The 55,584-nt window shown below is 64.5% G+C and carries 56 protein-coding genes and 1 tRNA gene (2 of these 57 running past the window's edge); 32 read left to right on the top strand and 25 right to left on the bottom strand.

Annotated elements, in window-relative coordinates; genetic code table 11:
- From C8J43_RS15465 to C8J43_RS15500, 8 genes are all read right to left on the bottom strand, one after another.
- Positions 1 to 612, bottom strand: the 5' portion of a protein-coding gene (locus tag C8J43_RS15465; protein ID WP_056047501.1) for a peptidylprolyl isomerase. 111 nt of this gene lie to the left of the window's left edge; 612 of the gene's 723 nt are visible here — the first part of the coding sequence; its start codon is at positions 610 to 612; the stop codon falls past the left edge of the window.
- Between the two features lie 136 nt (positions 613 to 748).
- Complete coding sequence (gene coaD / locus C8J43_RS15470) at positions 749 to 1,255, bottom strand: pantetheine-phosphate adenylyltransferase (protein ID WP_133031679.1); 507 nt, start codon at positions 1,253 to 1,255, stop codon at positions 749 to 751.
- A gap of 9 nt (positions 1,256 to 1,264) precedes the next feature.
- Complete coding sequence (locus C8J43_RS15475) at positions 1,265 to 2,164, bottom strand: polyprenyl synthetase family protein (protein ID WP_243645599.1); 900 nt, start codon at positions 2,162 to 2,164, stop codon at positions 1,265 to 1,267.
- 4 nt (positions 2,165 to 2,168) lie between these two features.
- Positions 2,169 to 2,408: an exodeoxyribonuclease VII small subunit gene (locus C8J43_RS15480; RefSeq protein ID WP_056047509.1), complete on the bottom strand. Its 240-nt coding sequence runs from the start codon at positions 2,406 to 2,408 to the stop codon at positions 2,169 to 2,171.
- A gap of 54 nt (positions 2,409 to 2,462) precedes the next feature.
- Positions 2,463 to 2,663, bottom strand: a complete 201-nt coding sequence (locus C8J43_RS15485; protein ID WP_133031681.1) for a hypothetical protein — start codon at positions 2,661 to 2,663, stop codon at positions 2,463 to 2,465.
- Positions 2,664 to 2,765: 102 nt separating this feature from the next.
- Positions 2,766 to 4,442, bottom strand: coding sequence for a diguanylate cyclase (locus C8J43_RS15490; RefSeq protein WP_243645600.1), 1,677 nt, complete (start codon positions 4,440 to 4,442; stop codon positions 2,766 to 2,768).
- A 664-nt stretch (positions 4,443 to 5,106) separates the two neighbouring features.
- Complete coding sequence (gene clpA / locus C8J43_RS15495) at positions 5,107 to 7,425, bottom strand: ATP-dependent Clp protease ATP-binding subunit ClpA (RefSeq protein ID WP_133031682.1); 2,319 nt, start codon at positions 7,423 to 7,425, stop codon at positions 5,107 to 5,109.
- Positions 7,426 to 7,730: 305 nt separating this feature from the next.
- Complete coding sequence (locus C8J43_RS15500) at positions 7,731 to 7,925, bottom strand: DUF1192 domain-containing protein (RefSeq protein WP_056047521.1); 195 nt, start codon at positions 7,923 to 7,925, stop codon at positions 7,731 to 7,733.
- A 124-nt stretch (positions 7,926 to 8,049) separates the two neighbouring features.
- Here C8J43_RS15500 and C8J43_RS15505 point away from each other — a divergent pair, with 124 nt between their 5' ends.
- The 7 genes from C8J43_RS15505 to C8J43_RS15535 all read left to right on the top strand — a co-directional run bounded on the left by C8J43_RS15505 (position 8,050) and on the right by C8J43_RS15535 (position 15,314).
- A complete protein-coding gene (locus tag C8J43_RS15505; protein WP_133031683.1) occupies positions 8,050 to 9,030 on the top strand; it encodes an NAD(P)H-quinone oxidoreductase in 981 nt (326 codons plus the stop codon).
- Between the two features lie 348 nt (positions 9,031 to 9,378).
- Positions 9,379 to 10,263 (top strand): UDP-2,3-diacylglucosamine diphosphatase, encoded by an 885-nt coding sequence (locus C8J43_RS15510; protein ID WP_133031684.1) that lies wholly within the window; start codon positions 9,379 to 9,381, stop codon positions 10,261 to 10,263.
- A 158-nt stretch (positions 10,264 to 10,421) separates the two neighbouring features.
- Positions 10,422 to 11,456, top strand: a complete 1,035-nt coding sequence (locus C8J43_RS15515) for a glycosyltransferase family 1 protein (RefSeq protein WP_133031685.1) — start codon at positions 10,422 to 10,424, stop codon at positions 11,454 to 11,456.
- A 109-nt stretch (positions 11,457 to 11,565) separates the two neighbouring features.
- The gene (locus tag C8J43_RS15520) at positions 11,566 to 12,243 is read left to right on the top strand and encodes a DUF1013 domain-containing protein (RefSeq protein WP_055873545.1); all 678 of its coding nucleotides are present in this window, start codon (positions 11,566 to 11,568) and stop codon (positions 12,241 to 12,243) included.
- A gap of 299 nt (positions 12,244 to 12,542) precedes the next feature.
- Complete coding sequence (locus C8J43_RS15525; protein ID WP_133031686.1) at positions 12,543 to 13,607, top strand: MBL fold metallo-hydrolase; 1,065 nt, start codon at positions 12,543 to 12,545, stop codon at positions 13,605 to 13,607.
- Positions 13,608 to 13,641: 34 nt separating this feature from the next.
- Positions 13,642 to 14,511 (top strand): dienelactone hydrolase family protein, encoded by an 870-nt coding sequence (locus tag C8J43_RS15530; protein ID WP_133031687.1) that lies wholly within the window; start codon positions 13,642 to 13,644, stop codon positions 14,509 to 14,511.
- A 188-nt stretch (positions 14,512 to 14,699) separates the two neighbouring features.
- A complete protein-coding gene (locus C8J43_RS15535) occupies positions 14,700 to 15,314 on the top strand; it encodes a glutathione S-transferase family protein (protein WP_133031688.1) in 615 nt (204 codons plus the stop codon).
- Positions 15,315 to 15,827: 513 nt separating this feature from the next.
- Here C8J43_RS15535 and C8J43_RS15540 read toward each other — a convergent pair.
- From C8J43_RS15540 to C8J43_RS15550, 3 genes are all read right to left on the bottom strand, one after another.
- On the bottom strand, positions 15,828 to 16,346 hold the full coding sequence (locus C8J43_RS15540; RefSeq protein ID WP_121886242.1) for a thioredoxin family protein: 519 nt from the start codon (positions 16,344 to 16,346) through the stop codon (positions 15,828 to 15,830).
- Positions 16,347 to 16,351: 5 nt separating this feature from the next.
- Entirely contained in the window at positions 16,352 to 18,058 is a 1,707-nt protein-coding gene (locus C8J43_RS15545; RefSeq protein WP_133031689.1) for a DEAD/DEAH box helicase, read from the bottom strand.
- 274 nt (positions 18,059 to 18,332) lie between these two features.
- On the bottom strand, positions 18,333 to 18,809 hold the full coding sequence (locus C8J43_RS15550) for a hypothetical protein (protein ID WP_243645601.1): 477 nt from the start codon (positions 18,807 to 18,809) through the stop codon (positions 18,333 to 18,335).
- A 110-nt stretch (positions 18,810 to 18,919) separates the two neighbouring features.
- On the opposite strand from C8J43_RS15550, the gene C8J43_RS15555 reads away from it, so the two are divergent.
- The 4 genes from C8J43_RS15555 (at position 18,920) to zwf (ending at position 24,685) form a co-directional block, all read left to right on the top strand.
- Positions 18,920 to 20,347, top strand: a complete 1,428-nt coding sequence (locus C8J43_RS15555) for an FAD-binding oxidoreductase (protein ID WP_133031690.1) — start codon at positions 18,920 to 18,922, stop codon at positions 20,345 to 20,347.
- Positions 20,348 to 20,409: 62 nt separating this feature from the next.
- Positions 20,410 to 21,192: a SapC family protein gene (locus C8J43_RS15560; protein ID WP_133031691.1), complete on the top strand. Its 783-nt coding sequence runs from the start codon at positions 20,410 to 20,412 to the stop codon at positions 21,190 to 21,192.
- 348 nt (positions 21,193 to 21,540) lie between these two features.
- Positions 21,541 to 23,088, top strand: a complete 1,548-nt coding sequence (locus C8J43_RS15565) for a sodium:proton antiporter (RefSeq protein ID WP_165899645.1) — start codon at positions 21,541 to 21,543, stop codon at positions 23,086 to 23,088.
- Positions 23,089 to 23,185: 97 nt separating this feature from the next.
- A complete protein-coding gene (gene zwf, locus C8J43_RS15570; protein WP_133031693.1) occupies positions 23,186 to 24,685 on the top strand; it encodes a glucose-6-phosphate dehydrogenase in 1,500 nt (499 codons plus the stop codon).
- 132 nt (positions 24,686 to 24,817) lie between these two features.
- Here zwf and C8J43_RS15575 read toward each other — a convergent pair whose 3' ends face one another.
- From C8J43_RS15575 to C8J43_RS15585, 3 genes are read right to left on the bottom strand one after another with little or no spacing between them, the layout of a single operon-like run.
- Complete coding sequence (locus C8J43_RS15575; protein WP_056047554.1) at positions 24,818 to 25,105, bottom strand: hypothetical protein; 288 nt, start codon at positions 25,103 to 25,105, stop codon at positions 24,818 to 24,820.
- 52 nt (positions 25,106 to 25,157) lie between these two features.
- Complete coding sequence (locus tag C8J43_RS15580) at positions 25,158 to 25,388, bottom strand: hypothetical protein (RefSeq protein ID WP_056047557.1); 231 nt, start codon at positions 25,386 to 25,388, stop codon at positions 25,158 to 25,160.
- Positions 25,389 to 25,431: 43 nt separating this feature from the next.
- Entirely contained in the window at positions 25,432 to 25,809 is a 378-nt protein-coding gene (locus tag C8J43_RS15585; RefSeq protein ID WP_056047560.1) for a helix-turn-helix domain-containing protein, read from the bottom strand.
- Positions 25,810 to 25,904: 95 nt separating this feature from the next.
- Between C8J43_RS15585 and C8J43_RS15590 the strand changes: the two genes are divergently transcribed.
- Positions 25,905 to 26,966: an SDR family oxidoreductase gene (locus C8J43_RS15590; RefSeq protein ID WP_133031694.1), complete on the top strand. Its 1,062-nt coding sequence runs from the start codon at positions 25,905 to 25,907 to the stop codon at positions 26,964 to 26,966.
- A gap of 168 nt (positions 26,967 to 27,134) precedes the next feature.
- On the opposite strand, the gene C8J43_RS15595 is transcribed toward C8J43_RS15590, so the two are convergent.
- Positions 27,135 to 29,522, bottom strand: coding sequence for a hypothetical protein (locus tag C8J43_RS15595; protein WP_243645602.1), 2,388 nt, complete (start codon positions 29,520 to 29,522; stop codon positions 27,135 to 27,137).
- 142 nt (positions 29,523 to 29,664) lie between these two features.
- Between C8J43_RS15595 and C8J43_RS15600 the strand changes: the two genes are divergently transcribed.
- Positions 29,665 to 30,939, top strand: coding sequence for an amidohydrolase family protein (locus C8J43_RS15600; protein ID WP_133031696.1), 1,275 nt, complete (start codon positions 29,665 to 29,667; stop codon positions 30,937 to 30,939).
- 228 nt (positions 30,940 to 31,167) lie between these two features.
- On the opposite strand, the gene C8J43_RS15605 is transcribed toward C8J43_RS15600, so the two are convergent.
- Positions 31,168 to 31,578, bottom strand: a complete 411-nt coding sequence (locus tag C8J43_RS15605; RefSeq protein ID WP_133031697.1) for a hypothetical protein — start codon at positions 31,576 to 31,578, stop codon at positions 31,168 to 31,170.
- Positions 31,579 to 31,990: 412 nt separating this feature from the next.
- Here C8J43_RS15605 and C8J43_RS15610 point away from each other — a divergent pair, with 412 nt between their 5' ends.
- From C8J43_RS15610 to C8J43_RS15625, 4 genes are all read left to right on the top strand, one after another.
- Positions 31,991 to 33,373 carry a hypothetical protein gene (locus C8J43_RS15610; RefSeq protein WP_133031698.1) on the top strand — a complete coding sequence of 461 codons (1,383 nt, stop codon included), beginning with the start codon at positions 31,991 to 31,993 and terminating at the stop codon, positions 33,371 to 33,373.
- Between the two features lie 101 nt (positions 33,374 to 33,474).
- Positions 33,475 to 33,990, top strand: a complete 516-nt coding sequence (locus tag C8J43_RS15615; protein WP_133031699.1) for a DUF2975 domain-containing protein — start codon at positions 33,475 to 33,477, stop codon at positions 33,988 to 33,990.
- Positions 33,990 to 34,208, top strand: a complete 219-nt coding sequence (locus tag C8J43_RS15620) for a helix-turn-helix transcriptional regulator (protein WP_060524113.1) — start codon at positions 33,990 to 33,992, stop codon at positions 34,206 to 34,208. Before C8J43_RS15615 ends, C8J43_RS15620 begins: the two co-directional genes overlap by 1 nt.
- Positions 34,205 to 35,047, top strand: coding sequence for a hypothetical protein (locus C8J43_RS15625; protein WP_133031700.1), 843 nt, complete (start codon positions 34,205 to 34,207; stop codon positions 35,045 to 35,047). The genes C8J43_RS15620 and C8J43_RS15625 overlap by 4 nt, the downstream gene beginning before the upstream one ends.
- Positions 35,048 to 35,340: 293 nt before the next feature.
- Here the strand turns inward: C8J43_RS15625 and rplL are convergent, their stop codons facing one another.
- The 4 genes from rplL to rplK form a co-directional block, all read right to left on the bottom strand.
- Complete coding sequence (gene rplL, locus C8J43_RS15630; protein ID WP_056047577.1) at positions 35,341 to 35,715, bottom strand: 50S ribosomal protein L7/L12; 375 nt, start codon at positions 35,713 to 35,715, stop codon at positions 35,341 to 35,343.
- A 64-nt stretch (positions 35,716 to 35,779) separates the two neighbouring features.
- Positions 35,780 to 36,295, bottom strand: a complete 516-nt coding sequence (gene rplJ, locus C8J43_RS15635) for a 50S ribosomal protein L10 (protein WP_055879768.1) — start codon at positions 36,293 to 36,295, stop codon at positions 35,780 to 35,782.
- A gap of 673 nt (positions 36,296 to 36,968) precedes the next feature.
- Positions 36,969 to 37,661, bottom strand: a complete 693-nt coding sequence (gene rplA / locus C8J43_RS15640) for a 50S ribosomal protein L1 (protein ID WP_056047582.1) — start codon at positions 37,659 to 37,661, stop codon at positions 36,969 to 36,971.
- Between the two features lie 4 nt (positions 37,662 to 37,665).
- A complete protein-coding gene (rplK, locus tag C8J43_RS15645; protein WP_056047586.1) occupies positions 37,666 to 38,097 on the bottom strand; it encodes a 50S ribosomal protein L11 in 432 nt (143 codons plus the stop codon).
- 372 nt (positions 38,098 to 38,469) lie between these two features.
- Here rplK and C8J43_RS15650 point away from each other — a divergent pair, with 372 nt between their 5' ends.
- A complete protein-coding gene (locus tag C8J43_RS15650) occupies positions 38,470 to 39,444 on the top strand; it encodes a hypothetical protein (protein WP_133031701.1) in 975 nt (324 codons plus the stop codon).
- A 195-nt stretch (positions 39,445 to 39,639) separates the two neighbouring features.
- On the opposite strand, the gene C8J43_RS15655 is transcribed toward C8J43_RS15650, so the two are convergent.
- The 4 genes from C8J43_RS15655 to C8J43_RS15670 form a co-directional block, all read right to left on the bottom strand.
- On the bottom strand, positions 39,640 to 41,358 hold the full coding sequence (locus tag C8J43_RS15655; RefSeq protein WP_165899646.1) for an ATP-binding protein: 1,719 nt from the start codon (positions 41,356 to 41,358) through the stop codon (positions 39,640 to 39,642).
- A gap of 740 nt (positions 41,359 to 42,098) precedes the next feature.
- Positions 42,099 to 42,635, bottom strand: coding sequence for a transcription termination/antitermination protein NusG (nusG, locus tag C8J43_RS15660; RefSeq protein WP_055872668.1), 537 nt, complete (start codon positions 42,633 to 42,635; stop codon positions 42,099 to 42,101).
- Between the two features lie 13 nt (positions 42,636 to 42,648).
- Positions 42,649 to 42,846, bottom strand: coding sequence for a preprotein translocase subunit SecE (gene secE / locus C8J43_RS15665; protein ID WP_056047594.1), 198 nt, complete (start codon positions 42,844 to 42,846; stop codon positions 42,649 to 42,651).
- Positions 42,847 to 43,433: 587 nt separating this feature from the next.
- Positions 43,434 to 43,510, bottom strand: a tRNA-Trp gene (locus C8J43_RS15670).
- Positions 43,511 to 43,675: 165 nt separating this feature from the next.
- Here C8J43_RS15670 and C8J43_RS15675 point away from each other — a divergent pair.
- From C8J43_RS15675 to tuf, 5 genes are all read left to right on the top strand, one after another.
- On the top strand, positions 43,676 to 44,689 hold the full coding sequence (locus tag C8J43_RS15675; RefSeq protein ID WP_133031703.1) for an alpha/beta hydrolase: 1,014 nt from the start codon (positions 43,676 to 43,678) through the stop codon (positions 44,687 to 44,689).
- Positions 44,690 to 45,101: 412 nt separating this feature from the next.
- Entirely contained in the window at positions 45,102 to 45,473 is a 372-nt protein-coding gene (gene rpsL / locus C8J43_RS15680; protein ID WP_010164594.1) for a 30S ribosomal protein S12, read from the top strand.
- Positions 45,474 to 45,522: 49 nt separating this feature from the next.
- The gene (rpsG, locus tag C8J43_RS15685) at positions 45,523 to 45,993 is read left to right on the top strand and encodes a 30S ribosomal protein S7 (protein WP_031393769.1); all 471 of its coding nucleotides are present in this window, start codon (positions 45,523 to 45,525) and stop codon (positions 45,991 to 45,993) included.
- 123 nt (positions 45,994 to 46,116) lie between these two features.
- A complete protein-coding gene (gene fusA, locus C8J43_RS15690; protein ID WP_133031704.1) occupies positions 46,117 to 48,213 on the top strand; it encodes an elongation factor G in 2,097 nt (698 codons plus the stop codon).
- A 214-nt stretch (positions 48,214 to 48,427) separates the two neighbouring features.
- A complete protein-coding gene (tuf, locus tag C8J43_RS15695; protein WP_031393767.1) occupies positions 48,428 to 49,621 on the top strand; it encodes an elongation factor Tu in 1,194 nt (397 codons plus the stop codon).
- A 706-nt stretch (positions 49,622 to 50,327) separates the two neighbouring features.
- On the opposite strand, the gene C8J43_RS15700 is transcribed toward tuf, so the two are convergent.
- A complete protein-coding gene (locus C8J43_RS15700; RefSeq protein WP_347812515.1) occupies positions 50,328 to 50,771 on the bottom strand; it encodes an endonuclease domain-containing protein in 444 nt (147 codons plus the stop codon).
- A 140-nt stretch (positions 50,772 to 50,911) separates the two neighbouring features.
- Between C8J43_RS15700 and rpsJ the strand changes: the two genes are divergently transcribed.
- From rpsJ to rplP, 9 genes are all read left to right on the top strand, one after another.
- Positions 50,912 to 51,220, top strand: coding sequence for a 30S ribosomal protein S10 (rpsJ, locus tag C8J43_RS15705; protein ID WP_007406109.1), 309 nt, complete (start codon positions 50,912 to 50,914; stop codon positions 51,218 to 51,220).
- Between the two features lie 289 nt (positions 51,221 to 51,509).
- Positions 51,510 to 52,256 (top strand): 50S ribosomal protein L3, encoded by a 747-nt coding sequence (rplC, locus tag C8J43_RS15710; protein ID WP_133031706.1) that lies wholly within the window; start codon positions 51,510 to 51,512, stop codon positions 52,254 to 52,256.
- A 2-nt stretch (positions 52,257 to 52,258) separates the two neighbouring features.
- Positions 52,259 to 52,885 carry a 50S ribosomal protein L4 gene (gene rplD, locus C8J43_RS15715; protein ID WP_056047616.1) on the top strand — a complete coding sequence of 209 codons (627 nt, stop codon included), beginning with the start codon at positions 52,259 to 52,261 and terminating at the stop codon, positions 52,883 to 52,885.
- Positions 52,878 to 53,192 (top strand): 50S ribosomal protein L23, encoded by a 315-nt coding sequence (locus C8J43_RS15720; protein WP_056047618.1) that lies wholly within the window; start codon positions 52,878 to 52,880, stop codon positions 53,190 to 53,192. The genes rplD and C8J43_RS15720 overlap by 8 nt, the downstream gene beginning before the upstream one ends.
- 4 nt (positions 53,193 to 53,196) lie before the next feature.
- Positions 53,197 to 54,036 carry a 50S ribosomal protein L2 gene (rplB, locus tag C8J43_RS15725; RefSeq protein ID WP_055872649.1) on the top strand — a complete coding sequence of 280 codons (840 nt, stop codon included), beginning with the start codon at positions 53,197 to 53,199 and terminating at the stop codon, positions 54,034 to 54,036.
- A 1-nt stretch (position 54,037) separates the two neighbouring features.
- A complete protein-coding gene (rpsS, locus tag C8J43_RS15730) occupies positions 54,038 to 54,313 on the top strand; it encodes a 30S ribosomal protein S19 (RefSeq protein WP_031393761.1) in 276 nt (91 codons plus the stop codon).
- Positions 54,313 to 54,690, top strand: coding sequence for a 50S ribosomal protein L22 (gene rplV / locus C8J43_RS15735; RefSeq protein ID WP_056047621.1), 378 nt, complete (start codon positions 54,313 to 54,315; stop codon positions 54,688 to 54,690). The genes rpsS and rplV overlap by 1 nt, the downstream gene beginning before the upstream one ends.
- The gene (gene rpsC / locus C8J43_RS15740) at positions 54,690 to 55,397 is read left to right on the top strand and encodes a 30S ribosomal protein S3 (RefSeq protein ID WP_055872646.1); all 708 of its coding nucleotides are present in this window, start codon (positions 54,690 to 54,692) and stop codon (positions 55,395 to 55,397) included. The genes rplV and rpsC overlap by 1 nt, the downstream gene beginning before the upstream one ends.
- Before the next feature lie 15 nt (positions 55,398 to 55,412).
- Positions 55,413 to 55,584: the 5' end (the start) of a 50S ribosomal protein L16 gene (gene rplP, locus C8J43_RS15745; protein ID WP_031393758.1), read on the top strand. 263 nt of this gene lie beyond the right edge of the window; 172 of the gene's 435 nt are visible here — the first part of the coding sequence; it begins with the start codon at positions 55,413 to 55,415; the stop codon falls past the right edge of the window.

A 55,584-nucleotide genomic window follows, 5' to 3' on the forward strand; every position in this document is an offset into this window, starting at 1 on the left:
CGCAGGGGCAGGCGGGCCAGCGACATACGCCGGGGGATTGTCCGCCGCGATATAGGCATGGACGATCCGCGACGGGTTCGCCGGCGGCTCGCCGCGCTCGATCGCGTCGACATACTGCATCCCGTCGATCACGCGGCCGAACACGGTGTATTTCTTGTCGAGGCTCAGGCGCGGCTGGAAGACGATGAAGAACTGGCTGTTGGCGCTGTCCTCCTTGTCCGATCGTGCCGCCGATACCGCGCCGCGGACGTGCGGCAGATAATTGAATTCGGCCTTCAGGTCGGGCAGCGTCGAGCCGCCGGTGCCGTCGCCCTTGGGATCGCCGCCCTGCGCCATGAAGCCGTCGATCACGCGGTGAAACGCGAGGCCGTCATAGAAATGCTGACGGGTCAGCGTCTTGATCCGCTCGACCATCAGCGGCGCGACGTCGGGCCGCAGCCAGATCGTCACGCGGCCGCCGGTCGACAGATCGAGCAACAGCAAATTCTGCGTATCGGTCGTGAGCGGCGGCGTCAGGCGCGCAGGCGCTGCCACGACATCCTTCTTCTGCGCTGCGGCTGGCACCGTGACGAGGCACCCGAGCAACGCGAACATTCCGACGAAAAAGCGCATCAAATTCCCACTCGCAAGAGGCCCGGCGCAACCAGGCTGCCGCCACTTAGAGCAAATCCCCGCTTGCGCCAATCTGAACGTGCGTGGCTGCTGACGCCGAACTGCTCCCCTCCCTTCCAGGGAGGGGCGAAGGAGGTCAGCTCCCCTTGCGACCGATCTTCTCGACCCGCGCGACGACCTCGACCCGCACCGATTCCGGCACGAACTTGGCGATATCGCCGCCGTACAGCGCGATCTCCTTGACCAGCCGGCTGGCGATCGGCTGCAACGCGACGTCGGCCATCAGGAACACCGTTTCGACGCGCGGATTTATCTGCTGGTTCATCCCGGCCATCTGGTACTCATATTCGAAATCGGCGACGGCGCGTAAGCCGCGGACGATCACCTTTGCACCCTGCCGTTCGGCGAAATCCATCAGCAGCGAATCGAATGCGACGACCTCGATGTCGCCGCCGATGCTCGCCACCTCGCGGCGCACCGTCGCCATCCGCTCCTCGATCGTGAACATCGGCGACTTCGACGGGTTGGTGGTAACGCCGATCACCAGTCGATCGACGAGCTTCGCGCCACGCCGGATGATGTCCATGTGACCCAGGGTGACCGGATCGAACGTGCCGGGATAAACGCCGATTCGCGGTGTCATTGCGCTCTCCTAGCGGTCGCGTTCGAGAACGTAGCGGGCGATATCCCGCAGCAGATCGGCTTCCTTGCCATAGCTATGGAGATGCGCGATCGCCTGGTCGACCAGCATCCGTGCCTGTTCGCGCGCGCGCTCGGGGCCGAGCAGCGACAGAAACGTCTCCTTGCCCGCGACCTCGTCCTTGCGCAGCGACTTGCCGACCACCGCCTCGTCGCCCTCGGCATCGAGCAGGTCGTCGGCGATCTGGAACGCGAGCCCCAGATCGTGCGCATAGCCGCGCAACCCGACGCGCCCCTCGGGTGGCAGGCGCCCGAGGATCGCCCCAGCCTCGACCGACGCCGAGATCAGCGCCCCGGTCTTCATCTGCTGCAACCGCGTGACGGTGGTGAGGTCGAACCGCGTGTTTTCGGCCTCGATGTCCATCTTCTGCCCGCCCGCCATGCCGTTGGGGCCGGCGGCGCGCGCGAGATCCTGAACCAGTTCGATGCGGACGAACGGATCGGGATGCGTGGCGGGATCGGCGAGGATCTCGAACGCCAGCGCATGCAGGCAATCGCCCGCCAGGATCGCGGTCGCCTCGTCGAACAGCTTGTGCACGGTCGGCTTGCCGCGGCGCATGTCGTCGTCGTCCATCGACGGCAGATCGTCGTGGATCAGCGAGTAGACGTGGATCGCCTCCAGCGCGGTCGCGGCTCGTGCAGAGCAGTCGCGTGATACATCGAACAGGTTGGCGGTCGCGAACACGAGCAGCGGCCGCAGGCGCTTGCCGCCGCCGATCGCCGCATGGCGCATCGCCCGGTACAGATCGTGACGCGGATCGTCGGGGATCGCCAGCAACCGGTCGAACTGCCGGTCGATCTCCGCCGAAACCTCGGCGAGCGCGTCCTTCAGCGTGGTGGAAATCGCTGCCACCGGCTCAGCCTGCCGCGAACGGGCGCACGCCCACGGGCTTGCCCTCGCCATCGAGCCGGATCGCCTCGATCCGCGCCTGCGCCGCGTCGAGCCGGTCGGCGCACCGCTGGCGCAGCTTGTTGCCGCGCTCGTACAGCTCGATCGCCTGCTGGAGCGGCGTGTCGCCGCTTTCCAGCTTCCCGACGATAAGCTCGAGTTCCTTCAGTGCATCCTCGAACGCGAGGTCTTCGATCGGCGTGTCCATGTCCGCCGCTATGGCGCAGGCACGCGATGGGGGTCAAGGACATGGCGCGCGTGTTCAGCGCAGCCGGCTCACGGTCCAGGTATAGAGCACGGAGACGCCGACCAGGCCGAAGTCGACCGCCGCCTGCATCCGATGCGGCGCGGGATCGCGCACGTCGTGCGTGACCAGTCGCAGATCGACGGTAGGATGGCGCACGGCGATCGCGGTCAGCGTGACCAGCCCCGCGATCAGCAGCGTCCCCTTGTGATTTCGCATCGTGCGTCCCCCCGGCAATGCGTGCGATCATGTCGCAAATGTCGCGTGCCGACAAGTCGACCGTCAAACCCCGGCAGCGGTCAGGCGGCGGTCAGTCGGCATTCAGGCGGCGATGCACACCGGGGCTTCGCGCGCTCGATCGCGCCCGGCAGCCTTCGCCGCGAACAACGCGCCATCGGCGCAGTGATACAGGTGCTTCCAGTCCTTCTCGTGCAGCAACGGCCCGGTGCAGGCGCCGATGCTCGCGGTCACCACGATGTCGAACGGCATCCGCTGACGGCGCAGGCGATCGAGCACCGCGTCGGGCGAGACGGCGTTCGCCGCGTCGAGCAGGATCGCGAATTCCTCGCCGCCGATCCGCGCGACCAGCGCATCCGCCGGCACCGCGTTGCGCAGCGCGCGCGCCACTACGCGCAGCACTTCGTCGCCGCCGTCATGGCCGATCTTCTCGTTGACGCGCTTGAAGTGGTCGACGTCGGCGATCAGCAGCATCTGGTCGCCCGGACGGCCGATCGCACGCGTCAGGAACGCGCGACGATTGAGCAGTCCGGTCAGTGGTTCGGTATCCGCCAGCAACCGCGCGGCAATCTCCTGTTCTCGGGCCTCGTCGCGCTCGACGCTCAACAGTCGGATCCGATACGCGATCGCCAGACTCGACAGCATCGATTCGAGCGCCATCGACAGGATTGTCGAATTGTCGAGCCACAGGCTCCATTTCAGCAGGCCGAATGCATTCGCGACGCGCAGGCCGGCCACCGCGATCGGCACGCTCCATGCCAGCGAGAACAGCCACAGGAAATGGCTGCGCGTTCGCCAAGCGTTGTAAAGGACGGTGGGGATCAGGATCAGCAACGCGAGGTAGGCCGTCGCGAGCAACCTATCGAGCACGTGGAAATGCCACGGTGCGCAGGCTGCCCACGCGGTTGCGCTGCTCAGCAACGCGACCATCACCCAGGTGCTCGCGGGTCGCAGCCATCCTGCGAACACCGGCCGCTCGAAGAACGCGCGCGCGAACAGCAAGGCCGAGACGGCGGACCCGGCGAGGAACAGCGTGTTCAGCCGCTGCCGGTCGTTATTGTCGAGGGTGGGGACCATCTGCCCGAGTGCTCCCGACGACGTCAGCGCATAGGCCAGCAGGCACAGCACCAGCAGGCAATAGGCAGGCTGGAAAGCCTGGCGCAGCGCCCCCCACAGAGCCAGGTTGTAGACGATCAGCGCCAGCGCCATCCCGCCAAATGCGCCGTACAATGCCGCCAGCAGGATTTCGGTAACATCGCGTTGTTGGTGGTCCGCGATCGCAGGGCCGAGGATGAGACCGCGCAGGTTCGCCGCGCCCTCGATGTGCCAGAGCAGCCGAACCGGCGCGGAGTCGTGATACGGGATCGGCTGGACGATCACCGCGCCAAGCCCGAGCAACTGTCCTGCGGTGCGCGAAGTGAACCCGGTCTGGCGGATCGCGCCATCGGCATACTGGACATACAGCGTGACGCGGTTCACCCATGTGCTGCCGATCCGCACGGTATCGGCCCGCGTCGTATTCGCGGGCAGGGGCTTCGACACCACCCAGAAATCGCCGCCGCCGAACCGCGTCTGCGGTGTGGTGCAGTCGAACCCGTCAGGGTGCGCGAACAGTGCTTTCGGCGTTTGGCCGGATAATGCGGGACGCACGCATACCGACACGGGTGTGCCCGTGATGGCTGCGGCCGGAGTCGCGAAGGCAACGCAAAACGACAGCGCCACCGCGCCGATCATCCATCGCAGCCATGCCAAACGTTCCATGTCGCCACACTAGCACCGCTTCCCAAATTATCGGTAAACGTGGTCCAATTTGGTTGTAAATCGTTCCCCGCCAGAGGGGCGCGAAGCGTCGAAGGGGGCGGACACGGAACAAAGGTGATCGCGCACCGCCCCTCCGTGTGGCGAGCGCCAGCCACCTTCCCTCGGCGGGGACGATAGGAGCGGCTGACCGATATAAATCTGGGAAAGCCATATCAGTCGTCCCACTTGCCTTGCGAAAACTTGTCGGCCTTATCCCATTCGGACATCAGTACCTCCCCGGCGGAGGCCGGGGTCCAGTTGGAAAGGTCGCAGTAACGGAGCGTTGCGCGTCGTCAGCTACGTCCCCCAACTGGACCCCGGCCTCCGCCGGGGAGGTGAAGTACCTTCGGGGCACGTACCGGCATGTTCGATAGCAGCCTGCTTCTTATTCTCTCGCGAAGGCAGGAGCCCAGCCAAATGTCCGCCGTCGCGGAAGAACACGCTTCTCTCGATGTGAGGGATAGGACCGAAGCCAGCCCAGGTGATGCGGTGACCTCGGGAAGTTCAGCGCCACCACGCGGAAGTCGACCGCCCGAAACCGTCACCTTCAAAACGCCCGCTACATAAAAAGCCCGCCGCCGGATCGCTCCGACAGCGGGCTTTTCACCTCAACCGCAACCCAAGACTACTCAGTCTCGACGGTCTCGACCTTGCCCTTCTTCTTAGGCTTCTTCGGCGCGGCAGGCTCGATCGCGAACGACAGCGCGCCGTCCTTCATCTTCACCGTCACCTCGCCGCCGTGCACCAGCTTGCCGAACAGCAGTTCCTCGGCGAGCGGCTGCTTGATCTTCTCCTGGATCAGGCGACCCATCGGTCGTGCACCGTACAGCTTGTCATAGCCCTTGGTCGTGAGCCACGCCTTCGACTCGTCGTCGAGGACGATGTGCACGCCGCGGTCCGCCAGCTGGAGTTCGAGCTGGAGGATGAACTTGTCCACCACCCGCGCGACCACTTCGGTCGGCAGGTACCCGAACGGCACCACCGCATCGAGACGGTTGCGGAATTCCGGCGTGAACATCTTCGTTACGGCCACCTCGTCCTCGCCCTCGCGCGACAAATTGCCGAAGCCGACCGTCTCGCGCGCCATGTCGCTAGCGCCCGCATTGGTCGTCATGATCAGGATGACGTTGCGGAAATCGACCGACTTGCCGTGCTGGTCGGTCAGCCGCCCGTTGTCCATCACCTGCAACAGGATGTTGAACAGGTCCGGATGCGCCTTCTCGATCTCGTCGAGCAACAGGACGCAGTGCGGGTTCTGATCAATCGCATCGGTCAGCAAACCGCCCTGGTCGAACCCGACATAGCCCGGAGGCGCACCGATCAGACGGCTGACCGAATGCCGCTCCATATATTCGGACATGTCGAACCGCTGGAGCGGAATGCCGAGGATCGTCGACAGCTGCTTGGCGACTTCGGTCTTGCCGACACCGGTAGGCCCGGTGAACAGATAGTTGCCGATCGGCTTCTCCGGCTCGCGCAGGCCCGCCCGCGCCAGCTTGATCGCCGACGACAACTTCTCGATCGCCGCATTCTGCCCGAACACCACGCGCTTCAGATCCGTCTCGAGCGTGGCCAGAGCCAGCTTGTCGTCGGTCGAGACCGACTTCGGCGGGATGCGTGCCATCGTCGCGATGACCTGCTCGATCTCCTTCGGTGTGATCGTCTTCTTGCGCTTGTTCGGCGGCACCAGCATCTGCATCGCGCCGACCTCGTCGATCACGTCGATCGCCTTGTCCGGCAGCTTGCGGTCGTTGATGTACCGCGCCGACAGCTCGACCGCCGACTTGATCGCATCGGGTGTGTACTTGACGTTGTGGTGATCCTCGAACGCCGAGCGCAGGCCGGCGAGAATCTTGATGGTGTCCTCGATCGTCGGCTCGTTCACGTCGATCTTCTGGAAGCGCCGCAACAGAGCACGGTCCTTCTCGAAGTGATTGCGGAACTCCTTGTACGTCGTCGAACCGATGCACCGGATCGTGCCGCCCGACAAAGCCGGCTTGAGCAGGTTCGACGCATCCATCGCCCCGCCGCTGGTCGCACCAGCACCGATCACGGTGTGGATCTCGTCGATGAACAGCACCGCGTCAGGCAGCTTCTCGAGCTCGTTGACGACCGCCTTCAAGCGCTCCTCGAAGTCACCACGATACCGCGTCCCGGCCAGCAACGCGCCCATGTCGAGCGAATAGATCACCGCTGGCAACAGCACGTCTGGCACGTCGCCCTCGACGATCTTACGTGCGAGACCCTCAGCGATTGCGGTCTTGCCGACGCCGGGATCACCCACATACAGCGGGTTGTTCTTCGACCGGCGGCACAGGATCTGGATCGTGCGATCCACCTCCGGCCCGCGCCCGATCAGGGGATCGACCTTGCCGTTCTTGGCCTTCTCGTTGAGGTCGACCGTGAATTGCTTGAGCGCGCTTTCCGTCTTGCCCTTCTCCTGTCCCTTGGCCGGCTTCTCGTCGTCCGCACCCTTTGGCGTGGATGCTTCGGTCGCCTGCTGTCCGCCCTTGCCGACACCGTGGCTGATGAAGCTGACCGCATCTAGGCGGCTCATGTCCTGCTGTTGCAGGAAATACACGGCATAGCTCTCGCGCTCGCTGAACAAGGCGACGAGCACGTTGGCACCGGTCACTTCGTCGCGGCCCGAGGACTGGACGTGCAGGATGGCGCGCTGAACGACGCGCTGGAACCCGCTGGTGGGCGAGGGGTCGGTCGCCGCATCGACCTTCAGCGCGTCGAGTTCGCTGTCGAGGTAGTGCGAGACGGTATTCTTCAGATCGCCGATCTCGACGTTGCACGCGGTCATGACCTTCGACGCATGTTCGTCGTCGATCAGCGCGAGCAGCAGATGCTCCAGCGTCGCATATTCGTGGCGCCGGGACGATGCCGCCTCGAGCGCCTTGTGCAGCGTGGTCTCGAGGGCGGGTGCAAATGATGGCATTTACAATACTCCTGTCGGGCCGCGAGAACGCAAGCCCTTTGCCACTATGTCGGAACTGATATCGGTCGCATCAAGCACTTGAACCCGGCCCCGTCCGTTCCTGCGTCGGTTAAAGATCGAACGACCCGCATTACCCACGCCGTCATCCTGGGCTCGACCCAGGATCCAGAGCCATAAAGGCGGACGCTCGTAACTCTGGATCCATCCGTCTGCTGGGATGACGAAGCGGTGAGGCCGTCCCTCATCGGTCGAAAGGACAGTGCCGGTCGATGCCGTGGCCGCAATCAAAGGCACCGCGGCGGCGGTCACCGCCTGAAAAGATCGTCGGCGATGGCGCGGTGGCTGACCGCACGGTCCTTCTTGACCTGGCATCTGGCGATCTCGCCCTGCAGCACGGTTATGCGTGCATCGAGCTCGGCGACCGACAACGGATCGAGGTCCTGCCGCACGAGCGCGTCGAGCAGATCGTCGGGACGGGAGGGGGTGTCTTCCGGGTCCATAATTTCTGTAACGTTGACCCGCACCCGAGTGATGTCAATAAGGCGCGAAGTTCAAAAGGGACGTGACGAGCAGATGACCGCGATACCCGAAAACAAATCGAATAACTTAGGTTTACCTGACGTCATGAAGGCGATCGATCCGGAACAGCCCGGCGGTCCCGATGTCCTGGTGCTCGTCGACCGTCCCGTGCCGCGGGCCGGGCCGGGCGAGGTGCTGGTCAAGGTCGCGGCGGCCGGGGTCAACCGCCCCGAAGTCATGCAGCGCCAGGGCAAGTATCCGCCCCCGCCGGGTGCGCCCTCCATCCTCGGCATGGAGATTTCCGGCACGATCGTCGCGGTCGGCGACGGCGTCGGCGACGAACAGATCGGCCAGCGCGTCTGCGCGCTGATCTCGGGCGGCGCATACGCGGAATACGCGGTCGCACCGTTCGGCCAGTGCCTCCCCGTCCCCGAAGCGCTGACGATGGTCGAGGCGGCGGCGATACCCGAGACGCTCTTCACCGTTTGGACCAACCTCTTCGAACGCGCCTACGCGATGGAGGGCGACACGGTCCTCGTCCACGGCGGCACCAGCGGCATCGGCACGATGGCGATAGGGCTGTGCAACGTGTTCGGTATCGATATCATCGTCACCGCCGGCTCGAAGGCGAAGTGCGAAGCGGCCTTGAGCCTCGGCGCGACCCACGCGATCGACTACAAGTCGGAGGATTTCGTCGAGCGCGTGAAGCAGATCACCGGCGGCAAGGGCGTCGCCGCTGTGCTCGATATGGTCGGCGGCGACTACGTGCCCCGCAACCTGCAATGCCTCGCGGAGGACGGCCGGCACGTGTCGATCGCGGTCCAGGGCGGCATGATGGCGACGGTCCCCCTGTTCGAGATCATGCGCCGCCGCCTGACGCTGACCGGCTCAACGCTCCGTCCGCGCGATACGGCATTCAAGTCGCTGGTCGCCGACGAACTCGCGCGCACCGTCTGGCCACATGTCGAGGCGGGCAAGCTGAAGCCGGTGATCGACCGCACCTTCGCCTTCGCCGACGCCCCCGCCGCGCACACGAGGATGGAAGCAGGCGACCACGTCGGAAAGATCGTGCTGACGATGGAGTAAGGGGAAGGGGCAAACGCCTGCCACCCACACTACCCCACCCCGGCGAAGGCCGGGGCCCAGTTGGGGGTGCTCAGTAAGGACGCGGTGCGCTCCATTACTGCTACCTCTCCAACTGGGCCCCGGCCTCCGCCGGGGTGGTGCGTTCAGTTCGGTCGCCTAACAAAACTTGTTCTCCCGCGAAGGCGGGAGCCCAGTCTGGAACCCCGCCTTCGCGGGGAAACATGCTGACCTTGTTCCAGCTGTAAACACGATAAATCTGCTGACTTGGAACAGTCACCAGACTGCGACCACCCTGTAACAATACTCGGCTAATACTCGCGACAAGGATAGTTTTGCGGGGGCAGGCTCATGAACGCCATCACGACGTTTTCGCCATCTAGCTTAGTTGGCGCCGATATCACCGATATCGCCGACTTCATCCACTCCCGGCCCGCCGTACCCGAGCCGGTCGTCGAACGCCGCCAGTATCGCACGATCTGGATCTCCGACGTCCATCTCGGCACGCGCGGCTGCAATGCCGGGATGCTCAACGACTTCCTCGATCATGTCGACAGCGAGACGATGTACTTGGTCGGCGACATGATCGACGGCTGGCGGCTCAAGAAGAAGTTCTACTGGCCCGCCGCGCACAACGACGTGATCTGGCGCCTGCTCAAGCGTGCCAAGCGCGGCACCCGCGTCGTCTACATCCCCGGCAACCACGACGAGGTGTTTCGCCAATATTCGGGGCTCGACCTCGGGGGCATCTCGATCCGCCGCAACGCTATCCACGAGACGGCGGACGGTCGCCGCCTGCTCGTCCTCCACGGCGACGAGTTCGACGCGATCACGCTCGCGCATCGCTGGATCGCGCATATCGGCGACGCCGCCTACACGATGCTCATGGGCCTCAACCGCTGGGTCAACGGCGCGCGCCGCCGCATGGGCATGCCCTATTGGTCGCTGTCGAAGCACGCCAAGGCCAAGGTCAAGAACGCCGTCGCCTTCATCTCGCACTTCGAGGAAGTCGTCGCGCACGCGGCCGGCGTCCGTGGTGTCGAAGGCGTCGTCTGCGGCCACATCCACACCGCCGAAATGCGCGAGATCGCCGGCATCGCCTATTACAACGACGGCGACTGGGTGGAGGGCTGCACCGCATTGGTCGAGCATTTCGACGGCCACATGGAGCTCCTCCACTGGGGCGACGAGATCGCCGCCCGCGAGAAGGACAAGGTCGTATCCATGGCCGCCTGACTTAACCCTCTCCCCTGCGGGGAGAGGGCAAGCCGCGTCAGCGGCGCGGGTGAGGGCAAGTCCACGACGTCGGTAAAAAATGCCCTCACCCTCCCACCCGGCTTCGCCGGCCGGGCCCCTCGCTCTCCCGACGGGAGAGGGTAAGAAAGGATAAGCCGATGCGTATCGCGATCGTCACGGATGCCTGGAACCCGCAAGTCAACGGCGTCGTCCGCACCCTCCAGGCTGTCCGCCAGGAACTCGAATCGATCGGCCACCAGGTTCTGGTCGTCTCCCCCGAACGCTTCGCCTCGATGCCATGCCCGACCTATCCCGAGATCCGCCTCGCCTTCGCGCGCTCGGGCGCAGTCGGTCGCATGCTCGCAGCATTCGGCGCTGATGCGATCCATCTCGCCACCGAAGGGCCGGTCTGCCTCGCCGCCCGCAACTGGTGCCTGGCCCGCGCGCTCCCGTTCACCAGCGCGTATCACACGCAGTTCCCCGACTATATCGCCGCCCGTACCGGCGCGAACCCCGACTGGATCTGGCGCTACATCCGCTGGTTTCACCGGCCCGCGCAGTCGATCCTCGTCTCGACGCCATCGGTCGCGAAGACTCTTGCCGATCACGGCCTGCATCAGGTCCGCGAATGGGGCAGGGGCGTCGACTTCGCCCAGTTCGGTCTCGATGGCGCACGAGACCCCGAGCTGGCGGCATTGCCCGGCCCAATCCTGCTCTATGTCGGCAGGGTTGCGGTCGAGAAGAACATCGAAGCGTTTTTGTCCTCCAGCCACCCCGGCACCAAGGTGGTCGTCGGCGATGGTCCCGCGCGCGCCACGCTCGCTCGTCGCTTTCCACAGGCCGTTTTCCTCGGACATCGTTCCGGTCTCGATCTCGCCGCCGCGTACCGGACCGCCGATGCACTCGTCTTCCCGAGCCGCACCGACACATTTGGCCTCGTCATGATCGAAGCGCTCGCTTGCGGCACGCCCGTCGCGGCGTACCCGGTAACCGGCCCGATCGACGTCCTCGACGACCGCGTTGGCGCGATGCACGAAGACCTCGACACCGCGATCGCCACCGCGCTGACCCGCGACAGCGTCACTTGCGCCGCCTATGCCGCGCGCTACAGCTGGCCCGCCAGCGCGCGCCAGTTCCTCCACGCGCTCGTCCCGCTCGACCGCCCCCTGGATCGTCCGCTCTTGGCGGCATGATACGCGTTACGCTTGTTCGCTTGCTTGATAGCGCCGCGCGCACTAAGTCTCCTTCATGTCAGGCCGCTCCGAAAGGGGCGGCCCTTTCTATTTTTACGGAGTTTCCGCCGTGGCCCAGCCGCTCATGCCCCACGCGACCGCCGCCTGGATGGTCGACAATACCGCGCTCAGCTTCGAGCAGATCGCGGACTTCTGCGGCCTGCACATCCTCGAGATCCAGGCGATCGCCGACGACACCACCTCGACCAAGCTCACCGGCCGCGATCCCGTGCGCGCGCATGAGGTCACGCAGGACGAGATCGACAAGGGTGCCGCCGATCCCGATTACCAGCTCAAGATGATCAAGGGCCCCGAGCAGGTCCGCCGCACCAAGGGCCCGCGCTACACGCCGGTCTCGAAGCGCCAGGACAAGCCCGACGGCATCTCGTGGATCATCCGCAACCACCCGGAGATCACCGACGGCGCGATCTCGCTGCTGATCGGCACCACCCGCACGACGATCGCCGCGATCCGCGACCGCAGCCACTGGAATATCGCTAACATCACGCCAAAGGACCCGGTCACGCTCGGCCTGACTTCGCAGCGCGAGCTCGACGCAGCCGTGGCGAAGGCGGCGAAGGCAGCCGGCATGGAAGCCCCGACCGACACCCGCCTCGAAGGCGATCGCGAAGTCCTGCTCCAGCAGCTCCGCGCCGAGCGCACCCAGGCGGCAGCGGACGCACAGTTCGTGGCAGACGGCGGCGTCCTCCCCGTCAAGCCGCTCTTCGACGACCCCTTCAAGCGCTGATCGTCCTTCCCGGTATTGTCGGCAAAAAGATAAAGAGGGGCGGTGCCGAAAGGTGCCGCCCTTTTTCGTGTGGAACGCGGTGCTATCCCGTCGCACCTCTCCGGCGCAGGCCGGGGCCCAGTTGGGGGACGGTCATGGCGATGACGGCGCACCGTTACTTCAACCTTTCCAACTGGACCCCGGCCTACGCTAGGGGTGGCTTAAGGCATATCAGTTACTAACCCGACTGCGGGTTCTGGCGGACAGCAGACGAGCCAATGCCGCTGGCCTACAAACCGACCAGTTGCTAACCGCAACGGATGGCAACCGCACCCGACACCGATTTCGCGCCCACCAGCCACAAAGGGCTGACCTACCCGTTTGGTGGCGCAGAACCTGAAGTAGGCGGCACGATGCAAGTCGCCCCCGGCATAGACTGGGTCCGCCTCCATATCCCCGGCCCCTTGCGCCACGTAAACTGCTGGCTCCTCGCCGACACCAACGGCGAAGCGCTGGTCGACACCGGCATGAACACCACGGCCGCGCGCGACGCCTGGAAAGCCATCTTCGAAGGCTCCAAGGCGGACGTTCGCATCACGCAAATGATTGGGACGCACTTCCACCCCGATCATATCGGCCTCGCCGGCTGGATGTGCGACCACCACGCCGCCCCCCTGATCATGACCCGAGCCGAGTGGCTGACCGCCCGCATGCTCGCCGCCGACGCCCGCGATTCCGTCCCGCACGAAATGCTCGCCTTCTGGCGCGGCGCAGGCTGGGGTTCAGAACAGATCGACCACGCCACCGCCAAGGGCTGGGCCGGCTTTCGGAAAATCATCACGCCGCTCCCCCTCAGCTACACCCGCATCGAAGACGGCGACACGCTCACCATCGGCACGCGCGACTGGCGCGTCGTCACCGGTTCCGGCCACTCCCCCGAACACGCGTGCCTCTACGACGAAGCCGGCGGCATCCTCATTGCCGGCGACCAGGTACTCCCCCGCATCAGCCCCAACGTCTCGCTCGGCGTCACCGAACCAGGCGCCGACCCGCTGGGCGAATGGTTCGCCTCGATCGCCAAGCTGAAGACGCTGCCCGCCGACCTGCTCGTCCTCCCAGGCCACGGCGACCCGTTCACCGGCCTCCACACCCGCCTCGACGCGATGGACCGCGAGCACCGCGAACGGCTCGACGAACTCGCGGTCTTCCTCGCCGAACCCCGCCGCGCGGTCGACTGTTTCGGCCGCCTGTTCCGCCGCGCGATCGGACCCGACGTCCTCGGCATGGCGACCGGCGAAGCCCTGGCCCATCTCCGCCGCCTCGAAGTCGAAGGCCGAGCGACCTGCGACATCCAAGATGGCGTATGGTGGTGGCGCGCGCCCTGAGTTAGCATGCGGCCAAATTCAAGAGGATAGGCCCATGTGCGACGAGCATACCGCAGACGATAACGAAGCCTATCTGGCCGGAGTCTCGCGCCGCCAGTTCGGCATGATGACCGGCGCTATGGGGCTGACGATGTTGCTCCCCGCGCCCGCGAACGCCGCCGTCATCAAGGGCCGCGACGTCTCGATCGCGACGCCCGCCGGCAAGGCCGACGCCTATTTCGTCGCGCCCGTCACCGGCAAGCATCCCGGCGTGCTGGTCTGGCCCGACATCATGGGCCTGCGTCCCGCCTTCCGCCAGATGGCCGACCGCCTCGCGCAATCGGGCTACGCGGTGCTCGTCGTCAACCAGTTCTACCGCTCGACCAAGGCACCGTTCTTGAAGCCCGGCGAATCCTACGACCAACCTGAAGTCAAAAGCCGCATCGCCCCATTCCGCGAAGCGCTCACGTCCGAAGGCACCGTCCGCGACGCGAAAGCGTTCACCGCCTTCATCGACGCGCAACCGCAGGTCGATCGCAAGCGCGGCATGGCCACCACCGGCTATTGCATGGGTGGCCCGATGGTCATGCGCACGGCTGCAGCCGTGGCGAACCGCATCCGCGCAGGCGCGACCTTCCACGGCGGCGGCTTCGTCACCGACAAGCCCGACAGCCCGCACCTCGTGATCCCCCAGATGAAGGCGCAATACCTGATCGCGATCGCCGCCAACGACGACGCTCGCGCACCGACCGAGAAGGACACGCTCCGCACTGCCTTCGCCGCGGCGAAATTGCCCGCCGAGATCGAGGTCTACGCCGGCACGATGCACGGATGGTGCCCGCCCGACTCGAAGGTCTACAACGCAGCTCAGGCGGACAAGGCCTGGGCGCGCATGCTCGCGCTGTTCGACAAGGCGTTGGTATAAAACCTCTCCCCGTCATCCTGACGAAAGTCAGGACCCAGAGCCAAGGGGGCTGACGCTCGTAGCTCCGGATCCTGGCTCAAGCCCAGGATGACCGCCGTTGGAGCGACCTCCTGCAACCAGAGGCGGCGCTTGACGCTGATCCCGCTCCATGAGACCATCGTTCACGATCCGTTCTCAAGGAGAGTCGCATGACGCTGACCCTGTACACCAACCCAATGTCGCGCGGTCGCATCGCGCGCTGGATGCTCGAAGAGGTCGGCGCCGAGTACGAGACGGTCGTGCTCGGCTACGACACGACGATGAAGGCCGAGGCGTATCGCGCGATCAACCCGATGGCGAAGGTCCCGGCGCTGGTCCACAACGGCAAGACCGTGACCGAATGCGCCGCGATCTGCGCCTATCTCGCCGAGACCTTCCCCGAAGCCGGCCTGGCGCCACACGCAGACGAACGCGCCGACTATTATCGCTGGCTCTTCTACGCCGCCGGTCCTGTCGAATCCGCGATCACAAACCGGTCGCTCGGCGTCGTCCCCACTGATGCGCAACAGCGCATGGTCGGTTATGGCAGCTTCGATGCCGTCGTGGACGTGCTTGAACGCGCCATATCCACGCACCCCTACATCGCCGGCGACCGCTTCACCGCAGCCGACGTGTATGTCGGGTCGCAGATCCTGTTCGGTCTGCAATTCGGCTCATTACCCAAGCGCGAGGTGTTTGCAGACTATGCCGCCCGCCTGATCGAACGTCCGGCATACAAGCGCGCAGGAGAGCTGGACGACGCGCTGATCGCGGCTGCAGCCTAGGGTCGACCGACGACGCGCGCGACGGGTTATACTTGACCTCGTCATCCTGACGAAAGTCAGGATCCAGAGCCATGAAGGCTAGCTGTCGGTATCCTGGGTCCTGACTTTCGTCAGGATGACGGCGGGGACTGGGCCGGCACGGCGCTTTTTGAAATTAGCTTTATGGGAGAACCGGTTGCGTTCGCAGCCGAATGGCGCGCACCGGATCGACATCAAACGGGCAGGGTGCGCTGGATGCTCTCGGCGAGAAAGAGGGCCGACTCACGAACACAACCGGTAGCAATGGCGCATACAAACCATGCCCTCACCCTTCCCACGGCCAAGTGACCCCGGGCCCCTTCCTTCTCCCGTCGGACAGAGGGAGAGACGCGAAGGCGGGGATAGGTGAGTGCACGCCACCAATTGCAATTGTGGACGCTAAATTCGCTGGCTAGGCGACCGACTAACGACGTCCACTCTAAACTAAACCAGTATCTAGTACTCAGCCACTAACCGGCCCTTACAAAACCCGGATCAGGCCGCCCACTTCGCCAGCCAGTCGGCCAAGGCCTGCGGCCCCATCGACCGGGCGTCCGCCAGTTCGGTCTCATGCCCGGCATTCAACAGCTTGTTGGTCCGCGGATCGACCACCAGCACCGCAGGCACGCCCTTCAGGCGGCCCTTGATCCCGTAACCTGCCGCGATCTGCCCGTTCTTGTCGAAGCGGCCGATGTCGACCGTCACGACGACGAACTTGCTGTCCACGAAGCGCTTCATCTCGGGCAGGTCGATCGTCCCCGCCAGCAGGCGGCAATCAAGGCACCAGTTGCCGCCGAGATCGATCAGCAACCGCTTGTGCGTCTTCAGTGCGCGCGCACGTGCCGCCGCAACCTGCGCATTGGCATTGGCCGCCTCGTCATACGGCAGCGGCAAGGGCTGGGGCAGCTTGTCGAAGCTCGCCGTATTGACGTGCGGCGCCGCGACCTTCGCGCGCGGTGCCGCCGGTGCGGCCACCGCGGTGGCGAGCAGGGCGAGGGCGGCGATACGGCTCATCGACATCATTCATATCCTCCGATTACGGCATTGAGGAAGCTCGGGAACGGCCCGTTCCAGCCATCTGCCGACGCATCGACGACCGGCTCGCGACGACTACGATTCGGTTCTGCCGGAATACGCTCTGACCGGGCCGGTTCCGAACGCGCCGGGTCCGATCGCGCTGGCTCCGAACGAACAGCTTCGCTTCGAACGGGTTGCGAACGAACCGGCTCGGACTGAACAGGCGCGGCGCGAACCGGTTCCACATACTCCGGCTCGATCCGCGCAGGCTCGACCGGCACAGGCGCAACCCGCACCGTCTCCGCAACGCGCGGCGCAATCGCAGGCACTGGCTCGTCGATCGGCGTCCGCTCCCAGCGCGGCCGCTTCGCCACCACGACCGGCTCGGCCGCGGCCAGCACTTCGGCGACGATCGCGGGCGCGACCGTGTCTTCGCGCGGTGCGCGGCGAGTCCGCGGCCGCTCGCGACCAGCCTCCTCCGCAACCGCGACCGGAGCGACATCCTCCGAACGTCCCCCGCGACGGCTCCGCGACCGATCGCGACGCGGCGCATCCTCTTCCGCGTCGACGGCAACCGACGCGATCTTCGGCTCGGCAACCTTCAGCCGTTCGATCGTCTGACCCGTCAACTTCTCGATATTGACGATATTCTCGGCATCGTCGGGCGCGACGAACGTGTACGCCGTCCCCGTCGCCCCGGCGCGACCCGTCCGACCGATCCGGTGGACGTAGTCGTCCGGGTGCCAAGGCGCGTCATAGTTGAACACCGTCGACACGCCCTTGATGTCGAGCCCGCGCGCGGCGACGTCCGAGGCAACGAGGATAGTCACAGCGCCGGTCTTGAACAGCTCGAGCTCGGCCAGTCGCTGCGGCTGTTCCATGTCGCCGTGGATCTCGCCCGACTTGTAGCCCGCCTGCTTCAGCACCTTGTTCAGGTCGCGCACCGTCGTCTTGCGGTTGCAGAAGATGATCGCGTTGGTGACCTCCTCCTGCGCGAGAATGCGGCGCAGCGTATCGCGCTTGGCGGTCTGGCTCGGGACCGGCACCAGATACTGCTTGATGTTGAGGTTGGTCGACGCCGGGCGCGACACCTCGATCGTCTTGGGATTGGTCAGGAACTTGTCCGCCAGCTTCTTGATCGGCGGCGGCATCGTCGCCGAGAACAGCAAAGTCTGGCGCTGTTTCGGCAGCTTGGTGCAGATTTCCTCGATGTCGGGAATGAAGCCCATGTCGAGCATCCGGTCCGCTTCGTCGATCACCAGCATCGAACAGCCGTTGAGCATGATCTTGCCGCGCCCGAACAGGTCCATCAGCCGGCCCGGGGTCGCGATCAGCACGTCGACACCCTTCTCCAGCGCCGCGAGCTGGTCGCCCATCGACACGCCACCGATCAGAAGCGCCATCGAGAGGTTCGAGTTGACGCCGTATTTCTCGAAATTCTCCGCCACCTGCGCGGCGAGTTCGCGCGTCGGCTCGAGGATCAGCGAGCGCGGCATCCGCGCGCGGCTGCGGCCATGCGCCAGGATGTCGATCATCGGCAGCACGAACGACGCGGTCTTGCCGGTGCCCGTCTGGGCGATACCGATGATGTCGCGCATCATCAGCACCGACGGGATCGCGCCGGCCTGGATCGGGGTCGGCTCGGTATAGCCGGAGTCGGTGACTGCTTTCAGCAGTTCGTCGGAGAGGCCGAGATCGGCAAAACTCATGCAAATGTCCGGTAAATGGAGGGTGAAATGCACTGCCCTCAAGCGTTTTTGCGCTCGCCGATTTAGCGACAAATGTCAAGGAAACGCGGTGAAACGAGGGTGGGGAGGGGGCGGCGGGCGGCGTATTTCCGCAAAAACCCCCGTCATCCCGACGAAAGTCAGGATCCAGAGCAAAGCGGCGTACGGTCAGTTACTCTGGATCCTGACTTTCGTCAGGATGACGGAGCGAGGTTAGACTGCGTTCGCCACGCACGCGGCTGGCCGGCCTCCGCTACTATTTCGGCCGCAAACTCTTGAACCCATCGATCTCGCACCGCGCGCCCGATCGCATCCGGATCGCATCGCGCGCCTTGCAGACCATCCCGTCGGGCCCCGGTCTCAGATAGAAGCCCGAATAATAATCGAGTGGCCGGCAATCGCCATCGAGCCGCGCGCGCAGTCTCGTCTGGTCGGCCATCAGCAGATCGAGCGCGCCGTCCTTGTTCAGCATCGCCCCGGCGATCTCGGCCACCGCGATGCATTTGGGGCCCTTGTGCTCCTTCCATTCGGTCGACCGGTCGACCGTCCGCATCGTCGTCCGGTTCATCCGGGGCACGCGGATGATGATGCGCTCGTGGATCGAGATCTGCGCGATCTGAAGACGGGACACACGGGTCTGCACCGGGCGCACAGGCGTGTCCCGCGTTGCGGCCGCAGCGGCGGCGGGGCCTGCTAGCGCAAGCAGGGTGGCGGGAATCGCGAAGTGGATCATGATGCTGTCGTAACCGTTAGGGCCGATCGTTGAACGCGCGATGAATTTTGTCTAGCGCGTGGACTGTGGCTATTTTTCCGACAGCAACCCTGACCCCTTCGCAAGCCGCCATGCTCGACTCGCTCAGCGCGTGTCTGGACGCAAAGGCGATCGTCACCGACGCCACCGATATCGACCCATGGCTGCACGACTGGCGCGGCCGCTTTCACGGCGTCGCGCCGGCGCTGCTCGCACCAACCTCGACCGCCGAGGTCGCGCTGATCGTCAAGGCGGCCGCCGAGCACCGCGTGCCGCTCGTCGCGCAAGGCGGCAACACCTCGATGGTCGGCGGCGCGACCGCTCCCGCCGACGGCAGCGCGTTGATCCTGTCGCTGCGCCGGATGAACTGCATCCGCAGCCTCGACGCCGATGCCGGTCTCGCCATCGCCGAGGCCGGCGTGATCCTCGCCGACCTCGAAGGCGCCGCGCAAGGGCAGGGATGGCGCTTCCCGCTGACGCTCGGCGCGCGTGGCACGGCGACGATCGGCGGGCTAGTCTCGACCAACGCCGGTGGCACGCAGGTGCTCAAGTTCGGCACCATGCGCGGCCTCGTCGCAGGCGTCGAAGCGGTGCTCGCCGACGGGACGATCTACGACGGCCTGTCCGCGCTCAAGAAGGACAATCGCGGCTACGATCTCGACCAGCTCTTCATCGGCGCAGAGGGCACGCTGGCGATCGTCACCGCCGCCACGCTACGCCTGGCCCCCGCAATCGCAGCGCGTGGCACGGCGTGGGTCGGCATCGGCTCGCCCCAGGCGGCACTCAAACTCCTGCGCACGATGCAGGCGAGGACCGATGCGATCGAGAGCTTCGAAATCCTCCCCGCCGAGTCGCTCGACGCCGCCATCGCGCACCTCCCCAGCGCCCGCGCGCCGCTCGCCGGCCACCACCCCTGGCACCTCCTGATCGAGGCAACCTCGGCCACCACCGAAGGCGAATCCCCCACCGCGCTACTCGAGCGCCTGCTCGGCAAAGCGCTCGAGGACGGCGCGATCGAAGACGCGACGATCGCCACCAGCGAAGCCCAGTCCACCGCGTTCTGGCTGCTCCGCGACTCGCTCTCCGCCGCCGAACGCGCGCTCGGCCCCGCAACGCAGCACGACATTTCGATCCCCGTCGAGACGATGCCACGCTTCATGATCGAGGCGGCGGCGGCGTGCGACGCGCGCTTCCCCGGCACGCACGCAAGCGGCTTCGGCCATCTCGGCGACGGCAACGTCCATTTCCACGTCCGCGCCGCGCCCGGCACCGACCCTTCGCACTGGTATGCCGAGGACGCGCCGGTCGTCACCCGCTTCGTCGGCGACCTCGTCACGGCGGCCGGTGGCTCGATCTCGGCGGAGCACGGCATCGGCCAGATGAAGCGCGACGAACTCGAACGCCTCTCGTCGCCCGCGCGTATGACCGCGCTCAGGGCGATCAAGTCCGCGCTCGATCCGCTCGGCATCCTCAACCCCGGCAAGCTCGTCACACTTGCACGCCCGCCCGGCGCACCATAGAGCCTCGCCCCAATCGGTGGCATGAGCCACCGGCATTTCGACCGACCGATCCGGAGAGTAACATGGCCAGCACCGCCCAGCTTCCGCTTTTCTATAATGGCCTCGAGCCGCTTTCGAGCGACACGCACGCGAACTACAAGGTCCGCCCGCAGGACAGCGCGCCGTTCCTGGTCGGCCAGCACGCGATCCCGATCACCGTCGACGAGTTTCCGCTGGTCCAGCGCCACATGCCGATCGTCTTCTCGGTCGGCGACGACGCGATCCCGCTCGCGCTGATGGGCCTGAACGAGGGCGTCAACGTGTTCGTCGGCGACGACGGCAAGCTGACCGAGAACACGTTCTACGTGCCCGCGTATGTCCGCCGCTACCCGTACATGCTCGCCCGGCTGCACCCCGAGGCACAGGAGCTGTCGCTCTGCTTCGACCCCACCTCGCAGGCGATCGGTGATTTCGAGGACGGCGATGCGCTGTTCGAGAACGGCCAGCCGACCGAGCTGACCAAGAACATCCTCGGCTTCAACGAGTCGTTCGAACAGGCCGGCGCGCGCACGCAGAACTTCATGAACGAGCTGCGCGAGCTCGAGCTGCTGATGGACGGCGAAGTCACGATCCAGCCTGAAGGTGCGGACCAGCCGTTCGTCTATCGCGGCTTCCAGATGATCAACGAGGAAAAGCTGATCGACCTGCGCGGCGATGCGCTGCGCAAGATGAGCAAGTCGGGCATGCTGCCGTTGCTGTATGCGCACCTGTTCTCGCTGTCGCTGATGCGCGACATCTTCGCGCGGCAGGCCCAGCTCGGCCAGACCCCGCAGCCGCAGATGGCCGCACCGCAGTTCAACGTCTGAGGCTTTCCCACGAGGACGACCCGTGGCGTGCAGTGCGCTACGGGTCGTCCTCAATACCGGTGCCGTACCGCCCCGACGGCAGCTCTATGAGGGTGCCGCTCGACGCCGGACGTACGGATTTAGCAAAATTATTTGCAGTGCGGTGCAACAAGGGTTGAACCAAATCGGCGCTCACCCATTTAGATCCTGTACGGCATCGTGTCCCCCCCCTTTCGCGGCGCCGTACGGGACGCTTCTAGCGTCCCTCCTCCCTGAACCTAGGCCACTCCGTGCGACATGCACGGGGTGGTTTTTTTTGGCCTGCGCGATGCGGCGGGCCCGTCCTCTCCTCCCACCCGTTGCGTGCCCGTGGAAGTATTCGAAAGTCTCGACGTCATCCTGCTCGCCGCGCTGGTCCTGCTGGTCCTCGCGCGTAAGTTGAACGTGCCCTATCCGACCCTGCTGGCGGCGGCCGGGATCGGCTTTGCCGCGTTGCCGTTCGCGCCGAAGATCACGGTCGAGCCGCATCTGGCGCTGGCGTTGTTCATCGCCCCCGCGCTGCTGTACGCCGCCTATTATACCAGCCCACGCGCGTTGCGGCGACACTGGTTCCCGCTGCTCAGCCTCGCGGTGTTCGCGGTACTCGTCACGGCGTCAGCGGTCGCGCTGGTCGGCGTGACGCTGGGCGGATTGCCGCTCGCCGCCGCGTTCGCGCTGGGCGCGATCGTTGCACCACCCGATGCTGCCGCCTCGGAAGCGGTGCTTGGCGAGGTCGGCATCCCGCGCCGCGGCCTGTTGCTGCTCCAGGGCGAGAGCCTGCTCAACGACGCCACCGCGCTGCTGCTGTTCGGGCTAGCGGTGGCGTTCGCGACGCACTCGGATACGCCGGTGACCCCGCTCGCGCTCGCCGCCGCGGTGCCGGGTGGAATCGTGTTCGGGGCCATTGCCTCGTGGCTCTACCTCCGCATCGCGCCTCTGTTCGCAGGCACGCTGGGAGCCAGCCTCGCCGATTTCGCGGTGACGTTCGGAATCTGGCTGCTCGCCGAGCGGCTGCACATCTCGCCGGTACTCGCGGTCGTCACGTTCGGGATGATCGTCTCGCAGCGCCGCCCGATCGTCCAGCCTGCACGCGACCGGTTGCAGGGGGCGGCAGTGTGGTCGGCGGCAGTGCTCGTCCTCAACATCATCGCGTTCGCGCTGATGGGGCTGCAATCGCGCGACGTGCTCGTCGGTCTGCCCGCCGCCGAGCGCTGGCCGGCGATCGGGTTCGCCGCCGCGGTGCTGGCGACCGTACTCGTCACGCGCATAGCGTGGGTATTCTTTGTGCGGTTTGTCGAGGGCGTGATCGCCAGCCGCTACGCGCCGTCTTGGCTGCCCAAGCCGCCACCGTGGAATGCGTCGATCATCCTGTCCTGGTCGGGCATGCGCGGCCTGCTGACGCTCGCGACCGCGTTCGCGCTGCCACGATCGGTGCCGGGCCGCGACCTGATCGTGCTCGCCGCGTTCGGCGTCGTGATCGGCACGCTCGTGCTGCAAGGGCTCACGCTCGGCCCGCTGATCCGCCGTCTCGATCTTGGCGCAGACACGGGGCTCGCCGACGAGATCGCCCCCGCGCGCAAGCGGCTGATCGACGCTGGCCTTGCGGTGCTGCCCGCGCGCGAAGGCAAGGCGGCGGATGCGCTACGCTTCCGCTACGGCGCGGCAGGCAAGGTCACCGCTGAGGCCGAAGATCCACAGGCGACCTCGGAATTCGACGAACTCCACCTCGAGATGATCGCCTGCCAGCGCGCCGTGCTCCACGAGATGCGCGACAAGGGCGAGGTGGCCGAGGACGTCTATCGCCGCCTCCAGGAAGAACTCGACTGGGCGGAAGTCGACGCGCGCGCGTTCGGAGACAACATCCTCACCGCCACCTGAAAGGGGCGACCTGGACGCGAGCGCGGAACATCGGCACGCGCTACGCTGTTTGAGAGAACCACCGTAGAAAGGGTCGATCCATGCCAAAGGCGTCTTCGTGAGCAAATCCGTCAAGCCCGCCCCGCCGACGACGCTCGTGATCTTCGGCGCCTTTGGTGACCTGACCCGCCGCCTGCTGATGCCGGCGCTGATCAACATGACCCGGCTCGGGCTGGTCGGTAACGATTTCCACGTGCTCGGCGTCGGCATCGACGAAGGGAACGACCAGTCGTTGCGCGAGGCACTCGGCACTTTCGACGCGAAGGGCGGCGAGGGGGCCGGCGAAAAAGGCGACGCCTGGGCGCGGCTCAAGGACCGAGTCGGCTATCTCCAAGGCGATTTCACCAAGGACGACGTCTTCGAGCAACTCAAGGCCCGGGTGAACGGCAACGTCGCGTTCTACTTCGCGGTGCCCGCGAAGTTCTTCGGCACGATCGTCGAAAAGCTCGCCGACCACGGCCTGATGGCGGAAGCGCCGCACGCTTTCCGCCGGATCGCGATCGAGAAGCCATTCGGGCACGACCTGGCCTCCGCGCAGGCGCTCAACGCGCGCATCCTGTCGAAGGTCGGCGAAGCGCAGGTCTACCGGATCGACCATTTCCTCGGCAAGGAAACGGTTCAGAACATCATGACCGCGCGGTTCGCGAACATGATGATCGAGCGCGTCTGGAATTCGGATTGCATCGCGCACGTCCAGATCACCGCCGCCGAGACGGTCGACGTCGGCACCCGCGGCAAATTCTACGACGGCACCGGCGCGCTGCGCGATATGGTTCCCAACCACCTGTTCCAGCTGCTCGCCATGGTCGCGATGGAGCCGCCCGCGAGCTTCGATGCCGAAGCGATCCGCAACGAAAAGGGCAAGGTGCTCAAAGCCGTCCGCGTCTATTCGCCCGGCAAGGCGAAGCGCAACGGCGTCCGCGGCCAGTATACCGCCGGCAAGGTAAAAGGGGCCGACGTGCCCGCCTATACCGCCAGCCCTGACGTCGCGCCGGACAGCAAGACGGAAACCTATGTCGCGCTGAAGCTGATGGTCGACACGTGGCGTTGGGCGGGTGTGCCGTTCTACCTGCGCACCGGTAAGGCGATGACCTGCCGCGATACCGAGATCGCGATCACCTTCAAGCCGGTCCCGTTCGCGTCGTTCCCCGGTGCCGCCGCCGACATGCTGCCGCCCAACCGCCTGATCATCCAGATCCAGCCCGACGAGGGGCTGAGCATGGACATCAACATCAAACGCCCCGGCCTCGAAGTCGCGACCGCGCCGATCGCGCTCGATTTCCGCTATGCCGACGAATTCGATATCGGCCACCTGACCGGCTACGAGTCGCTGATCTACGACCTGTTCGTCGGCGACCAGACGCTGTTCCAACGTGCCGACGCGATCGAGGCGGGCTGGGCCGCGGTGCAGCCGTTCCTCGACCTCTGGGCGCATGATGCCGGGATGCCGGAACTCTACGAGGCCGGCACGCTAGGCCCAGCCGCTGCGGACGCGCTCCTGGCGCACGACGACCACACGTGGCACGAACTCGCGCCGGCCGGGAAGACGGTCCCCTGAGTCCACCCCGGCGAAGGCCGGGGCCCAATTGGGGAACGTCGCTAACGAGGGACAGCGCTTCGTTATGCCGACCTTGCCAATTGGGCCCCGGCCTTCGCCGGGGTGGTATGTTTAGTCACATGCGGTTCGTGCTCAAACCCGCTCGGTCAGCTCGATCTCGCCCTCGACCTCCATCTCATCCTCGTCGCCCATCTCGTCCATGTCGGGCATCGTGAAGTCCGCCTTCCAGTCGTAGACCTTCTCGACCCCGCCCTGCACCCAGACGCGGACCGCGCCAGAGGTGATCTCGCCGCCCATCGCGCCGACGAAATCCGCAACCAGCGAATCCGCCGCATCCTCGTGATCGGTCGCGCCGGGGATCGTAGCGGCGGTCATTTCCTCATCGAGTTCGATGATCTGCGCCCAATATTGCTTCGCCATGTGTCGCTCCTGCGTAGATGAAAGGCCGTCAGCCGGGGTATATGAGACGCCGTCAGCCGGCAGTGATAATAGGGTGATCCTCGCGCAGCCGGTCCGCCAGCCGCTCGACCGCGTCGACCTCGCTCGCGCTGCCCGAAGGGGTCACCGCCCAGTTGCAATGCGCGTGCGTCGCGAGGCTGTAGACCTTCACGTCGCCGACGATCAGCCGCCACCGCCGCCGGTCGCCGCTATTGTACCGGACGAGGTTGGTGACGAACAGGCTCTGGAGATCCGATGCGGTCATCCGCGCCCCATAGCGACAAGCGGATCGTCACTGCAAACCGTCGTTACCGTCGCGAGGTCGGCTTGGCCTGCAACGCATCGAGCGCATCGGCATTGCGGCGCCCCCAGTCGTAGAGAAGCTCGACCGGCTCGACGAACCGCGCGCCGAGCGGCGTCAGCGCATAATCCACCGCGGGCGGCACCGTCCCGTGGACGGTCCGCACGACCAGCCCCGCCGCCTCCATCTCGCGCAACGTCTGCGTCAGCATCTTCTTCGAGATTCCCGGGATCGAGCGCAGCAGCACGCCGGTCCGCGCCGGGCCGTCATGCCGCACGTGCAACGTATGCAGGATCATGCTCGTCCACTTGGTCGCGAACAGCTCCAGCGTCCGCCGCGGCGCGCAATCCTCGCGCCATTCCTCGTCGGCCGTTCCCGCCTGCATGTGGATACCTTCCGGTGCCTATGTCCCCAAAGGGTGCCTTCTAGAAGCCCGTGCGTTCGGTGCCTAGCTGGTAGCGAGCAGATAAGGAGCTGAAGATGGCCAAGACGGCATTGGTAGTAGGAACGAGCGGGATCGTCGGCAGCGCGACCGCCGCGGCATTGGTGAAATCCGGCTGGACCGTCCACGGTCTCGCGCGGCGCCCGACCGAGCAGGACGGCGTCCAGCCCGTCGCGGCGGACCTCCAGGATCCCGCCAGCCTCGAAAAGGCGCTCACCGGCCTCAAGCCCGACGCGGTGTTGATCGCCACCTGGTCGCGGCAGGACAGCGAGGCGGAGAACATCCGCGTCAACGGCGGCATGGTCCGCAACCTGCTCGGCGCGCTCTCGCCAGCCGGCAGCGTTGGCCACGTGGCGCTGGTGACGGGCCTCAAGCACTACCTCGGACCGTTCGAGGCGTACGGCAAGGGCATCCTCCCGCAGACCCCGTTCCGCGAGGAGCAGGGCCGCCTAGACGTCGAGAATTTCTACTACGCGCAGGAAGACGCCGTGTTCGAGGCGGCCGAGCGCGACGGCTTCGGCTGGAGCGTCCACCGCCCGCACACGATCATCGGCAAGGCGGTCGGCAATGCGATGAACATGGGCACCACGCTCGCGGTCTACGCGACCTTGTGCCGCGAAACCGGCCGCCCGTTCCGCTTTCCCGGCTCGGCGGCGCAGTGGAACGGCCTGACCGACATGACCAGCGCGACGATGCTCGCCGATCACCTGATCTGGGCGGCGACCACGCCCGAGGCGCGCAACGAGGCGTTCAACGTCGTCAACGGCGACGTCTTCCGCTGGAGCTGGATGTGGGGCCGCATCGCCGAATGGTTCGGGATCGAGCCGGCCCCGTTCGACGGCACCATCCTGACGCTCGACGAGCAGATGAAGGACGATGCCGGCATCTGGCGCGAGATCGCCGCGCGCGAAGGTCTGGCGGAAGCCGACCTGTCGCGCCTCGCCTCGCCGTGGCATACCGACGCCGATCTCGGCCGCCCGATCGAGGTGGTCACGGACATGGGCAAGAGCCGGCGGCTCGGGTTCAAGGAATACCAGCCGACCGACGACGCGTTCTTCGACCTGTTCGCGGAGCTGCGCGCGGACCGGCTGATCCCGTAAGTCTTATGGCGGGGTGGAACCCAATCTAAAATCCTCCCCCGCCAGGGGGAGGTGGCTGGCCCTTGCCAGACGGAGGGGGCGGTAAGGGAAACCACCGTTCCGTGTCCTCCCCCTCCGTCACCTTCGGCGCCACCTCCCCCTTGCGGGGGAGGATCGCAGGACGGCAAGCTAGCTTTTAACCGCCACCGTCGCGACCACCGCCGGATCATCCCGAAGCTTCAAATACAGCGCACCGCCAACCGGCTTGGGCACGGTCAGGGAAGCCCCGGTAAACCCTTCCGGCACTCGAACCGCATCCGCAAATCCCGCATTCGCCGCCACCGAATCGATCAGGAACAAGTCGTTCCCGGCAAGTGTGCAGACGTCCTTGCAAGTCACCCCGGCCAACGCCGGCATGCGCACCAGGGTCGTCAACGGCACCCAGTCGCCCGCAACGCCGTCCTGCACCAGCCGCCAACGGAGCGGCCCATGCGCGGACACGCCCAGCGCCTTGCCCGGCTCGACCGACACCACCGCGATCCGCTCGTCCTGCACGGTCAGCCCGCGTCCCGACGCGACGCTCGTCGTCGCCCCGCCGGCGACCGCACCGATCTCGACGCTGTCCCCCGCCGCGAACCGCGTCGCCCCCTCCGCACGCAGCGAGAAGGTCAGCCGGGAATCCTGCGCGATCGCCGTATCACCCGCCAGCACGACCGGCAGGCCAGGGGAGGGGGGCGCCACCACACTCTTGGCGATCAGCGTAGCCTTGGGCCGCGCCGCCGCGACGGTGAACTTCACCGACCGCTTCCGCCCATCGGTCAGCGTCACGAGCGCCGTCTTCGTCTGACCAATGGCAAAGGCCGGCGCCGTATCCGCGGTCAGCCCCAGCAGATCGCCCTTGTCCGCGCGCACCACCTCGCCGGGCTTGAACGCGACCCCGTCGACCGTCATCGACGCGACCAGATCGAGCCGGGTCCCCGCCAGCGTCCCCGCCGCGTCACCCGCATACAGCGTCAGGCCATCGATCCGCCCCGCCTCGGCGAGCGCAGTCAGCGCGATCTTCTCCGGCGCCTCGACCCCGTATTGCTTGACCAGCAGCGTCAATTTCCCCGGCGCGGTCTTCGCCAGCGGCAGCGTCAGTCCGATCCGGTCGCCAGTGGTCGTCCACGCCAGCGGCACGTCGCCCGCCGCGCTGGTCAGCGTCACCGCCTCGACGCAGCTCGGCGTCGGCCCTGCCAGTGCGACCGGGTTGTCGCGCCCGACCACCAGGTTCTCCGGATCGGTGTCGACCATCGTCCACCCGCCCGCGCGCGGCACCTGCAAGCGGAACTGCGGCCCGTCGAACGGCGTGAATCCCCAACGCCCGTGCAGCTTGGCATCGGTCACCGAGCTCAAGCCCGCGGTCTGCATCCCGACCTGATCGAGCACATACCCCCCGCGCTCGGCATCGGCCTGCACCGGCAGTTCGACCACGCCACCCTGCGGCGTCGTCACCCGCAAGCTCATGTCGTGCGCGAACTTGGTCGCATAGATCAGCGGCGCGCCCTCGACCGGCAGCACGAGATCGGGCTTGGCCGCGCAGACCAGCCGGTCCGCCTCCGCGCGCCGCAACGTCGGCGTCTGCGGCGTGCCCGTCTCGATCACCGGCATCGCGACGACCATCACCGATTTCGGGCTCGCGAATGACGGCGCCGCATTCAACAACAACGCCATCCGATCGTCATGCAACCGCGCCAATGCCGGAATGTAGCGGAATTGCGTCGACTGGAACGCGCCGAAGATCTTCGCCAGATCGCGCACCACGCCGATATACGGGCTGTAGTACCCGAGCCCGCCCGCCGGCGTCGCGCTGAGTTGCAGCGCCAGATCGGTCGGCGCGCCCACCAGCGTATCTGCCAGCGTCGAGCTCTGGCCATCCGCCAGCACCAGCGAATCGCGGCTCTGCGTGAGGCAGGAGGCTTGCAGATCGGCGGCGAGATCGAGGCATTCCGCCTTCAGCTTGATCGAGAGGCTGCGCGACAGCAGCGGCGAGACCGCTTCGATCCGCTCCGGCCGGGTCCGCTCGAGCGCATGGATACTGTCGAGAAACGCATCGAGCCGCGCGCGATCGAGCGATGCCTGATCCAGATCCTGCACCGCGCGGACGAACGCCCCCGGCTGCTTGCGAACCGCCGCGACGACGGTATCGAACCCACCGCTGTCGGGCACAAGGAACACCACCAACTGCCGCGCCCCGTCCGGCACCTTCAACGTCAGCGCGGCCTTCTTCGTTTTCCACGTCTCCGCCTTGAAGAACCACGACTTCGGCGGCGGCTCGGTCGCACCGCGCAAAAACCCCGCGACCAGGAGATAGCGCTCGGCATCGTCCTTCTTGCCGGTCGGCAGGTCCGCCGCGATCGTGACCCGGTCGCCGGTCGCGAGCCGCGGCACCTGCGCGATCGGCAGGGTCGTCGTCCCGTGCGTCACGCCGACACGCAAATTCGGCCCGGTCAGGTCGAACGGCGCAGGATCGGCGTTGGCTATCGTCGGCGCGAGCGCCGCGGCCAGAGCACAGAGCGGAAGAAAGCGAAGCATCATCGGGGTGAGTCTCGTCATCATGGGCGCAGCGATGACCTGCGCCGGTGTCCAGATTAGGGCAAGCGCGGCGCGTCGATCGCCCCCTTGATCCAACCCGCGCGGTGCCGCACACGAAGCGCTACTCGGGGAAGGGGACAACCACATGACGATCGCCAGGATTCTCGCCGCAGCCTTGCTCGCCGGCACGGCCACCACCGCGGACGCAAAGACGGTGGTCGTCACCGCCGCACACATGATCGACGTCCTCGCGGGCAAGCGCGTCGACAACCCGCAGGTCACGATCGTCGACGGCCGCATCACCGCGGTCGGGCGCAAGGGCGATGCAGTGCCCGCCGGCGCCGAACGCGTCGATCTGGGCGAGCGTACGCTGCTTCCCGGCCTGATCGACATGCACGTCCACCTGACTAGCGACCCGACGCTCAGCGGCTACCGCCAGCTCGAATTCACCGACAATTTCTGGACCGTCGTCGGCGTCGCCAATGCGCGCAAAACGCTCGACGCTGGCTTCACCACCGTCCGCAACGTCGGCTCGGCCAATTACGACGACGTCGCGATCAAGCAGGGTATCGAGCGCGGCTACGTGCCCGGCCCGCGCATCGTCCCCGCCACCTACGCGCTCGGCGCGACCGGCGGCCACTGCGACGCGACCGAGTTCCCGCCCTCAATCCAGGTCCCGCACCCCCAGATCGCCAACACGCCCGACGAGTTTCGCGGTGCCGTTCGGACGATCCGCAAATACGGTGCCGAGGTGGTCAAGGTCTGCATGACCGGCGGCGTCCTCTCGAAGACCGACAGCGTCGGCGCGCAGCAGATCAGCCTCCCCGAGATCAAGGCGATCGTCGACGAAGCGCACATGCTCGGCATGAAGGTCGCAGTCCACGCCCACGGCACCGAAGGCATCAACGACGCACTCCGCGCCGGCGTCGACACGATCGAACACGCAAGCCTCGCCGACGCCGAATCGTTCAAGCTCGCCAAGGCCAGCGGCGCGTGGTTCGACATGGATATCTACGACGACGACTATATCCTCGCCGAGGGCGCGAAGAACGGCGTCTTCGCCGAAAGCCTCGAAAAGGAACGCGCGATCGGCCTCAAGCAACGCCAGACCTTCCGCGCGGCGCACGCCGCCGGGGTGAAGATGCTGTTCGGCACCGACGGCGGCGTCTACCCCAACGGCAACAACGCGCTCCAGTTCGCCAAGATGGTCGAATGGGGCATGACCCCGATCGAGGCGATCCAGGCCGCCACCTCCAGTGCCGCGACCGCGCTCGGACGCACCGCCGACGTCGGCGCGATCCAGCCCGGCCGCTTCGGCGACCTGATCGCGGTCGAAGGCGACCCGCTCGCCGATGTCCGCCAGTTGGAGCACCCCGCATTCGTCATGAAGGGCGGCGCGGTCGTCGTCGCAGCCCACTAAGTCACGCGGACCGGAACGGCGTCTGGTTCCCCCGCGAAAGCGGGGGCCAGGAATGACACGCGCTACATTCGCAACGCTGAAATGCCGCCTTCGCGGAAGCGCCACTCAAGCAATGAATCGGACATATGCATCACAAAAATGCGCAGACTTCAGAGATCTTTGGTGTGATGTAAAATATGTGAGTTTTGCATCAGGTGCATAGTTGGCAGGCACTTTTTCAGCAGCCTATTAGGTCTGATAAAGCCCGTGGATATGTTTCAGCGCCGCAGCGTCACACTGCCGCGCGCGACGGGTGAACTGCGTTACCGTCGCACCAGTGGTCTTCACAAAATCCTCCACCAGCAGCGTCGTCTCGCGATAATCCAGTTCGAATCCTTCGAGTAGGATCAGAGCCACGCCACGTTCGACCATCCGCGTCGCCTCTGACGCTGCGGCGGTGTACATCCGCCGAATGTGGCCGAGGTATTGTCTCATGACAGCGTACCGGAAATTTGGTGACGTCGATCGCTTTACCGCGCACCAATCGTCGGCCGACAATGTGTCGAGCAGCTTGAATAGTGCTTCGATGTACTTGCCCCATTCGCGCGGGTTGGCTCCAACCGTCTCGATCAGAGCAAGGGTCTGTTGTCTGTTGTCCAACTCAACCTCCCGCCGGAATCATGTAGTTGCCTTCAGCATATACCGGGATGTGAGTAGCATCCGTGATTAAGTGGCGATCGATGAGCGATTCTATACGTGAGGGGTAGCGCTCAGGCTGCTTTCGGAAAGCTGCCGCGCACCAGCGAGTTCCGCAGCGCGGTACCGACGGCGGCAGCACCGCAACTCCTCTATCAACCCTCCGCACAATCCTGTCGAAGGCCCACGCCCAAGGGGGAAGGCCGCGGTGACACTGCGCCCCAGACGCCCAATGTCGACACCCTGCCCACCGATCCGGGCCGTCGGCATTTCATCGTTACCTAGGCGCGGTTCGTCGCATGACGGCTTGCCGTCGCAGCAGGTTCAGCCTCCCCCGAGCACAACGCCGCGAGACCGCGCGCAGGGGATTTCGACGATGACGACCGACCGCGGGGCGCTGGCCGCCCTGCTCGCCACCATGACAGTCTTCGGGACCGTCCTGGGCACTGCCGCGACATCGGCAGCCGCGCAGACCGAGCCAGCCGCACCAGTACGCGGCCTGGAGCGTCTCCAGACGCCCGGTACACAGCCGACCCCGGACGCGAGCTCGATACCGGTCCCCGCCGCACCGACGATCGTCCTGCCGAGCGCATCGCCGACAACCGCGCCGGTCCCGCGTAACGCGTCGCCACCACGCGTGACGACCACCACCGCCTCCGACCGCGCGGCAAGGGATCGCCCGGCTACCAATCCAGCAGCGACCGATCGAACGACCGGCGAACGCGCGGCCAGCCGCAGCACGTCGGAAACGGCGACCCAACGGCGGACGTCGGAGCCCGACCAGACGCGGACGTCGACGCCTGCCGAGCCGCCCGTCACGGCGCCGACGCAAGAGCCCGTGCCGGCTCCCCAGTCTTCGCCGAGCGCGACCGCCCCCTCCGAAGCTGCGCCGCAACCCGCCACACCGACCGCGACGCCCGAGTCCACGCTCTCCGCGCCGGAAACGGGCAGGTCGATGCCGCTGTGGCTGTCGCTGACGGCGATCGTTGTGGTTCTCGGTGCGCTATGGGCACTCCGCCGCAAACCGCGCGGCAGTCGATTCGACCGAATCGAACCCGAAGCCTATGTCGAGCCTACCCCCGAGCCTGCCCCCGAGCCCGCCGCTCCGACTCCCCCGGCTCCCGCTGAACCGGTGATATCGTCGACGCCCGCTTCGCCTGCCGTCACACCGGTCGCCGTAGCCGGTGCGGCCATACCCGCGAGCGCACCCAAATTTCTCGAGCCTAGGACGAAGGTCGCGCCCACGCCGCCTGCTGCCGCCCGCGCACGACTGACATGCGAACTCCGCCCCCTGCGCGCGGGCCTCAATATGCTCAGCGCCACCGTCGAGTGCGAACTCATCATCACCAACACGGGGACCGCATCGGCCGAGGCGATCCGGACCGGCGTCGCGCTGCTCACCGCGCATGCCGATCAGGATATGGATCTTGCGCAGTTCAACGCCGCGCCCGTCGTCCGTCCCGCCGCGCCGCCCTTCGTCTTGGCCGCAGGCGAAACGCGCACCATCCGCACCGTCGCCGCGATTGCGCGCGAGGCGATCCGCACGATGACGGCCGCCAACCGCCCGATGTTCGTGCCCGTTCTCGCCGCGAATATTCTCTACGCAACGGCCGGCGACGACGCGCAGACCGCGCGCGCGTGGGTAGTCGGTATCGAGCGTACCGACTCCGCCAAGCTCGCTCCGTTCTGGCTCGATGGTCCAGCGAAGATCTTCACCACCGTCGCGGCCAGACCTCACGCGGCGACCTTCGAGCGCTGATCTCCAGGCTGTAGCTGCGATCGATCCGAAATCGTCCGCTTCTGTCATTTGACGTTTATCGATAAACGATACATATCGTTTATCGATAAACGGAGAATGGCATGCAGGATCGGGTTCTCGTCGTCGCCAGCGGTCTGGTACGGTTCGCGAATTGGCTGAACTGGGCCGTCGCGGTCGGGTTCGTGGTCGCGATCGTTGCCTCGTTCGTGTTCGGCGACGCGCTCACCGCGCGGCTCGTCACCAAATATCACGGCCACTACATCGGCGAGACGATCGGGCTGCTGCGGCTTACGGGCGTCCTTGGCCTCGTCGCCTGCGTTGCGGTCTATCACCTGTTCAACCCGCTGCTCGCAATCCTGGCAACGGTCCGCGCGGGCGACCCGTTCGTCGTCGCCAATGCCGACCGCCTCCAGCGGATCGGCTGGGCGCTGTTTGCGATCCAGCTGTTCGATCTCGCTTTGGGCGGAATCGTGCTCGCGCTCGACAGGATCGGCGTCGATCACGCGACGTGGGTGCCGGGCTTCACCGGATGGATCGGCGTCGTCATGCTGTTCGTGCTCGCCCGTGTGTTCCGCGTGGGGGCGGGCATGCGCGACGATCTGGCGATGACCGTCTGATGCCCGTCATCGTCACGCTCGACGGCATGCTCGCGGCGCGTGGGCTGACGCTGACCGAGCTTTCGCAGGCGGTCGACATCACGATGGCGAACCTGTCGATCCTGAAGACCGGCAAGGCCAAGGCGATCCGCTTTTCGACGCTGGAGGCGATCTGCACCGCGCTCGACTGCCAGCCGGGCGACATTCTGAGTTTCACAGCAGAGGGGGAAACGGCATGAGCGATCGTAGCGAAAGACTCGGGATTGGCGGGCGCATTGTCGGCGCGATCCTCGGCATGGCGCGCGCCGTCGTGGAGACCTATCGGCTCGGCGGACGCGCGGTGAAGGCGGCGCCGCTCGTCCTGGCGATCGCGGTGGTGCCGGAGTTTCTGCAGCATATCGCGGAAATTCACCTCGGCATGTTCGTATCGGTCGAGCAGTTTCGTGCGCTCGCCAACGATCCGCTACGCTGGGGCTTCGGCTACGTGAAGATCGCGGGGTTCGTCATCGGCATTCTCGCGGTCGCGCGATTCTGGTCGGTACGGTCGGTTCGTCGGACATTGCTGGTTGCGCCGATGACGTTCGTCCGGGTGGTCGTCGGATTGGTCGTGGGGCTGGCGGTCGCATCGCCGTTCATGTGGCTGGACAAGCAAGGTCTGCCGCCGGCGATCGCCGTTCCGCTTCAGATCGTTTCGGGGATCATCCAGGGCGGCTTCCTGATCTACATCGTCGGCGCGTTGATCGAGGATGCGTCGGTGACGCCAAAGCGGGCGATAACGTCGCTCCTCCCCGCCGGGATCGTCCTCAGCGTCTTGGCGGCCGTCGCGTTCGGCCCGGCGCAGGCGTTGCACATGGCCAATCACAAGCTCGCCTTGGGCCAGCCATTGCCGATCGTGTGGGCGCTGATGGTGTTCGACGCGCTGTGGGTCGGGCTGTTCGCGGCGCTGGTGGGCTCGGCCTTGTTTGTTGGCGTGAGAACCGGACTGACGTGGAAGGGCTGGACCGTACATCCGCGCGATCTGGATGCGGCGGTGGAGCGGGCGGACGACGCGCTGCGCTTCGACATCCAAACTGCCTGACCGCCGCCTCTGACCACCCCGGCGGAGGCCGGGGCCCAAGTGGGTGATCTGTCGTGAGGTGCGTCGCGCTTTGTTAGCGCCGCCTCCGAACTGAGCGACGGCTTCTGCTGGGGAAATAGGAAATTATTTGCGACGTGTTACGAAAAAGGGCGACCCCATCGCTGGGGCCGCCCTTTTTCTTAGCTGCGGCCAGCAGGGGCAAAGCCCCTGCTTCGTCGGTCGGCATGAATGCCGCCGGCCGGCCTTGCGGGGAGTGCGCTTCAGCGTGGCTGAAGCGTCTCTCCCGCTGCGGCTTACTTGACCTCGACGGTCGCGCCAGCTGCTTCGAGCTGAGCCTTGATCTTGGCGGCTTCGTCCTTCGACACGCCTTCCTTGACGGCCTTGGGAGCCGACTCGACCAGCGTCTTGGCTTCGGTCAGGCCGAGCGCGGTGATCGCACGGACTTCCTTGATGACGTTGATCTTCTTGCCACCGTCGCCGGTCAGGATGACGTCGAATTCGGTCTGCTCTTCTGCTGCAGGAGCAGCGGCGCCGCCGCCTGCTGCCGGTGCTGCGACCGCTGCTGCGGCCGAAACGCCCCACTTCTCTTCGAGCAGCTTCGAAAGCTCAGCTGCTTCGAGAACGGTCAGTTCGCTCAGGCTCTCAACGAGCGCGTTCAGGTCTGCCATGATAAATCTCCATCTCGGGGCTCGTGCCCCATCAGTTCAAAAAGGTAACGAAAGGCCTGCAAGATCAGGCGGCTTCCTTCTCCGCGTAGGCGGAAAGCACGCGCGCGAGCTGCGCTGCCGGAGCCTGCGTGATCGTTGCCAGCTTCGTGGCGGGTGCCACGATGAGGCCAACGATCTTGGCACGCAGTTCGTCCAGCGAGGGCAGCGTTGCGAGCGCCTTCACACCGTCGACGTCGAGGGTCGTCGCGCCCATCGCCCCACCCACGATTTCGAACTTGTCGTTCGTCTTCGCGAATTCCACGACCACCTTGGCGGCCGCGACGGGATCGATGGAGCTGGCCAGACCGACCGGACCCGTGAGCATGTCGCCCAGCGAGCTGTAGTCGGTGCCGTCCATTGCGATCTTGGCAAGCTTGTTCTTCGAGACCTTGTAGGTCGCGCCGGCGTCGCGCATCTTGTTCCGCAGCACAGTGGACTGTGCGACGGTCAGGCCGAGGTTGCGCGTGACAACGACGACGCCGACCTCGGAAAAGGTGCGGTTCAGCTCGGCTACGGCCGCGGTCTTTTGATCACGATCCATGCCATTCTCCACGTTTTACGAGTTCACCGCTTGCACAGTGGACCCGGTTACTAACCGGAGGCGCAGACAAACCCGCGCTTCCGGGGTGTCTCGTCGATGGGGCATGGGAGAGGGGCGGCACGCAGATGGGCCGACAAAATCTCATTCCCCGTCTAGGTGGGAGATTAAGCACCGGCAAACCCGCTGCACCCACTGTCTCGGACGGAGTTCGACGAGCAAGCCCGCCGAACGAAGGTGCGCCGTAGCGGAATTGGCGGGGGAGTCAAGTGGGTGGGTTCGGGTTGGCGCGTGTGATCGCGGGGGGCGCCCGCTTCCTTGTTCTCCCGCAAAGGTGGGGGCCCAGTCTGGATCCCCTTCTTTGCGGGGAAACAAGTCTTGGAGCTGTTGGCGCTGATCACGCGCCCCCGTCATCCTGAAGAAAGTCAGGATCCAGAGCCGAGAGGGGTGACGTCCGTAACCCTGGATCCTGACTTTCGTCAGGATGACGGAGTGGGGCAGGGCGGTGTGCCAACAGTGATCGTATCGGGACAGACGCAAAAAGGGCCGGGATCGCTCCCGGCCCTTTTCAACTTTAGCAGCAGGACGGGAGTAATCCCGTCCTCGTCGGTCGCGGTTGCCCGCGCCGGCCGGGCGCTCGCCGTCTCGTGGCTAGCTTTCGCTAGCCACGTGCGGCTCAGGCGCCAGCAACCTCGGTCGTGTCGACCTTGATGCCCGCACCCATGGTCGACGAGATCGCGACCTTCTGTACGTACTTGCCCTTGGCGCCGGTCGGCTTGGCCTTGACCACCGCGTCAACCAGTGCGTCGAAGTTCGCGCGCAGGTCTTCTGCCGGGAACGACGCCTTGCCGATGCCCGAGTGGATGATGCCGGCCTTCTCGACGCGGTATTCGATCTGGCCGCCCTTGGCTGCCTGAACCGCGGCGGCGACGTTCATCGTCACCGTGCCGAGCTTCGGGTTCGGCATCAGGCCCTTGGGACCCAGCACCTTGCCGAGGCGACCGACGATGCCCATCATGTCCGGGGTCGCGATGCAGCGATCGAAATCGATCGTGCCACCCTGGATGATTTCCATCAGGTCTTCGGCGCCGACGACGTCTGCGCCTGCTGCGAGAGCCTCCTCAGCCTTCGCGCCGCGGGCGAACACGCCGACGCGGACGGTCTTGCCGGTGCCCTTGGGCAGCGTGACGACGCCGCGGACCATCTGGTCTGCGTGACGCGGATCGACGCCCAGGTTCAGCGCGACTTCGATCGTCTCGTCGAACTTCGACGTGGCGCCCGACCGTGCGAGACCGATGGCCTCGTCGATGCCGTGCAGCTTGACGAGGTCGACCGTGACGGCCTTCTGCTTCTTGCTCAGCTTAGCCATGATATCAGCCCTCCACCACTTCGAGGCCCATTGCGCGGGCGCTGCCTTCGATGATCTTCGTCGCAGCGTCGATATCGTTGGCGTTGAGGTCCTTCATCTTCGTCGTGGCGATCTCGCTCAGCTGGCTGCGCTTGATCGTGCCAGCGACGACCTTGCCCGGCTCCTTCGAACCCGACTTGAGACCAGCGGCCTCCTTGATCAGGTACGAGGCAGGCGGGGTCTTGGTCTCGAACGAGAACGAGCGATCCGCATAGACCGTGATGACGGTCGGGATCGGCATGCCCTTCTTCAGTTCGCTCGTGCCGGCGTTGAACGCCTTGCAGAACTCCATGATGTTCACGCCGCGCTGACCCAGCGCAGGTCCGATCGGCGGCGCGGGCTTTGCCTCGCCTGCAGGAACCTGCAGCTTGATGTATCCGGTAATCTTTTTAGCCATGTCACTCTCTTTATGTGAGCCTAGCGGTGATGGCGGCTGCCTTTCGGCAACCTCCCGCAATTCCAACAGTGAAGGTGGAAGCCGGCGCTCATACCCCAAAACGCGCAAAGCGGCAACACCCCGCCCTTACTTCTCCGCGTCCCTTCTCCTCCGCGCCTCCGCGCCTCCGCGCGAACCCCGAATCTTCTGCTCCTCTGACTTCTCTTCGCGCCTTCGCGTGAACCGATCCTACTAAAGACTGCGCTTCCTTGCTCTCCCGCGAAGGCGGGAGCCCAGTCTGGATCCCCGCCTATGCGGGGAAACGAACTTGGAAACCACGCACCCATCACAAGCCCCCTTGCAATGTAGGATATCGAGGCAGACCCACTAGCGATGGCGCGCCCGTTCACCCCCGACCAGTTCACCCGCCGCCAGGCCGCACAGAACGCCGCGTTCCTCGCCGCCCTCCGCCGCACCGGTAACGCCCGCGAAGCCGCCAGCACGCTAGGCTACAACCGTTCCACCTTCACCAAGCGCCGCGCCGCCCACCCCGCCTTCGCCGCAAAATGGAACGCCGCTCTAGTCTTGGCGTCCGCCGCCCTCAAAGATCCTCCCCGGAACGGGGAGGGGGACCGCCGACCAGAGGTCGGGGGTGGAGGGGGCTCGCCCCAAACGCGACGCACCGACACCACGCCCACCACGACAAGAACCGCCAACGGCCGCCTCCAGCTCCGCCGCCCGCCCGCCAACCGCCTCGACCATGCCGCCGAGCAAGCCTTCCTCACCGCGCTCTCCGCCACCGCCAACATCCGCCTCTCGGCCGCCGCCGCGGGGTTCAGCCACTCCGCCTTCTACGCCCGCCGCAAAGCCAGCCCCGCCTTCGCCCGCGAGATGCGCCTCGCGCTCGCGGCCGGCTACGAGTCGGTCGAGTTCGCGCTGTTAGCCGGTACCCTGCCGGGCTCGCACGACCATGACGAATGGCGCCACAACGCTCCCCCACCGATCCCGCCGATGACCGCGAACCAGGCGCTGCAGCTCCTCCACCTGCACAACCGGACGGTCCACCTCCAGGAGGAGCCGCCGCACATCAAACGCCGCCGCGGCGAATCGAGCGACGCGCACAGCTACCGCCTGACGGCAATGTACGAAGCCCGCCAAGCCCGCGCCCGCGAAGCCTTCGACATCGCCGAAGCCGCCCGCAACGAACGCGGCGAACCGACGCTGACCAACCCGTATCCGGCGCCAAAGCCAGTACGCTTGCCAGCGCTCGATCAGGTCACCGGCTGGAGCAAGGCCGACCCGACGAAGGTGGCGCACGATCCAGATGTTGCGCTGTTCGGCGGGTGGCGGTTGAGGGACCGGGAGTAGCTGTGTCAGTTTCAAGGAGAGGAAAGCGGAGTGGTCGCTTTGGCGAAGCAGGTGCGATTAGCCGCCACTCGATCGACGCAAATATAGGTCGGGCCAATTCGCTGTAAATCGCACCCCGCTCATTTGAAGCTGGAACAGCCACTAATAGTAAAAATGGAGTCAGCATCACTTCGTTAATGCCCTGACTCCGGGTGGTTAAGGTTCGCAAAGGTCCCGGATTAATTCAACGAGGTAGCGAACGTCCTCAGGTATCTCGTCGGCCCGCATAGCTTTGGCGATATCGATCGGTCGGACACCAAATTTAGCTTTCAAGGATTCGGGGTGCTCTTGAGTGATTTCTTTTCCACGAGCGTCAACCATTGCGTCAGCGACATCCTGAGACGGGAAGTCGGCGGGTACTGCAAGTGCGTGGTCGGCCATCAGTTGCACCACGTCCGCCTCAGGCTGCCCGCTTGCCCGCGCGATCGCGGGCGGCCAGAGAAGGTAGTTCTCAATGTGACGCCGCCGCCAGATTTTGAGGTGGAGGTTTGGATCGACATTGTTCTGCGAGCGATCGGATAAGGTGGCCTTGTCTATCTGACCAATCGCCATGTCATCACGGTCGCGCAGGCTGACCGCGATCAAGTCCGGTATTTCCGCCTTCAACTGGAGGAAGAGATGTTTGCGCTCGGTAGCGCCACCTGTCCACGGCCACACCACGATGTTCCTCGGCCAAACGACGCCCAGCTGGTTCGCCCAAGCTTGAAGCATTCTAGCGTCACTTAACGCCTCGACAATTAACATTCGCTTCGACTTGCGGAGGGGGTCTAGCTTTGGTGCGTATTCACTGCCGAGGCCGATAAAGAGGCTAACCTTCCGCTCGTCCTGATCAAGATACTTGGCAGATGTTCCCCTGAACTCCACTATCTGTGTGTGCTCTGCGGCGCGGAGGATTTCGGTGCTGTGGGTGGCGAGCAGCACCTGTTTACCTGACGCAACAACAATTTCTTCGAGCGCTTCAATCAGCTGTGCTTGGAGTGACGGGTGCAAGTGCGAGTCCGGCTCGTCGAGAAGTAGAGTACAGGTGCTCGGACTTAGAGCCAGCGCATACACGCTGAGCCACTGGAGGAATCCGCTGCCCTCCGCCATGAGATCGCGCGCATTGAAGTTGATAAAGCGCGTGAAAGTGGTGCCATCAATTTTGCCTTTGATGCAGTTGACCCGAATGTAGCTGTGAAAAAGGTCGTTGAAAGGTTCGACGTTGAGTTGCATCCCAAAAATGCGGCCCATGGTCGCCTGTAGAATCTCCCACGGATCCTCGTCGCGCAACCGCTTCAGGTCAGACGTCTTGATCTTAGTTCTGCCGTCCTTGAGGCGGACCCGAGTTGCTAGGTTAACCTCGTTCATGTCGAGCAGTAGATTGCGGATAACGCCACCGGCAAGGCCCCGCCCGATCAGCCCGCGCCGTTCGGCGCCCGACATCTTATTCTCGCGTTGCGCAATGCCGGCGAATGGTGGCAGGTAGGCCACCGATGGGAGAGCGTCGTCGTCCGTCAAGTTGGAGTCCGCCGCCTTGACGAACAGGCGATCGTTCGTCAGCGCGAGCGAGAGGCGCAGGTGCTTCGAGAGGCCGCCAGCGGTCCAGCCGCACTCGATAGATAGCGAGTAGCCATCCTGACCGGGTACCTGGCTCTTTAGGTTACTCCACAAATGCTTGAGGCTGGCTACTGCGATTGGAGAGAACTCATCGTCCGATAGGCCTAGGCCCTGACCGCGGTATCCGGCGCTGAGGCTTGGACGGCCCCGTTCGTTCTCAAGCACCAGGCGACAAAACTCCCAAACAGCAATCGCCTGTAGTAGCGTCGATTTACCAGAGTTATTACCGCCCGCGAGAAACGAAATGCCGGTTGGGTGCAAAGCGAAGGATGAATTCATAAATCGCTTGAATCGCGTGAGCTTAACGCTCTCTATCATTCTTCTGCCCCTGAGACCGTGAGCCGGTCTTCAGACAGTGTGCCGGGCGTCGCACTCTTTGGCCATCCCGATTGTTGCATTCCGGCAATATCCATTAAGGCGTGCGACCCATTATCATTATCGTGGCCGTATCCAGTCACGAAACAATCATCGTTCTGAACGGATATCCGCTTTCGGAGGTGCGAATTTCCAACTGGGAAGTCCGATTGTGAGGGCTTTAGGTCGAAAATGCGTGCTTGGGGCACAGCTTTCGTAAAGCAGATCCATACACCCGGCGCGATGGTCTGGGGGAAGCTATACATGGTGACGTATCAGGCCACGAGCCTGTATTATTGCGACCGTAGCGCGGTGACGGCTCGGGTGTGGCGGATAGCGTGCAGTTTTGAGATGTATGTGCCTGTAAGTTAGGCGTAGCCTTGCCTGACGGCATAATAGAGGCGAGACATCCGCCGTTTTCCGTCATCCTGACGAAAGTCAGGATCCAGAGTTACGGAACGCTGGCCGGCTTGGCTCTGGATCCTGACTTTCGTCAGGATGACGGAGCGGGGGATGGCTCTGGGGGGATGCGCGCCCACCTAAAGCGCGAAGCGGGAGTAAATCCCGCGTCGTCGGCCGGGCCGTTGGCCCGCCGGCCGGTCGAGACCGTCTCGTGATTAGCCGTCAGCTAATCACGTGCGGCCGCAAGCGCGCCGCTCTGCGGCTTACTTGCTTCTTTCGACCTGCTCGAACTCGAGCTCCACAGGCGTCGCGCGCCCAAAGATCGACACCGAAACCTTGACCCGGCTGCGGTCGAAGTCGAGTTCTTCGACGAGACCGTTGAAGGTCGCGAACGGGCCGTCGAGGACCTTGACCTGATCGCCGATCTCGTAGTCGACCTTGACCTTCTGCTTGGGCGCAGCGGCGGCTTCTTCCTTGCTGTTCAGCATCCGCGTGGCTTCCGCCTCGCTGATCGCCTGCGGCTTGCCCATGCTGCCGAGGAAGCCGGTGACCTTCGGCGTGTTCTTCACCAGGTGATACACGTCGTCGTTCATGTTCAGCTTGGCGAGGACGTAGCCCGGCATGAACTTGCGCTCGACCGCGATCTTCTTGCCGCGACGGGCCTCGGTGGTGGTTTCGGTCGGGACTTCGATCTGCTCGACGAGCTGTTCGAGACCCATCCGGGTCGCCTCGGCCATGATCGAGTCGCGGACTTTGCCCTCGAAACCCGAATAGGCGTGAATGATGTACCAGCGCGCCATGACGGAACCTTGCTTACTGAGCGAGTTTGAGGAGGGCGGAGACGATCGCTTGCAGGATCGAGTCGACGCCCAGGAAGAACAGCGCGAGGATCGTCGTCATGATCACCACCATCACGCCGGTCATGACCGTCTCGCGACGCGTCGGCCACGTGACCTTCGCGGTCTCGTTGCGGACCTGCTGGATGAATTCGAGGGGGGACGTCTTCGCCACGATGTTCTTCGAACCCGCTGATTGAGAAACTGAGATGCGAGACATAGACCCACTAGCCGCTCCCTGTGAAGGGCAGCGGCGGCAGGTCCGTCCTCGCTGTCGGAAGCGCGGCAGATAGCTTCCGCCCGTCGTGAAAGCAAGTGCGCGGCAGGAGAGGGCGGGCAGCGTGCCGGAAGATAGCGGGGCGGTGGCTCGAGAAGAGGCCCGAGAAAAGGCGGTGGGGAAGGCGGGGAGAACGCGGGGGGGGAAATGGCGGGGGAGAGTGCTTGGGTCACTCGATCCCCCGCACGATCGTCTTGCCGGTGCCGGTTTGACCGGCGGCTCCGCTCCCACGGTTTCTATTTATCGTTCGGCTTGACGACGGCATGGCAGGTGTACGCCGAACGCGGACGAAAAAAAAGGCCGGTACGAGACCGGCCATGAAAGTTTTTAGGAGAGGATGCCTGAAAGGCCTGATCGTTGTGCATCGCAGCACATCATAGAGCAATTGCGGAAATTGCATTATTAAATGCATTTTCTGCAATCGCGATGGACGTGCGAAGGCACCGCGGGAAACGGTGCCGTTCGAAATCGAAATTTAAAGGGGGTGGCAGGAGTGCTCGGATTCGAACCGAGGGCCTTCGGTTTTGGAGACCGACGCTCTAACCAACTGAGCTACACTCCTACACGGACGCGCCCCTTACCCAGCGTTTTCGGGAAGGGCAAGCGTCTCGCGTGCAATTCGTCCCGTAAGCGTCCCAACGATCATCGTAAGGATGATGCGTTGCACGATGCGCGGTTTGCCCGTTAACCGTACGCCCTCCCGTGGGATGTAGGAAAGCGTAATCGTATGAAGGCGGGATTGATGATGCTGGCGCTGCCGGTCGCGGCGTTGCTCACAGGGGCGGGGCCGGTTCCGCAAGTGCCGGACCTGGGGCCGCAGCTCGAACGCTTCACCTATCCGTGGCCGGTGCAGACGATGGAAGTCGATATCGTCGGCAGCCCTGCGCAGATGGCGTTCATGGATATCGCGCCACAGCGCCCCAATGGCCGCACGGTCGTGCTACTCCACGGCAAGAATTTCTGCGGCGCGACCTGGGGCAGCACCGCACGGGCGCTGAGCGAGGTCGGCTACCGGGTGATCGTCCCCGACCAGATCGGCTTCTGCAAATCGTCCAAGCCCCGCGCGGCACAGTATAGCTTCGAGATGCTGGCGACGTTCACCAAGCGGCTGCTCGAATCGCGCGGCATCACGCGGGCGACGATCGTCGGGCACTCGATGGGCGGCATGCTCGCGATGCGGTACGCCATTCTCTACCCGGCGTCGGTCGAGAAGCTGGTGCTCGTCAATCCGCTCGGTCTGAAGGATCGCGGCGAGGAGGGCGTGCCCTATACCGACGTCGACACATTGTGGGCGAACGAGAAGAAGACGAGCTACGCGTCAATCAAGGCGTATCAGCTCGAGAACTATTACCACGGTGTGTGGAAGCCATCGTACGATCGCTGGGTATGGATGCAGGCGGGCATGTACCAGGGGGCAGGGCGCGACTCCGTTGCGCTCGCGCAGGCGAAGACCAGCGAGATGATCAAGACGCAACCGGTCGCGCACGAACTCTACCGGATTACGCCTTCGACTACGCTGATCGTTGGCACGCTGGACAAGACCGCGTTCGGCCGCGCGCAGGCGCCGGCGAATCTGCGCAAGTTCCTCGAGCCGGTGCCGGTGATCGCGCCGCGCGCGGTGAAGCAGATGCCGAATGCGAATTTGGTGATGCTTGATGGGCTGGGTCACTCGCCGCAGGTGGAAGACCCCGCGCGATTCGAGAAGACGCTGCTTGCGGTGCTCGGGACCCGACCACGGTAGAGGAGCTGCGATCCTCCCCCGCTAGGGGGAGGTGGCTGGCTCTTGCCAGACGGAGGGGGAGGGGGGCGACAACGCAGGTCTCGTGTTCCTCCCCCTCCGCCACCTGCGGTGCCACCTCCCCCTGGCGGGGGAGGGTGAGAGAGGTGTCGTCGTCGGATTCGCGTGAGCCATTGTCTCTGCCCACGAAGCCAATCCTTCGCCAGCCCCATCCGATTCCAACCCGTTGACCGCAACCGACTCCTGACCTATAGGCGCGGCCTGTTCTTCGGGAGTCTTTCCCGCCGGGCATGCTTGAACATTGCTGGATGCATTCCAGGACCTGAGGGGCGCTTCCGCGTTCCTATGGTCCTTTTTGTATTCTCAGGCGCCTCATGGCTCCAGCAAAGTAACCACTTGAAAGGTGAAGGCTTCAATGCCGACGATCAACCAGCTGGTCCGCAAGGGCCGCGATCCGCAGAAGGCCAAGTCGAAGGTCCCTGCGATGGAAGCAAATCCGCAGAAGCGTGGCGTTTGCACGCGCGTCTACACGACGACCCCGAAGAAGCCGAACTCGGCTCTGCGCAAGGTGGCCAAGGTTCGCCTGACCAACCAGCGCGAAGTCATCAGCTACATCCCGGGCGAGGGCCACAATCTTCAGGAGCATTCGGTTGTCCTGATCCGTGGCGGTCGTGTCCGCGATCTTCCCGGTGTTCGCTATCACGTCCTGCGCGGCGTGCTCGATACACAGGGTGTGAAGGACCGGCGTCAGTCGCGTTCCAAGTACGGCGCCAAGCGTCCGAAGTAAGCCGGTCAGGTATCTGATCACTAAGGCTGAAGTTTAGAAGGAATACAAAATGGCACGTCGTCGTCGTCCCGAAAAGCGGGTCATCCTGCCTGATCCCAAGTTCGGGGATGAGGTTCTGTCGAAGTTCATGAACAGCGTCATGCTGGACGGCAAGAAGTCCGTCGCAGAGCTTATCGTGTACGGTGCGTTCGAAACCGTCGAGAGCCGCGCCAAGCGTGACCCGATCGGCGTTTTCCACGATGCGCTGAACAACGTGAAGCCGGGCATCGAAGTCCGTTCGCGCCGCGTCGGTGGTGCAACGTACCAGGTGCCGGTCGAGGTTCGTCCGGAGCGCGCACAGGCGCTGGCGATTCGCTGGCTGATCGGTGCGGCGCGTTCGCGCAGCGAGAACACGATGGCCGCACGGCTGTCGGGTGAGCTGATGGATGCCGCCAACAACCGTGGCAACGCGGTCAAGAAGCGTGAAGATACGCACCGGATGGCGGAAGCCAACCGTGCATTCTCGCACTACCGCTGGTAACAGCGGGCTTTGAAGCCTAGCATTGCTATCCGTGTGATGGGCGGTCTTTCGCCTGTCATGCAAACACCTATATATTGGGGAGCCGGCACGTTCGGCTCCCCATATCCTTAAGGAAGCACGATCATGGCCCGCAGCCATCCGCTCGACCGTTACCGCAACATCGGCATCATGGCGCACATCGACGCCGGTAAGACGACGACGACCGAGCGCATCCTCTATTACACCGGCAAGTCCTACAAGATCGGCGAAGTGCATGAAGGCACCGCGACGATGGATTGGATGGAGCAGGAGCAGGAGCGCGGGATCACGATCACGTCGGCTGCGACCACCTGCAAGTGGCGCGCCGAAGAAGGTAAGGGCGAAGAGCACCTTATCAACATCATCGATACGCCCGGCCACGTCGACTTCACGATCGAAGTCGAGCGTTCGCTTCGTGTGCTCGATGGCGCGGTCGCATGCTTCGACGGCGTGGCCGGCGTCGAGCCGCAGTCCGAGACCGTGTGGCGTCAGGCCGACAAGTACGGCGTGCCGCGCATGTGCTTCGTCAACAAGCTCGACCGCACCGGTGCCGATTTCTACTTCTGCGTGAACTCGATCATCGATCGTCTCGGTGCGCGTCCGGCCGTGCTGTATCTCCCGATCGGCATGGAAGGCGGCTTCAAGGGCCTCGTCGATCTCGTCGAGAACCGCGCGATCATCTGGCTCGAAGAGAGCCTGGGCGCGAAGTTCGAATATGCCGAGATCCCTGAGGATCTGGTCGAGAAGGCCGCAAAGTATCGCAGCGAGCTGATCGAGATGGCCGTCGAGCAGGACGATGCCCTCATGGAGGCGTATCTCGAAGGCAACGAGCCGAGCGTCGCCGACCTCAAGAAGCTGATCCGCAAGGGTACGCTGAGCATGGCGTTCGTCCCCGTCGTTTGCGGTTCGGCGTTCAAGAACAAGGGTGTTCAGCCTTTGCTCGACGCCGTCGTCGACTATCTGCCTTCGCCGCTCGACGTTCCAGCGATCCAGGGTCTGAAGCTCGACGGCGTGACGCCGGACGAGCGTCCGTCCTCGGACGACGTTCCGTTCTCGGCACTCGCGTTCAAGATCATGAACGATCCGTTCGTCGGTACGCTGACCTTCGCCCGCATCTACTCCGGCAAGCTGGAGACCGCATCGCAGGTCACCAACTCGGTCAAGGACAAGAAGGAAAAGGTCGGCCGTATGCTGCTTATGCATGCGAACAGCCGTGAGGACATCCAGGAGGCTTTCGCTGGCGACATCGTCGCTCTCGCGGGTCTCAAGGATACCACGACCGGTGACACGCTCTGCGCGATGAACGCACCGATCATTCTCGAGCGGATGGAATTCCCCGAGCCCGTGATCGAGCTGTCGGTGGAGCCGAAGACCAAGGCCGACCAGGAGAAGATGGGTGTCGCGCTCAATCGTCTCGCACGCGAGGATCCTTCGTTCCGCGTGTCGTCGGACCCCGAGTCGGGCCAGACCATCATCAAGGGCATGGGCGAGCTCCATCTCGAGATCCTGGTCGATCGCATGAAGCGTGAGTTCAAGGTCGAGGCGAACGTCGGCGCTCCTCAGGTCGCATATCGCGAGTATCTGAAGAAGCCGGTCGACGTCGACTACACGCACAAGAAGCAGTCGGGTGGTACCGGCCAGTTCGGTCGCGTGAAGGTCAAGGTCACGCCGGGCGAGCGCGGTTCGGGCATCACGTTCAAGGACGAGATCAAGGGCGGTAACATTCCGAAGGAATATCTGCCCGCGATCGAGAAGGGCTTCCGCGAAACCGCTGCGTCGGGTTCGTTGGTCGGCTTCCCGATCATCGATTTCGAGATCGTACTGTATGACGGCGCGTATCACGACGTCGACTCGTCGGCTCTGGCGTTCGAAATCTGTGCCCGTGGCGCAATGCGCGAAGTCGCACAGAAGTCGGGCATCACGCTGCTCGAGCCGGTCATGAAGGTCGAGGTCGTCACCCCGGAGGATTATCTGGGCGACGTCATCGGCGACATGAACAGCCGTCGTGGCCAGATCCAGGGCACCGACAGCCGCGGCAACGCGCAGACGGTCGAGGCGATGGTCCCGCTGGCGAACATGTTCGGCTACGTGAACTCGCTCCGTTCGTTCACGCAGGGTCGCGCGAACTACTCGATGCAGTTCTCGCACTATGACGAAGTGCCGCAGAACGTTGCGGACGAGGTGAAGGCTAAGCTGGCGTAAGCCGAAGGCGCACGGAGCCAGGGCAACCTGGCTCCGAGACGCCGCAAGGCCGGCCGGCCTCGGGCTCGCCCGAGGACCGACGACACGGAATTCACTTCCGTGTCGGCTCCCTGATCGAGGCAGGGGCTGGCGCAACGCTTTAACAGCCGCTATTGGGCCGCGTTCGCGCGGTTCCCGGGGTGGCACCGGAATACGAATCAGAAGGTAGGAAACAATGGCCAAGGCAAAATTTGAGCGGAACAAGCCGCATCTCAACATCGGCACCATCGGTCACGTCGATCATGGCAAGACGTCGCTCACCGCTGCGATCACGAAGGTTCTGGCAGAGACGACCGGCGGTACCGCCGTCGACTTCGCCAACATCGACAAGGCTCCCGAGGAGCGCGAGCGCGGTATCACGATCTCGACCGCACACGTCGAGTACGAGACGGCCAACCGTCACTACGCGCACGTCGATTGCCCGGGCCACGCCGATTATGTGAAGAACATGATCACCGGCGCAGCTCAGATGGACGGCGCGATCCTCGTCGTTTCGGCGACCGATGGCCCGATGCCACAGACCCGTGAGCACATCCTGCTCGCACGCCAGGTCGGCGTGCCTGCCATGGTCGTGTTCATGAACAAGGTCGATCTGGTCGACGACGAGGAAATCCTCGAGCTGGTCGAGATGGAAATCCGCGAGCTGCTCAGCTCGTACGACTTCCCGGGCGACGACATCCCTGTCATCAAGGGTTCGGCTACCTGCGCACTGTCGGGTTCGAACCAGAAGCTCGGCGCCGACGCCGTCACCGAGCTTATGCAGGCTGTCGACGACTACATCCCGCAGCCAGAGCGTCCGCTCGACAAGCCGTTCATGATGCCGATCGAGGACGTGTTCTCGATCTCGGGTCGTGGTACGGTCGTCACCGGCCGTGTCGAGACTGGCATCGTCAAGGTTGGTGAGGAAGTCGAGATCGTCGGCATCCACCCGACCGTCCGCAAGACCACGGTCACGGGCGTCGAGATGTTCCGCAAGCTGCTCGACCAGGGCCAGGCTGGCGATAACGTCGGCGCGCTGATCCGCGGTGTTGCACGCGACGAAGTCGAGCGTGGCCAGGTGCTCTGCAAGCCAGGCACGATCAAGCCGCACACCGACTTCAACTCGGAAGTGTACGTGCTGTCGAAGGAAGAGGGTGGCCGTCACACGCCGTTCTTCGCCAACTACCGCCCGCAGTTCTACTTCCGTACGACGGACGTGACCGGCACCGTCGAGCTGCCTGAGGGCACCGAGATGGTCATGCCAGGCGACAACGTGTCGCTCGGCATCAAGCTGATCGCACCGATCGCCATGGACGTGGGCCAGCGCTTCACGATCCGCGAAGGCGGCCGTACCGTCGGTGCAGGCGTCGTCAGCCAGATCGACAAGTAAGCATCCTCTCCTTCGGGAGGTGATAGAAGAGCCCGGCTTCTCGCGAGAGAGGCCGGGCTTTTTCGTGTTTGGCGCGTACGAAAGGCGTGGCGGCAAGATCGATCAACGTAGTCCGTTATCGCCCAGTCTCGGACGCTTACGCGCCTCTCAGCCTTGCCTAACACCGACCACTCGTTCAGCTTCAGAGTATGCGGGGGTTAGCTGTCACGTTCTGGGGATTGTTGCAGGTTGCGGGATGCTCTGTTGGCAAACCATCAGTGCATGAAGTTGCTCTTATCGAAGCTGTCACGGCTCACAGCAGTTGTGTCGGGGACCTAGCTAGGTGGCATCGCGAATTCTACTTCCAACCGGCTCTGGGGCTGATCGGCTCTGGTGTGGATAAGGGAACCATAAACGTCGAATATTCGGCAGGTCGTAATGGTGAAAAGGCCGGTCGCTTCGTCACAGAACCCCCAACGGTTACCAAGTTTGACGATTCACAATCCGCTTTTGCGTGGGGACGATGGAACCGCACATCTGGTCGATTTGATAGCTGGACGTGCGGTTGTAACGTAGGCGTGCCGGTCCGTAGCAGTGGGCCGCCTGCCTGCCCGGAACTGGGCAAATAATTCTACTCACCCCCGCAAGAGCGGTCAGAACGCGTTCCTCTCCATCCTCCCACGCTAGGGGGAGGTGGCGCCGGAGGCGTCGGAGGGGGAGGGGGCGATTAGCTCTCGATGATGGTTCGGCGTCGGAGTGCGATGGACATGATCTGGCGAACGACGTCGTCGAGGTTTGCTAGCATTTCGCGGGCTGGGTAGCGAAGGACTTGTATGTTTTGCGCGATCAACCAAGCGTCTCGCGCTGCGTCTCGTTCGGGGCGGTTGCCGTGGTTGTGGGCTTCGCCGTCAACTTCGATCGCGAGTCGGGCTGGGGCGCAGTAGAAGTCCAGGACGTAGCGGCCTGCTGCGTGTTGCTTTCGGAAGCGTAGGCCTTCTTCGTTAGCTCGTAGCGCTAGCCAGAGGGCGATCTCGGGCGGGGTCATCTGTTTTCGCAGGCGCTTGGCGTTGGTGCGACCGGGTAGGGATCCTTCGAGCCGCATCGCTTGCCTCCCCCTCCGTCGCCTCTGGCGACACCTCCCCCTGGCGGGGGAGGATTGACTAGGTAGCATGGCGTTCGACAGGCCGAGCCGGAAAACCCGCTCCCCCCGGTTGCATTTCACCCGACTCTCCCGTAATGGCCCGCCTTCGGTTTAAACATCAACCAGCAAGAGCCCGGAAACGGGCCCGCTCTTTCGCATCGGTAGGGACTATGGACAGCAATATCCGCATTCGTCTGAAGGCGTTCGATCACCGTGTGCTCGATCAGGCCACTGGCGACATCGCCGACACCGCACGCCGCACCGGCGCGCTCATCCGTGGTCCGATTCCCCTTCCGACGCGCATCGAAAAGTTCACCGTGAACCGCGGCCCGCACATCGACAAGAAGTCGCGCGAGCAGTTCGAGGTGCGCACGTACAAGCGTATGCTGGATATCGTCCAGCCGACGCCGCAGACGGTCGATGCGCTGATGAAGCTGGACCTCGCAGCAGGGGTGGACGTAGAGATCAAGCTGGCCTAAGGGCTGGCGTGGCGCGGTCGACCAGCAATGGTCCCGCGCCGCTCTACATTGGGATACCGCCGTCGGTGAAAACCGACGGGGCAGCGTCCCCCGTCACGCTTCCGCATTTGCAGGAGCACCAGCCCGGGACGGGGGCACGTTTCGTATTTACCGGGTTGAACCGACTCCATTCAGGGGCTTTTGCCGGGGATGGGGTCAGGTGGACGCATCATGGAGCTCGCTCCGGACATGGTCCGCAAGCCCCCGAGGAATAGTCCGACGGGGCCTCTGTCTAGGAAGGGACAAGATCATGCGTACTGGCGTGATCGCGAAGAAGATGGGGATGACCCGCCTGTTCCAGGAAGATGGTCGGCACGTGCCGGTCACCGTTCTGGCACTCGAAGGCAATCAGGTCGTTTCCGTTCGCGAAATGGATCGTGACGGCTACACTGCCGTCCAGCTTGGTGCAGGTGTCGCCAAGTCAAAGAATGTCGCAAAGCCGCAGCGCGGCCATTTCGGCAAGGCCGAAGTGGAGCCCAAGGCTGTCGTCCATGAGTTCCGCGTGAACGCAGACGGCCTGCTCGACGTCGGCGCCGAGATCTCGGCCGACCACTACGTCGCAGGCCAGATCGTCGATATCCAGGGCAAGACCCAGGGTAAGGGCTTCCAGGGCGGCATGAAGCGTTGGGGCTTCGGCGGTCTGCGGGCAACCCACGGCGTGTCGGTCTCGCACCGTTCGCTCGGTTCGACCGGTCAGCGCCAGGATCCGGGCAAGGTCTTCAAGAACAAGAAGATGGCCGGCCACATGGGCGACAAGTATCGCACCCAGCAGAACCTCGAGATCGTATCGACGGACGTCGAGCGTGGTCTCCTGTTCGTCAAGGGTTCGGTTCCTGGCTCCAAGGGCGGCTGGCTCTTCGTCAAGGACTCGGTGAAGGTCGCGCGCCACGCCGACGCACCGTTCCCCGCCGGTCTCAAGACCGCAAACAGCAACACCGCAGCAGACACGCCGGCCGAAATGACCGACGCACCTGCAGCCGACGGCCAGGAGGGCTGAGCGTGAAGATCAAGGTTTCATCTTTCGCCGGCACTGACGCAGCGGACATCGAGCTCAACGACGAGGTCTTCGGTCTCGATCCGCGCGCCGACATCCTGCACCGTGTCGTCACCTGGCAGCTCGAGAAGCGTCGTGAGACGGCTCGTGGCACCCGTGAGCGCGCAGACGTCGCTCGCACCGGCAAGAAGTTCGGTCGCCAGAAGGGCGGCGGTACGGCTCGTCACGGCGATCGTCGCGCACCTGTGTTCATCGGTGGTGGTAAGGCTCACGGCGCACGCGTCCGTGACTTCAACCCGTCGCTGAACAAGAAGGTTCGCTCGCTCGGCCTGCGGATGGCTCTCAGCAGCCACGCCAAGGCGGGTTCGCTGGTCATCATGGACAGCCTGGCTGTCGAGGGTGGCAAGACCAAGACGCTGCAGGGCGATCTCGCAAAGCTCGGCTTCGGCAAGCGTGCGCTCGTCATCGACGGCGACATGGTCGACACCAGCTTCGCATTCGCTGCGGGCAACCTGTACGAAGTGAACGTGATGCCGGCTGCCGGCGCGAACGTTTACGACATCCTGAAGCATGACACGCTGGTGCTGACGCGCGCCGCTGTCGAAAAGCTGGAGGCGCGCTTCCATGGCTAAGAAGCAGAAGGCGGGCATCGATAATCGTCATTACGACGTTATCCTGGCCCCGCACATCACCGAGAAGACGACGACCCTGTCGGAGTTCAACGCGGTTGTGTTCAAGGTATCGAACGATGCCACGAAGCCCGAGATCAAGGCGGCCGTCGAGGCGCTGTTCGACGTGAACGTCGTCGGCGTGAACACGCTCGTCCAGAAGGGCAAGACCAAGAAGTGGAAGGGCACGAACTACTCGCGCTCGGACATGAAAAAGGCAATCGTGACGTTGAAGGACGGTCAGTCCATCGACGTGACGACGGGGATCTGAGGCCATGGCACTCAAGCATTATAATCCGACATCGCCGGCACGCCGCGGTCTCATCCTGGTCGACAAGTCGTCGCTCTGGAAGGGTCGCCCCGTCAAGGCGCTGACCGAAGGTAAGCACAAGACCGGCGGTCGTAACAACAAGGGCCATGTGACCTCGCGCGGCATCGCCGGCGGTCACAAGCAGAAGTACCGCTACATCGACTTCAAGCGTCGCAAGTGGGACGTCGAAGGCACTGTCGAGCGGATCGAGTATGATCCCAACCGCACCGCGTTCATCGCCCTGGTCAAGTACCCGGACGAAGAGCTCGCCTACATCCTGGCGCCACAGCGTCTGGCCGTCGGCGACAAGGTCCTCGCGGCCAAGAAGACCGACGTGAAGCCAGGCAATGCCATGGAACTCGGTCAGATGCCGGTCGGCACCATCGTCCACAACGTGGAGATGAAGCCGATGAAGGGTGGCCAGATCGCTCGTTCGGCCGGCACGTACGTGCAGGTCGTCGGTCGCGACAAGGGCATGGTGATGGTCCGCCTGAACTCGGGCGAGCAGCGCTACATCCGCAGCGATTGCATGGCGACGGTTGGCGCGGTCTCGAACCCCGACAACCAGAACCAGAACCTGGGCAAGGCAGGCCGTTCGCGCTGGATGGGTATCCGTCCTCTGACGCGCGGCGTCGCCAAGAACCCGGTCGACCATCCGCACGGCGGTGGTGAAGGCCGTACCTCGGGTGGCCGTCATCCGGTTACGCCTTGGGGCAAGCCGACGAAGGGTGCGCGCACGCGTCATAACAAGTCGACCGACAAGATGATCATCCGGTCGCGTCATTCGACGAAGAGGAAGGGCTAACATGGCTCGTTCAGTCTGGAAGGGCCCCTTCGTGGACCTTCATCTGCTCAAGAAGGCAGAAACCGCCCAGGACACCAACGCGCGTTCGCCGATCAAGACCTGGTCGCGTCGCTCGACTATCCTGCCGTCGTTCGTGGGTCTCACGTTCAACGTCTATAACGGCCGCAAGTTCGTGCCCGTCTCGGTCAACGAAGACATGGTCGGCATGAAGCTCGGTGAGTTCGCGCCCACGCGCTACTTCCCCGGCCACTCCGCCGACAAGAAGGGCAAGCGCTGATGTCTAAGCAAGTCAGCCCGCGCAAGGTCGCGGACAACGAGGCGCTTTCGGTCGGTACGCAGATCCGTGGTTCCGCGCAGAAGCTCGGCCTCGTGGCTGCGCTGATCCGTGGCAAGAAGGTCGGCGATGCGATGAACATCCTCGCCTTCTCGACCAAGGGCATGGCGATCGAAGCGCGCAAGGTGCTGGCCTCGGCCATCGCCAACGCCGAGAACAACCATAACCTCGACGTCGACGCACTCGTCGTCGCCGAGGCTTCGGTCGGCAAGTCGATCACGATGAAGCGCTTCGCTACCCGCGGCCGCGGCAAGTCGACCCGCATCCTCAAGCCATTCAGCCGTCTGCGCATCGTCGTGCGCGAGCAGGAAGAAGCATAATGGGTCAGAAGAGCAACCCCATCGGTCTGCGTCTGCAGATCAACCGTACCTGGGATAGCCGCTGGTACGCCGAAGGCGCCGACTATGGTCGGCTCCTGCTCGAGGATCTCAAGATCCGCGCATTCATCATGAAGACGCTGCCACAGGCCGCGATCTCCAAGGTGGTCATCGAGCGTCCGGCCAAGCTGGCCCGCATCTCCATCTTCGCTGCACGCCCCGGCGTGATCATCGGCAAGAAGGGTGCGGACATTGAGAAGCTGCGTTCGACCATCGGCAAGATGACGTCGTCGACCGTGTCGCTGAACATCGTCGAGATTCGCAAGCCGGAAGTCGATGCGCGTCTCGTCGCGCAGGGCATCGCCGATCAGCTCGAGCGTCGTATCGCCTTCCGTCGCGCCATGAAGCGTGCGGTCCAGTCGGCGATGCGTCTCGGTGCCGAGGGCATCCGGGTGAACTGCGGTGGTCGTCTTGGCGGCGCCGAGATCGCACGGTCGGAGAGCTATCGTGAGGGTCGGGTTCCGTTGCACACGCTGCGCGCGAACATCGATTATGCCGAGGCTACGGCGCACACGTCTTACGGCGTTTGCGGCGTGAAGGTCTGGGTCTTCAAGGGCGAGATTCTCGGCAACGATCCGACGTCGTACGACCGCATCATGATGGAGGCTCAGACCTCCGGCGTGCGGCCGCAGCGCGACGATCGTCGCTAAGGGGCAGGAACAGACATGCTGCAACCAAAAAAGACCAAGTTCCGGAAGGCCTTCAAGGGCAAGATTTCGGGCGACGCCAAGAGTGGCTTCTCGCTCAATTTCGGCTCCTACGGCCTGAAGGCAATGGAACCCGACCGGATCACTGCACGCCAGATCGAGGCGGCCCGCCGCGCGATCACGCGTCACA

It is taken from the genome of Sphingomonas sp. PP-CE-1G-424 (genome assembly GCF_004341085.1).
Taxonomy (GTDB): Bacteria; Pseudomonadota; Alphaproteobacteria; order Sphingomonadales; family Sphingomonadaceae; genus Sphingomonas.

Coding starts and splice junctions, on each gene's coding strand:
- C8J43_RS15590 (WP_133031694.1), top strand. CDS start 25,905: ATGGCCAAGACGGCATTGGTAGTAGGAACGAGCGGGATCGTCGGCAGC.
- C8J43_RS15485 (WP_133031681.1), bottom strand. CDS start 2,663: ATGCGAAATCACAAGGGGACGCTGCTGATCGCGGGGCTGGTCACGCTG.
- C8J43_RS15525 (WP_133031686.1), top strand. CDS start 12,543: ATGGCAACCGCACCCGACACCGATTTCGCGCCCACCAGCCACAAAGGG.
- rplJ (WP_055879768.1), bottom strand. CDS start 36,295: ATGGATCGTGATCAAAAGACCGCGGCCGTAGCCGAGCTGAACCGCACC.
- C8J43_RS15655 (WP_165899646.1), bottom strand. CDS start 41,358: ATGAATTCATCCTTCGCTTTGCACCCAACCGGCATTTCGTTTCTCGCG.
- C8J43_RS15650 (WP_133031701.1), top strand. CDS start 38,470: ATGGCGCGCCCGTTCACCCCCGACCAGTTCACCCGCCGCCAGGCCGCA.
- C8J43_RS15575 (WP_056047554.1), bottom strand. CDS start 25,105: ATGGCGAAGCAATATTGGGCGCAGATCATCGAACTCGATGAGGAAATG.
- C8J43_RS15545 (WP_133031689.1), bottom strand. CDS start 18,058: ATGAGTTTTGCCGATCTCGGCCTCTCCGACGAACTGCTGAAAGCAGTC.
- C8J43_RS15550 (WP_243645601.1), bottom strand. CDS start 18,809: ATGATCCACTTCGCGATTCCCGCCACCCTGCTTGCGCTAGCAGGCCCC.
- C8J43_RS15480 (WP_056047509.1), bottom strand. CDS start 2,408: ATGGACACGCCGATCGAAGACCTCGCGTTCGAGGATGCACTGAAGGAA.
- C8J43_RS15675 (WP_133031703.1), top strand. CDS start 43,676: ATGAAGGCGGGATTGATGATGCTGGCGCTGCCGGTCGCGGCGTTGCTC.
- rpsJ (WP_007406109.1), top strand. CDS start 50,912: ATGGACAGCAATATCCGCATTCGTCTGAAGGCGTTCGATCACCGTGTG.
- rpsS (WP_031393761.1), top strand. CDS start 54,038: ATGGCTCGTTCAGTCTGGAAGGGCCCCTTCGTGGACCTTCATCTGCTC.
- clpA (WP_133031682.1), bottom strand. CDS start 7,425: ATGCCATCATTTGCACCCGCCCTCGAGACCACGCTGCACAAGGCGCTC.
- C8J43_RS15615 (WP_133031699.1), top strand. CDS start 33,475: ATGCAGGATCGGGTTCTCGTCGTCGCCAGCGGTCTGGTACGGTTCGCG.
- C8J43_RS15625 (WP_133031700.1), top strand. CDS start 34,205: ATGAGCGATCGTAGCGAAAGACTCGGGATTGGCGGGCGCATTGTCGGC.
- rplB (WP_055872649.1), top strand. CDS start 53,197: ATGGCACTCAAGCATTATAATCCGACATCGCCGGCACGCCGCGGTCTC.
- C8J43_RS15595 (WP_243645602.1), bottom strand. CDS start 29,522: ATGATGCTTCGCTTTCTTCCGCTCTGTGCTCTGGCCGCGGCGCTCGCG.
- C8J43_RS15610 (WP_133031698.1), top strand. CDS start 31,991: ATGACGACCGACCGCGGGGCGCTGGCCGCCCTGCTCGCCACCATGACA.
- C8J43_RS15510 (WP_133031684.1), top strand. CDS start 9,379: ATGAACGCCATCACGACGTTTTCGCCATCTAGCTTAGTTGGCGCCGAT.
- C8J43_RS15535 (WP_133031688.1), top strand. CDS start 14,700: ATGACGCTGACCCTGTACACCAACCCAATGTCGCGCGGTCGCATCGCG.
- C8J43_RS15620 (WP_060524113.1), top strand. CDS start 33,990: ATGCCCGTCATCGTCACGCTCGACGGCATGCTCGCGGCGCGTGGGCTG.
- rplV (WP_056047621.1), top strand. CDS start 54,313: ATGTCTAAGCAAGTCAGCCCGCGCAAGGTCGCGGACAACGAGGCGCTT.
- rplC (WP_133031706.1), top strand. CDS start 51,510: ATGCGTACTGGCGTGATCGCGAAGAAGATGGGGATGACCCGCCTGTTC.
- rpsG (WP_031393769.1), top strand. CDS start 45,523: ATGGCACGTCGTCGTCGTCCCGAAAAGCGGGTCATCCTGCCTGATCCC.
- C8J43_RS15600 (WP_133031696.1), top strand. CDS start 29,665: ATGACGATCGCCAGGATTCTCGCCGCAGCCTTGCTCGCCGGCACGGCC.
- C8J43_RS15700 (WP_347812515.1), bottom strand. CDS start 50,771: ATGCTACCTAGTCAATCCTCCCCCGCCAGGGGGAGGTGTCGCCAGAGG.
- tuf (WP_031393767.1), top strand. CDS start 48,428: ATGGCCAAGGCAAAATTTGAGCGGAACAAGCCGCATCTCAACATCGGC.
- coaD (WP_133031679.1), bottom strand. CDS start 1,255: ATGACACCGCGAATCGGCGTTTATCCCGGCACGTTCGATCCGGTCACC.
- rpsC (WP_055872646.1), top strand. CDS start 54,690: ATGGGTCAGAAGAGCAACCCCATCGGTCTGCGTCTGCAGATCAACCGT.
- C8J43_RS15505 (WP_133031683.1), top strand. CDS start 8,050: ATGAAGGCGATCGATCCGGAACAGCCCGGCGGTCCCGATGTCCTGGTG.
- rplA (WP_056047582.1), bottom strand. CDS start 37,661: ATGGCTAAGCTGAGCAAGAAGCAGAAGGCCGTCACGGTCGACCTCGTC.
- nusG (WP_055872668.1), bottom strand. CDS start 42,635: ATGGCGCGCTGGTACATCATTCACGCCTATTCGGGTTTCGAGGGCAAA.
- rplK (WP_056047586.1), bottom strand. CDS start 38,097: ATGGCTAAAAAGATTACCGGATACATCAAGCTGCAGGTTCCTGCAGGC.
- C8J43_RS15555 (WP_133031690.1), top strand. CDS start 18,920: ATGCTCGACTCGCTCAGCGCGTGTCTGGACGCAAAGGCGATCGTCACC.
- C8J43_RS15515 (WP_133031685.1), top strand. CDS start 10,422: ATGCGTATCGCGATCGTCACGGATGCCTGGAACCCGCAAGTCAACGGC.
- C8J43_RS15580 (WP_056047557.1), bottom strand. CDS start 25,388: ATGACCGCATCGGATCTCCAGAGCCTGTTCGTCACCAACCTCGTCCGG.
- rpsL (WP_010164594.1), top strand. CDS start 45,102: ATGCCGACGATCAACCAGCTGGTCCGCAAGGGCCGCGATCCGCAGAAG.
- C8J43_RS15585 (WP_056047560.1), bottom strand. CDS start 25,809: ATGCAGGCGGGAACGGCCGACGAGGAATGGCGCGAGGATTGCGCGCCG.
- rplL (WP_056047577.1), bottom strand. CDS start 35,715: ATGGCAGACCTGAACGCGCTCGTTGAGAGCCTGAGCGAACTGACCGTT.
- C8J43_RS15720 (WP_056047618.1), top strand. CDS start 52,878: ATGGCTAAGAAGCAGAAGGCGGGCATCGATAATCGTCATTACGACGTT.
- C8J43_RS15560 (WP_133031691.1), top strand. CDS start 20,410: ATGGCCAGCACCGCCCAGCTTCCGCTTTTCTATAATGGCCTCGAGCCG.
- fusA (WP_133031704.1), top strand. CDS start 46,117: ATGGCCCGCAGCCATCCGCTCGACCGTTACCGCAACATCGGCATCATG.
- C8J43_RS15530 (WP_133031687.1), top strand. CDS start 13,642: ATGTGCGACGAGCATACCGCAGACGATAACGAAGCCTATCTGGCCGGA.
- C8J43_RS15540 (WP_121886242.1), bottom strand. CDS start 16,346: ATGAGCCGTATCGCCGCCCTCGCCCTGCTCGCCACCGCGGTGGCCGCA.
- C8J43_RS15500 (WP_056047521.1), bottom strand. CDS start 7,925: ATGGACCCGGAAGACACCCCCTCCCGTCCCGACGATCTGCTCGACGCG.
- C8J43_RS15490 (WP_243645600.1), bottom strand. CDS start 4,442: ATGGAACGTTTGGCATGGCTGCGATGGATGATCGGCGCGGTGGCGCTG.